At 65.4% G+C, this 54,168-nt stretch carries 33 protein-coding genes, 1 pseudogene and 1 riboswitch; of the genes and pseudogenes, 11 read left to right on the forward strand and 23 right to left on the reverse strand.

Annotated elements, in window-relative coordinates:
* Together IC234_RS21360 and IC234_RS21365 are read left to right on the forward strand one after the other, a co-directional pair.
* Positions 1-312: pseudogene (locus tag IC234_RS21360) on the forward strand (hypothetical protein); the annotation flags it as partial.
* Positions 313-462: 150 nt separating this feature from the next.
* Entirely contained in the window at positions 463-1,539 is a 1,077-nt protein-coding gene (locus IC234_RS21365; protein ID WP_190928756.1) for a lysylphosphatidylglycerol synthase transmembrane domain-containing protein, read from the forward strand.
* A gap of 72 nt (positions 1,540-1,611) precedes the next feature.
* On the opposite strand, the gene IC234_RS21370 is transcribed toward IC234_RS21365, so the two are convergent.
* The 3 genes from IC234_RS21370 to IC234_RS22285 all read right to left on the reverse strand — a co-directional run bounded on the left by IC234_RS21370 (position 1,612) and on the right by IC234_RS22285 (position 5,182).
* Positions 1,612-4,161 (reverse strand): erythromycin esterase family protein, encoded by a 2,550-nt coding sequence (locus IC234_RS21370; protein WP_190928758.1) that lies wholly within the window; start codon positions 4,159-4,161, stop codon positions 1,612-1,614.
* Between the two features lie 162 nt (positions 4,162-4,323).
* On the reverse strand, positions 4,324-4,746 hold the full coding sequence (locus tag IC234_RS21375; protein ID WP_190928760.1) for a hypothetical protein: 423 nt from the start codon (positions 4,744-4,746) through the stop codon (positions 4,324-4,326).
* Positions 4,747-4,894: 148 nt separating this feature from the next.
* Positions 4,895-5,182, reverse strand: coding sequence for a hypothetical protein (locus tag IC234_RS22285; RefSeq protein ID WP_449405230.1), 288 nt, complete (start codon positions 5,180-5,182; stop codon positions 4,895-4,897).
* Between the two features lie 226 nt (positions 5,183-5,408).
* Positions 5,409-5,524, forward strand: a riboswitch (SAM riboswitch).
* A 389-nt stretch (positions 5,525-5,913) separates the two neighbouring features.
* Between IC234_RS22285 and IC234_RS21385 the strand changes: the two genes are divergently transcribed.
* The 3 genes from IC234_RS21385 (at position 5,914) to IC234_RS21395 (ending at position 10,022) form a co-directional block, all read left to right on the forward strand.
* Positions 5,914-7,293 (forward strand): O-acetylhomoserine aminocarboxypropyltransferase/cysteine synthase family protein, encoded by a 1,380-nt coding sequence (locus IC234_RS21385; RefSeq protein ID WP_190928766.1) that lies wholly within the window; start codon positions 5,914-5,916, stop codon positions 7,291-7,293.
* 225 nt (positions 7,294-7,518) lie between these two features.
* Positions 7,519-8,547: a homoserine O-acetyltransferase MetX gene (gene metX, locus IC234_RS21390; protein WP_190928768.1), complete on the forward strand. Its 1,029-nt coding sequence runs from the start codon at positions 7,519-7,521 to the stop codon at positions 8,545-8,547.
* Between the two features lie 212 nt (positions 8,548-8,759).
* The gene (locus IC234_RS21395) at positions 8,760-10,022 is read left to right on the forward strand and encodes a homoserine dehydrogenase (RefSeq protein WP_190928770.1); all 1,263 of its coding nucleotides are present in this window, start codon (positions 8,760-8,762) and stop codon (positions 10,020-10,022) included.
* A gap of 80 nt (positions 10,023-10,102) precedes the next feature.
* Here the strand turns inward: IC234_RS21395 and IC234_RS21400 are convergent, their stop codons facing one another.
* On the reverse strand, positions 10,103-11,344 hold the full coding sequence (locus IC234_RS21400; protein WP_190928772.1) for an alpha/beta hydrolase: 1,242 nt from the start codon (positions 11,342-11,344) through the stop codon (positions 10,103-10,105).
* Positions 11,345-11,464: 120 nt separating this feature from the next.
* The gene (locus IC234_RS21405; protein WP_190928775.1) at positions 11,465-14,422 is read right to left on the reverse strand and encodes an alpha/beta hydrolase fold domain-containing protein; all 2,958 of its coding nucleotides are present in this window, start codon (positions 14,420-14,422) and stop codon (positions 11,465-11,467) included.
* A gap of 166 nt (positions 14,423-14,588) precedes the next feature.
* On the opposite strand from IC234_RS21405, the gene IC234_RS21410 reads away from it, so the two are divergent.
* Positions 14,589-15,494 carry a S66 peptidase family protein gene (locus IC234_RS21410; protein ID WP_190928777.1) on the forward strand — a complete coding sequence of 302 codons (906 nt, stop codon included), beginning with the start codon at positions 14,589-14,591 and terminating at the stop codon, positions 15,492-15,494.
* 43 nt (positions 15,495-15,537) lie between these two features.
* Here IC234_RS21410 and IC234_RS21415 read toward each other — a convergent pair whose 3' ends face one another.
* From IC234_RS21415 to IC234_RS21435, 5 genes are all read right to left on the reverse strand, one after another.
* The gene (locus IC234_RS21415) at positions 15,538-16,863 is read right to left on the reverse strand and encodes a DUF885 domain-containing protein (RefSeq protein ID WP_190928779.1); all 1,326 of its coding nucleotides are present in this window, start codon (positions 16,861-16,863) and stop codon (positions 15,538-15,540) included.
* Between the two features lie 237 nt (positions 16,864-17,100).
* On the reverse strand, positions 17,101-18,132 hold the full coding sequence (locus IC234_RS21420) for a M28 family peptidase (protein ID WP_190928781.1): 1,032 nt from the start codon (positions 18,130-18,132) through the stop codon (positions 17,101-17,103).
* 115 nt (positions 18,133-18,247) lie between these two features.
* Positions 18,248-19,738, reverse strand: a complete 1,491-nt coding sequence (cysS, locus tag IC234_RS21425) for a cysteine--tRNA ligase (RefSeq protein ID WP_190928784.1) — start codon at positions 19,736-19,738, stop codon at positions 18,248-18,250.
* An 85-nt stretch (positions 19,739-19,823) separates the two neighbouring features.
* A complete protein-coding gene (locus IC234_RS21430) occupies positions 19,824-20,201 on the reverse strand; it encodes a four helix bundle protein (protein ID WP_190928786.1) in 378 nt (125 codons plus the stop codon).
* Positions 20,202-20,270: 69 nt separating this feature from the next.
* Positions 20,271-21,485, reverse strand: a complete 1,215-nt coding sequence (locus IC234_RS21435) for an endonuclease/exonuclease/phosphatase family protein (RefSeq protein ID WP_190928788.1) — start codon at positions 21,483-21,485, stop codon at positions 20,271-20,273.
* A 225-nt stretch (positions 21,486-21,710) separates the two neighbouring features.
* Between IC234_RS21435 and IC234_RS21440 the strand changes: the two genes are divergently transcribed.
* On the forward strand, positions 21,711-25,235 hold the full coding sequence (locus IC234_RS21440) for a DUF7948 domain-containing protein (protein ID WP_190928790.1): 3,525 nt from the start codon (positions 21,711-21,713) through the stop codon (positions 25,233-25,235).
* A 96-nt stretch (positions 25,236-25,331) separates the two neighbouring features.
* Positions 25,332-28,871 (forward strand): gliding motility-associated C-terminal domain-containing protein, encoded by a 3,540-nt coding sequence (locus IC234_RS21445; RefSeq protein ID WP_190928793.1) that lies wholly within the window; start codon positions 25,332-25,334, stop codon positions 28,869-28,871.
* Positions 28,872-28,882: 11 nt separating this feature from the next.
* On the opposite strand, the gene IC234_RS21450 is transcribed toward IC234_RS21445, so the two are convergent.
* Positions 28,883-30,154, reverse strand: coding sequence for a lipopolysaccharide biosynthesis protein (locus tag IC234_RS21450; RefSeq protein WP_190928795.1), 1,272 nt, complete (start codon positions 30,152-30,154; stop codon positions 28,883-28,885).
* A 76-nt stretch (positions 30,155-30,230) separates the two neighbouring features.
* A complete protein-coding gene (locus IC234_RS21455; RefSeq protein ID WP_190928797.1) occupies positions 30,231-31,436 on the reverse strand; it encodes a glycosyltransferase in 1,206 nt (401 codons plus the stop codon).
* Positions 31,437-31,666: 230 nt separating this feature from the next.
* Between IC234_RS21455 and IC234_RS21460 the strand changes: the two genes are divergently transcribed.
* Positions 31,667-32,566, forward strand: coding sequence for a YicC/YloC family endoribonuclease (locus IC234_RS21460; protein WP_190928799.1), 900 nt, complete (start codon positions 31,667-31,669; stop codon positions 32,564-32,566).
* A 337-nt stretch (positions 32,567-32,903) separates the two neighbouring features.
* Complete coding sequence (locus IC234_RS21465; RefSeq protein ID WP_190928801.1) at positions 32,904-33,440, forward strand: hypothetical protein; 537 nt, start codon at positions 32,904-32,906, stop codon at positions 33,438-33,440.
* Between the two features lie 58 nt (positions 33,441-33,498).
* On the opposite strand, the gene IC234_RS21470 is transcribed toward IC234_RS21465, so the two are convergent.
* The 10 genes from IC234_RS21470 to IC234_RS22235 all read right to left on the reverse strand — a co-directional run bounded on the left by IC234_RS21470 (position 33,499) and on the right by IC234_RS22235 (position 52,066).
* On the reverse strand, positions 33,499-35,253 hold the full coding sequence (locus tag IC234_RS21470; RefSeq protein ID WP_190928803.1) for a VanZ family protein: 1,755 nt from the start codon (positions 35,251-35,253) through the stop codon (positions 33,499-33,501).
* A 58-nt stretch (positions 35,254-35,311) separates the two neighbouring features.
* Complete coding sequence (gene gcvH / locus IC234_RS21475) at positions 35,312-35,692, reverse strand: glycine cleavage system protein GcvH (RefSeq protein ID WP_190928805.1); 381 nt, start codon at positions 35,690-35,692, stop codon at positions 35,312-35,314.
* 91 nt (positions 35,693-35,783) lie between these two features.
* Positions 35,784-43,274 carry a T9SS outer membrane translocon Sov/SprA gene (gene sov, locus IC234_RS21480; protein ID WP_317173427.1) on the reverse strand — a complete coding sequence of 2,497 codons (7,491 nt, stop codon included), beginning with the start codon at positions 43,272-43,274 and terminating at the stop codon, positions 35,784-35,786.
* A gap of 161 nt (positions 43,275-43,435) precedes the next feature.
* Positions 43,436-44,041 (reverse strand): Holliday junction branch migration protein RuvA, encoded by a 606-nt coding sequence (gene ruvA, locus IC234_RS21485; protein WP_190928807.1) that lies wholly within the window; start codon positions 44,039-44,041, stop codon positions 43,436-43,438.
* Between the two features lie 280 nt (positions 44,042-44,321).
* A complete protein-coding gene (locus tag IC234_RS21490) occupies positions 44,322-46,592 on the reverse strand; it encodes an NADP-dependent malic enzyme (protein ID WP_190928809.1) in 2,271 nt (756 codons plus the stop codon).
* 139 nt (positions 46,593-46,731) lie between these two features.
* A complete protein-coding gene (locus IC234_RS21495) occupies positions 46,732-47,325 on the reverse strand; it encodes a hypothetical protein (RefSeq protein ID WP_190928811.1) in 594 nt (197 codons plus the stop codon).
* A gap of 89 nt (positions 47,326-47,414) precedes the next feature.
* Positions 47,415-49,577 (reverse strand): LysM peptidoglycan-binding domain-containing protein, encoded by a 2,163-nt coding sequence (locus IC234_RS21500; RefSeq protein ID WP_190928813.1) that lies wholly within the window; start codon positions 49,575-49,577, stop codon positions 47,415-47,417.
* A gap of 148 nt (positions 49,578-49,725) precedes the next feature.
* The gene (gatA, locus tag IC234_RS21505) at positions 49,726-51,156 is read right to left on the reverse strand and encodes an Asp-tRNA(Asn)/Glu-tRNA(Gln) amidotransferase subunit GatA (RefSeq protein ID WP_190928815.1); all 1,431 of its coding nucleotides are present in this window, start codon (positions 51,154-51,156) and stop codon (positions 49,726-49,728) included.
* Between the two features lie 28 nt (positions 51,157-51,184).
* A complete protein-coding gene (locus tag IC234_RS22230; RefSeq protein WP_190928817.1) occupies positions 51,185-51,655 on the reverse strand; it encodes a Sec-independent protein translocase subunit TatA/TatB in 471 nt (156 codons plus the stop codon).
* A 42-nt stretch (positions 51,656-51,697) separates the two neighbouring features.
* Entirely contained in the window at positions 51,698-52,066 is a 369-nt protein-coding gene (locus tag IC234_RS22235; protein WP_190928820.1) for a Sec-independent protein translocase subunit TatA/TatB, read from the reverse strand.
* A 271-nt stretch (positions 52,067-52,337) separates the two neighbouring features.
* Between IC234_RS22235 and IC234_RS21520 the strand changes: the two genes are divergently transcribed.
* On the forward strand, positions 52,338-53,282 hold the full coding sequence (locus IC234_RS21520) for a GAF domain-containing DNA-binding protein (RefSeq protein ID WP_317173428.1): 945 nt from the start codon (positions 52,338-52,340) through the stop codon (positions 53,280-53,282).
* 305 nt (positions 53,283-53,587) lie between these two features.
* Here IC234_RS21520 and IC234_RS21525 read toward each other — a convergent pair.
* Positions 53,588-54,168: murein hydrolase activator EnvC family protein (locus IC234_RS21525; RefSeq protein WP_190928824.1), on the reverse strand; the 581-nt coding region annotated here is incomplete at its 5' end.

The following is a 54,168-nucleotide window of genomic DNA, read 5'->3' on the forward strand; positions in this document are numbered from 1 at the left end:
GGCGGCTACCCGGGCGGCTACCCCGGCCGCCCGGCCGGTGCCGTGCCCGGCGCAGCGCCCGGCAGCCAGCCGGCAGCCCCCGCCCCCGGCACGCCCACCGACTCGACCCGCACCGCACCGGCGGCGGTGCCCGGCACCCTGCCCGGACTGCAAGCCCCCACGGCTCAACCCGCCGATACCACGCGCCGCCCGGCCACGCCGGCCCCGGCCCAGCCCGGCAATCTCATCAACGCACCCGCCAACGCGCCCTCGCCGGGCACCACCACGCCCAACGGCACCACGCCGGCCGGCAGCCCCGGCGGCCGCCCCTAACGGCTAGGCGTTGGCGTTAGCAGAGAAAACGTCGTGCCGGGCGCAACCGAAGCAAACAAGCTGCTTCACCTGCGCCCGGCATGACGTTTTTGTTTCTTCGTGCCAACGCGCCGGCCGACGCCTACTTTTGCCCGGCGCTCATTTCCCCCGATGCCTACTCCTCCGCCCACTCCCGTAGCCGACCAAGACGCGCATTTTTTGCAGCGCCTGCGGCCGTCGCGCCTCATTTTGCCGGTGGCGCTGGGGCTGCTGGTGGTGGGCTACCTCTTTTGGCGCAGCTATAAGCCCGGCGACCTGGCCCCGCTGGCCCAGGCCGACTGGCGCTGGCTGGCCGCGGCCGTGCTGGTGCTGGCCGCCCGCGACCTAGGCTACATCTACCGCATCCGCCACATTGCCGAAACCGAGCTCACCTACCGGCAGGCGCTCGACGTGATTATGATTTGGGAATTCGCGTCCTGCGTGCTTCCCTCGGGGCAGGGCGGCACGGGCGCGGCGCCGTTTATTCTGGAGAAAGAAGGCATTCCGCTGGGCAAAGGACTGGCCTACATCATGGTCACGGCCCTGCTCGACAACCTGTACTACGTGGTGATGGTGCCCCTGGTGGTGCTCATTGCCGGGGCCGGGCTCTACCCACACGAGGCCTTGCAAACCGGCTTTGTGGCCACGCTGCGGGTGGCATTTGGGGTGAGCTACCTGTTTGTGACGCTCTATGCGGGGCTGATGCTGTACGCCATTTTCATCAATCCCAGGTCGGTGCGGCGGCTGTTGGTGCGGCTGTTTTCGCTGCCGCTGCTGCGGCGCTGGCGGCGCACGGCCTACCGCCACGGCCAGGAGATGGTGCGGGCCTCGGGCCAGCTGCGCGGCAACGGGCCGGCCTACTGGTGGCGGGCCAGCGTGAGCACGGCCTTCGTCTGGACGGCCCGCTACGCCATCATCGGCTGCCTCATTGCCGCCTTTGTGCCCATGGATTCGGGCACGTTCCTGTTCATTTTCGCCCGCAACATCACCTACAAAGTCATCCTGCTGGTGGCCATCACGCCGGGCGGCGCGGGCATTGCCGAAGGCGCCTTTCCCACGTTTTTTGGCAAGTTCATCGGCACGGCCACTATGACCAGCTTCCTGGTGTTCCTCTACCGCATCGTGACGTATTACCTATACCTCGTGCTGGGGCTGGTGTTCCTGCCGCGCTGGGTGACGCGGGTATTTGCGCGCGGAGGCAAGGAATAAGAACCTACCGCTAGGCTGGGATTACAGAACGGCAATACGTGCTGAAAACTGTAGCGGCACGGCGCTTACGCCTCACTTTGCGGGTCGCTGGTAGGTTTGCCAGAACTCGGGGCGGAATTCCGTCAGCGTCAGCTCGTCCAGCTCATGGCCCACAAAGCGGGGCTCCAGCTTGGGATTGGGCGGCGGCAGGGCGGTGCCAGCCGGCAGGTCGGCGAAGTATTCGTCGCAGATTTTCTGGGTGTGGAACGCCGAGCCGCCGATGACGCGGCCCACGCCCACGCCCTTGCCGATGCTGCGGCGCACGTGGTAGCGCCCGTTGGCGCCCTTGGCGTATTCCACCACGTGGTCGGTGCGCGAATCTGTGAGGATGGTGTTGTATAGGTGGGCCACGAAGTCGTGCTTGGGCGCGTGCTTGTGGGCCACGGCGTTCCATTTCACGGTGTCCATTTGCCACAGGGCCTGGTAGCGGGTCACGGCGTAGTCGCGCTGCTGAATTTCCAGCTGGCCCGAATAGCCGGCTTCGAGGTAGGTGCCGGTGCTGCGGTGGGTGGCGCGCTTCACAGCGAAGCTCAGCAGGTACACGGTTTCACCGTCGCGCACCAGCACGCTGTCGAGGCGAAAGCGGAACTTGCCCACGGTGCTGGTTTTGAACAGGGGCGAGATGCGCACCGGGTCGGCCGCCGCGGCATAAAAGCCCTGGCCGCTTTCCACGATGTCACTGGCGCGCATCCGCGCCGCCGGGCGCTTCAGCACGTGGGCCTCCTGCACCCGAATCTGGTGCTGCGGGCCCCAGCCCATGAAGCCGCCGTTCCAGTTGCGGTAGCCGCCGGGCTCAAATGTCTGGCTCACGTACTCCGATTCGTAGCGCACGGTGTCGAAGTTGATGACTTGCCGCCGGGTGTAGAGCTGCGCCGAGTAGTCGGCCTGCTCGTAATTCTGCGGGGCGGCGGCCAGCACCTTCTTCATAATCTTGCGCGGGTCGAGGCTTTCGCCCCGCACCTGCACGCCCGCCAGCTCGTAGGCCGCGGGCTGTAGGTAAACCGTCAGGGCGGCAGCCGTGGGCGTCGCGCTGGCCGTGGCGTAGCCCACGCTGCTCACCGCCAGCCGCCCGCCAGCCGGCACGCCCAGCGCAAAGCGCCCCTGGCCGTCGGCCACCGTGCCCACGCCCTGGCCCGGCACCGCTACCGAGGCATAAGGCACCGGCGCCTTGGTCTGGCGGTCGAGCACCACGCCGCGCACCGGCACCACGGCGGCTCCGGCGGTGGCGGCGCGCACGCGGCGGGGCACTGCGGCCGGGTTCCGGCTGCCCGGGCCGCTATTGGCAGAGGCGCTGTCGGCCGGGGCGGGCAGGGCGGCGCTGGCGGTAGCGCGGGCCCCCCGCGGCGGGTGCACCTCGCGCAAAAACAGAAAGCCGTCCACCGCCTCGCTCCAGGGCGCGCGCATGGGCGTGTAGTCGAAGGCGTAGGTGGTGAGCTCGCGGCCGGGCGCGTCGTGCTTCAGGCTCACGAAAGCGTAGTCGGCCGGCTGGGCCAGCAGCTCGGCTTCGAGCGAGCCCGCGGCCGGCACGGGCACCGGCCGGTAGCCCATGGCCGGGAAACCGTGCGAGCCGCCGCCGGCCAGCGTGCCCAAAATGTACACCTGCTCGGGCCCAAGAGCCTCTTTCACGAGGCGGCCCATGGGCCGGTAGGCTTGCAGCTCGGCGGTGTCGAAACGGTCGGTGCGGTTGGCCAGGTGCGGCAGCGCGGCCCAGCACACCACTTTTTCCTGCGGGTGCTGCTGCACGTACCACAGCAGGTTGGCGGCCATCTGGGCATCGCGCGGGTTGCTGTCGAGGGCCTTAAACTCCTGTTCAGTTTTCGCGGTGGGGTCGTGCTCGGCGTAGTCGCGGGCCTGGGCCAGCAGGCTGCGCAGGGTTTGCTGCCAGAAGGCGGCCTCGGTGCGGCGCCGGGCATCGGAGCTGGCGGCAGCTTTGGCCACCTGTTTCGTGGCTTTGGCCATTTCCGCTTCAAACTCGGCCAGCGTGGTGGTGGGCAGAAAGGTGAAACGCTCGCCCATGAAGCCGATGACGCTTTCAAGGTAGTCGTAATTCAGCAGGGCCGCGCTCTTCTGCGGGGCCAGAAACGCCTGCAAGTCATCTACCAGGTCGCCGCCGTACTCGCCGCTCAGCTGCGGGTCGAAACCGGCCACGCGCAGCCCGTTTCGGCCCACCAACGGCAGCACGCCCTGAAACTCCTGCGCCGAAGTCCACACCCCAAACACGCTGTTGCCAAGGGCTTCCCGCGCCGGCCGGCCGGCTTCCAGCGCCTGCTGGGCCTTGTGCAGGTCATAAAACCCGCTCTCGAAAGCCACCGTGGTAAAGCCCATCTGCTCGCGCAGAAAGCGCAACAGCCGGATTTTGGCCTCGAACACGTTGCCTTCGCCGTGGGTGGGCTCGCCCAGCATCACCACCCGCGCCGGGCCGATTTCGGCTTTCAAAAAATTCAGGTCCCGAAAATCGGTGTCGGTTGGGGCAATGCTGCGCACCGCGTGGGTGGGCAGGGGCGCAGGGGCCTGGGCGTGGGCGAATGCGCCCGCCAGCAGCAGCGCCCCCGCTAGGGCCGCCGCCTTGCAATCAATCAGCATGCGTAGCAGAAAAAGGTGGGAAGGCTGCTTGGTGCAGCCCGGAAAGTGGCGGCAAGTTACTGGCCTTTTCCCGCCAGGCCCGAGCTTGAGCCCAACTGTTGAACAACAAAAAAGCCCCGAACCACAGTGGTTCGGGGCTTTTTGTAGAATTGGCGGCGATGCCTAGTCTTTTTCCAGCATCAGCGTGGCGCCGTCGGCGGACTTCAGCGTGAGCTTGTCGTCGGTGAGGGTTTCTACGGCGAAAGTGTTGGCCGTAGCGCTGCCTTCGGGGGTGAAGGTGATGGTTTTACCGGCTTGGTCGAAGGTGTACTTGCCCGACACGGCACCGGCGGCGCCGTCGGTCATGGTGTAGTTGCCGTTGGCAAAAACGTGGAGCTCCTGCTGTTTTTGCGCGTCAGTTTGCTTTACTTTGTCGCCACTGGCATCGGTTTCCTTGGCAGTTTTCCATACCTTGCTATCGGTGCCGTACAGCATATTCACGCCTTCTACCTTGCCTTTGTCGTTGCCACACGCCGTGACAAACAACGACACCAACAGCAACAGGCTGGCGAAATAACGGAGCGAAAAAAGGGACTGAAGTTTCATGAGCACAAAAAGAAGAATGGTGAAAGAATGAGAATGCCTGCGGTCGCAAACTCGTCGGCTTACGGACCCGCAAGCAAAAGAGTTTACGCCGCAACTTCGCCTGAGCCGGCCCGTATATGGGCCCTGTTGGCTACCCCCTCGGGGCGGCTCATTCAAATTTTTTTTCATCAAACGGAACAAATCCATGGGACTCTTTGATTTTCTCAGCGACAAAGGCGAGCAAAAACCCGTAGAGCCCGCAGCGAAGCCGGCTGCTGGCGGCACTGATTTTTTCGGAAACGCGGCCAATGCCAATCCAGCCGCCGCCGGCGATTCGTACACCGTGGTAAGCGGTGACTCGCTGTCTAAAATTGCCAAACACCACTACGGTGACGCCGCCAAGTGGCATCAGATATACGAGGCCAACAAGGCCACCATCGGCAGTAACCCTGACCATATCGAAGTCGGTCAGGTGTTAACCCTACCTAGTCTCTAGGTACTTTTTTGCAGAAAAAAGGTGAGAAAAGCCACTCTGTTTCAGGGTGGCTTTTTTGTGTTTGGGCGGGTCCGAAAACGGCCAGCGAAAAAATTATTTCGCCCGCCTCGCTTGCCCGACCAAAAATTTCTCTCGTACATTTGCCCTCACCAACCCGGTACTCCCTGCTAACGGCGGGAAGTTTTACGTTTTATACAGAAGCGGCGAGAGACTAGGCTCCCTGACCCGCTGGCAACCTTCCTTCCTGTGAAAGGTGCCAATTCCTACCCACTGCGGCGTTGGCCGCGCTGGGGCATATGACTCGAGTGCCATGGAAAATTCTTCTCGTTTCGCCTTTCCCAACCCGACTCCTGCGGCTGCTTTGCGCGCTGGGGCTTCGGGTTTCTCTGTTTCGGCCTTGGGCCGTTGCATGCCGGCCGCGCCGTTCGCCCGAATGCGAATGTACTGTTGCTGCCCGTGTTGTTGCTAAGCTGATTTCGGCTTAGGCACCCCCTCCCCTCTTTTCTGGATTTTCTGGTGGCTTCTCGGGGCCGTCGCGCGCCTTTTCGGCGCGTTCGGCGCGCACCGGGCCACCGCTTCAGCACGGGCACACGCTGGGGGCTTGCTGCGCTTCAAGGGCTTGTTGACAAGCTGATTAGCGCCTTTTCCAATCAACTCATTCCGGTTTTTCAACCTTCAACCATTCCCCCATTATGTCCGCTCAATCCCTGCACTTCGAAACCCTGCAACTCCACGCCGGCCAGCAGCCCGACCCCACCACCGGCTCGCGCGCGGTGCCCATTCACCAAACCACCAGCTACGTGTTCAAGAATGCCGAGCACGGCGCCAACTTGTTTGCCCTGAAGGAGTTCGGTAACATTTACACCCGCCTGATGAACCCGACCACCGACGTGTTTGAGCAGCGCGTGGCGGCGCTGGAAGGCGGCGTGGCCGCGCTGGCCACCAGCTCGGGCCAGGCGGCGCAGTTCATTGCCCTCAACAACATCCTGCAGGCCGGCGACAACTTCGTGAGCACGGCTTTCCTCTACGGCGGCACCTACAACCAGTTCAAGGTGGCCTTCAAGCGGTTGGGCATCGAGGTGCGCTTCGCCGACGGCGACAACCCGGCCTCGTTTGAGGAGCTGATTGATGAGAACACCAAGGCCATCTACCTCGAAACCATTGGCAACCCCAGCTTCAGCATTCCCGATTTTGAGGCCATTGCGGCCATTGCCAACCGGCACGACCTGCCGCTGATTGTGGACAACACCTTTGGGGCGGGCGGCTACCTGTTCCGGCCCCTGGAGCACGGCGCGCACATCGTGGTCGAGTCGGCCACGAAGTGGATTGGCGGGCACGGCACCAGCATCGGCGGCGTGATTGTGGACGGCGGCACCTACGACTTCGGCAACGGCAAATTTCCGCAGTTCACCGAGCCCAGCGAAGGCTACCACGGCCTGGTGTTCAACGACGTATTCGGCAAGGGCGGGCCGTTCGGCAACATCGCCTTCATCATCCGGGCCCGGGTGGAAGGCCTGCGCGACTTCGGCCCCTCGCAGAGCCCATTCAACGCTTTCCAGCTGCTCATCGGCCTCGAAACCCTGAGTCTGCGCGTGGAGCGCACCGTGGAAAACGCCCTCAAAATCGCGACCTGGCTGGAGCAGCACCCGCAGGTGGAAAGCGTGAACTACCCCGGCCTGCCCAGCAGCCCCTACCACCGCCTGGCCCAGAAATACCTGAAGCGCGGCTTCGGCGGCGTGCTCTCCTTCCGCATCAAAGGCAGCAAGGAAACGGCCACGCAGTTCATCGACAACCTCAAGCTCATCAGCCACCTGGCCAACGTGGGCGACGCCAAGACGCTCATCATTCAGCCTTCGGCCACCACGCACCAGCAGCTCAGCGACGAGGAGCAGCTGGCCGCCGGCGTCACGCCCACGTCGTTGCGCCTGTCGGTGGGCATCGAGCATTTTGAAGACATCAAGGCCGATTTGCAGCAGGCGTTCGACGCCATCGGCAACACCGCCGGCCGCCCCGCCGAGGGCGACGCCGTGGCGGAGCCCGAGCTGGAGCACGCCCAGCCGCTGGAAGTGTAGTTTCTGGTTGTCAGTTGCTCGTTGTCAGTTGTTAGCCTCAGACTTCTTGCCAAACAAACTGACAACCAATAATTAACAACTGACAACTGACAAAATTTGGTCGATGCAGAACCAGCCCACGGGCGGGCCCACTTTCCTGCAGTTTGTTGGAGAAAGATGGGGGTGAGATACCAAGGGCCGGTTTCGTGCGCTGGTTCTGCAGCGGCTTTTTTTACTTGATGACCCATGTCAGACCATATTTTTCACCTGCCCGACCTGCTTCTTGAAAGCGGCGAAACCCTGGCCGGGGCCCACGTGGCCTACCGCACCTGGGGCCAGCTCAACGAGGACCGCGCCAACGTGGTGTGGGTGTGCCACGCCCTCACGGCCAACGCCGACGTGCTGGCCTGGTGGCCGGGGCTGGTGGGGCCGGGGTGCTACTACGACCCCGCCGAGTACTTCATTGTGTGCGCCAACGTGCTGGGCTCCTGCTACGGCAGCACCAGCCCGCGCGACCCGGACCCCGCCACGGGCCGCCCGCGCTACCAGCACTTTCCGCGGCTGACCATCCGCGACCTGGTGGCGGCGCACGAGGCCCTGCGCCAGGACCTGGGCCTCACCGACATTCACACCCTGATAGGCGGTTCGCTGGGCGGGCAGCAGGCCTTGGAGTGGGCCGTGCAGCGGCCCGATTTGTTCGACCACCTCGTGGTCATTGCCACCAACGCCCGGCACTCGGCCTGGGGCATTGCCTTCAACGAAGCCCAGCGCCTGGCCATCGAGGCCGACCCCACTTACGCCGCCGGCCAGCCCGGCGGGGGCGACGAAGGCCTGCGGGCCGCCCGCGCCGTGGCCCTGCTCAGCTACCGCAGCTACTCGGCCTACGCCGACACCCAAACCGACCCCGACGACGACCACCTGCCACACGAGCACCGCGCCAGCAGCTACCAGCGCTACCAGGGCGACAAGCTAGTGGCCCGCTTCGACGCCTATAGCTACGTGGCCCTGAGCCGCAGCATGGACAGTCACAACCTGGGCCGCGGCCGGGGCGGCGTGGCGGCGGCGTTGCGCCGCATCGGGGCGCGCACGCTGGTGCTGGGCATCACGTCCGACGTGCTGTTTCCGCTCAGCGAGCAGCGCGAGCTGGCCGCTCACATCCCCGGGGCAATGTACGCGGAGCTGGACTCGCGCTACGGCCACGACGGCTTTTTGCTGGAAACAGCCGGCATTACGCACTTCCTGGAACGGTTCTACGCGCCCACGTTCGTGCATTAATTCTTGACGCAGCGATGCCATTAACTTAGAAGAAAGTCCCTTCAGTGGCTTAGAAAGCCGTCGCTGAAGCACAAATCCCGGCAGATTAGCACAAAGACCAAAGCACTGGTACAAACACACTTTGGCCGGCACAAAGAGCGTGGCCTTGGTACAAGCTTGCTTACGAAAGAGCTGCCCAGGGACCGACGCCCGACCATCTCATAATCAAAGAAATGAACCCAACCCAACCGCCCCTGCGCATTGGCCTCATCGGCTTTGGCTGCGTGGGGCAGGGCTTCTACGATATCGTGCAGCGCCAGCCCGAGCTAGGCCTCACCGTGACGCGCATTGCCGTGAAAAGCCCCACCAAACCCCGGACGCTACCCGCCGAGCGGTTTAGCTTGCAGGCCGATGACCTGCTGACCGACCCCGAACTGGACCTTCTGGTGGAAGTAATTGACGACGCGGCCGAGGCCTTCCGGCTGGTGAGCGCGGCCCTGCGCCAGGGCCGCCGCGTGGCAACGGCCAACAAGGCCATGCTGGCCCGGCACCTGCCGGAGCTGGTGCGGCTGCAGGCAGAGTGCGGCGGCACGCTGCTCTACGAAGCGGCCGTGTGCGGCAGCATTCCCGTCATTCGCACGCTCGACCAGTATTTTAGTCACGAGCCGTTGCGCGCGGTCAGCGGCATTTTCAATGGCTCCTCCAACTACGTGCTGACGCGCATGGGCGAGGACGGCTCCGACTACGGCCCCGCCCTGGCCGAAGCCCAGGCCCAGGGCTTTGCCGAAACCGACCCCGCGCTCGACATGGGCGCCTTCGACCCGCGCTCGAAAGCCGTGATTCTGGCCGCCCACGCCTACGGGGTTTTCCTGAACCCCGAACAAGTGCTGAACCTGGGCATCGAAGGCGTTGGGGCGGCCGACATTGCCCGCGCCGCCGCGCACGGCCGCAAAATCAAGGTGGTGGCCGGCTTGTACCGCTTGCCGGACGGGTGCGTCACGGCGCTGGTGACGCCGCAGCTGGTGGGGCCGGAGTCGCCGCTCTACGCCGTGGACCGCGAGTTCAACGGCGTGGTGCTGGAGGCGGAATTTGCCGGCGCGCAGTTCCTGCGGGGGCGGGGCGCCGGGGGCCACCCCACCGGCTCGGCCGTGCTGGCCGATGTGCTGGCGCTGCGCCGCGGCCTGCGCTACGGCTACGCGAGGCAGGCCGCGGCGCCAGCCGTTCAGCTTACCCAGGGCCTGGCCGTGGAAGCCTACGTGAGCCATCCCGACGTGGGGGCCCTGCGCGAGGTGCTGACCTGGCTGGAACTGCCGCCCGAAAGCTTGCGCACCGATGAGCACGGCACTTACGCCACCGGCCCCGTGGCGCTGGAGCAGCTGTTTGCCTGGCGCAAAGAGCTGCGAGCCAACGGCGTGTTTGTGGCCCGCCTGCACGAGGTGCCCACTGCCGCCGCCGCGGCCCACGCCTGGGCCCAGGGCACGGCTGAGCTGGTCTAATCAGGAAGCCACGCAAGACAAGGGGCGCGATTCAGCTGAATCGCGCCCCTTGTCTTGCGTGGCAAACCAAGTCAATTTTCCTATTTAAATTCCAGTCGCAGCGCCGGCTGGCCGGGAAACTTCAGGAAGTAAACGCCCGGTTTCAGGGCATTGCGCAGCAGGCTCAGGTCGTGGGCCTCGGGGCTGATGACGCGCACCACGCGGCCGGCGGCGTCGAGGAGCTGGGCCTGCAGGGGCAGCAGCAGTTCTTTGGGCAGGGTCAGCTGCACGGCGTCTTCGGCCGGCACGGGGTAGGCCTGGGCGGCCGGGGTGGCGCTGGCCCTCGCAGTGGCAAGCACGGTGCCGGCTTGCGCTAGGCTGGGCCGCAGGAAGTCGCGGATGGCGCGGAAGGTGGTGTCGGCGTAGAGCAGGCCGGGGGCGGTGGTGCTTTCGAAGGGAATGTGGCCGGCCCGCGACAGGCGCACCAGCGTGTTGCGGATGCCCACCTGCGCGGCGCGCGGGTGCAGGCGGCCGCTGCCGTACACGTACTTGGGCGGCAGGCTGCTGCCCACGCGGCCCTGCAGGTAAGGCACGGTGCCGTCGGCGGTGCCGTGCACGCTGAGCAGCGGCGCGTTGCCGGGTTCGATGAGGCTGGGGTTTTCGGTGGCGCCGCTCAGGTTGAGCACGGCCAGCGGCTGGCTGCTGTAGCCAGGGTTGCCGCTATTGCCTTCGATGCCGCCCAGCGCCGCAATGCCCACGTAGGCGGGCACTTCGCTGGCTTTGTCGAGGTAGCCTACTTCCAGGGCCGCAAAGGCCCCGGCCGATGAACCGCCCACGGTGATGTAGTTGGGATGCACCCGGTAGGTGTTGGTGGTGGCGGCGTCTTTGCGGAAGAAGCGCACGGCCGCCCGCAAGTCCTGCATGCCGCGAATGGCCGACTTAGCGATGTTCACCGTGTCGAAGCCCCCGCCGATGATGGTGCCGAAGTCCAGCAGGCGGTAGTCGATGCTGGCCGTGACGTAGCCCAGCCGGGCAAAGCGCGTGCACACGGCCACCATGTAGGCATCTGTGCGCGAGCCCGTGATGAACCCGCCCTGGTGCGCAAAAATGATGACCGGCCGCCGGGCCAGCGCATCGCCGGTGGGCTGGTAAATGTCCATCAGCAGCTGCTGGGTGGCACCGGCCGAGTTTACGGCCGAGCCGAAGTTGACGCCCGAAGTCACGGTTACGTTGGCAAACACGGGCTGGTAGTAGCGGCCCTGGGTGGTGTCAATGACGGCCTGCGCCGAGGCCATGCGCGCGCCAAACAGCAGCAGGACGAAGCAGATAAACAGTGTTTTCATAAGAAGCTAAGCAACAACAGAAATGTGGAAAGTGGCCAGGTCAGCCACGGCGCTTACCGCACCGCTACCGGCCAGGGCCGAGTTTGAGACGAAACAGCTGGTCAGGGCGCAAGTTCCGGCTTATTGCACCACCACGCGGCGCACCAGCGGCAGGCCCGCCACGCGCAGGTGCAGCTGGTACACGCCCGGCGCCAGGCCGCGCACGTCCACTTCGCCGGCCAAGGCCTGGCCGGAGGCCGCGAGCGGCTGGCGGCGCACCGTTTGGCCCAGGGCATTGGTGAGCTCGGCCACGGCCGGCACCCGTTGGCCCGCAGGCAGCGGCAGCAGCACCTGGAAGCTGCCCGAAGCGGGGTTGGGAAACACCTGCAGCTGGGCGGCCAGTGCCTGAGCGGGGCCGGTGGCCAGCACGCCAGCGGCGCTTAGCTCCAGGGCAAAGCGGCCGGGTGCCGTGGTGCCGGCCATGGTGAAGGCATACCGTGCGCCGGCGGCCAGCGGCGTGCGCGTGCCCGTGAGGGCGTCGGTCAGAGTGAGGGCGCCCGCGGCGTAGTTGGCCAGCTGGACAGCGGTGAGCACGTAGGCGCCCGGCTGCGGCACGGCCACGGCCAGCGGCACGGTGGCGGGCGCGCCCACCACCGGCAGGCCGTTGATGGCCAAGGCCTCGCCATTGGCCAGCGTGGCCAGGTTCAGGCCGCTGGGGTTGGGCATTTTGGCGGCGTCGAAGGCCGCGTCGGGGCTGGCCGTGGCGCCGGCTTCCTGGTAGAGGTAAGCTTCGTCGGCGGTGGCGGGGGCGGCACCCGCTGCGGCCAGGGTGAGGCGCAGGCGGGGACGGGCATCGGTGGTGCCGCGCTGCACGGTGGCCGCGTTGGCGGCCGCGTAGTCGGTGATGCGGGCGCTAAGGGGGAAGGTGAGCGTGACCGGCGTGTTGGCCAACGACCGCACGAAGAAGGCTTGCCCCAGCGGGACGGTGGCCCCGGCGCCGCCCACGCCGTTCACGTAGGCGCGGTAGTTGCCGCTGTACTGGCTGGTGCTCACGAAGATGTACATGGCGCCGCTCAGGCCGGCGGGGATAGTCACGGCGTCCCAGTTCAGGCCCGCCGGGAAGGGGTTGCCCAGGAAGTGCCAGCCCGCGGTGGGCGTGGCCGCGGCGGGCAGCGTCACGGCAATGTCTTCGTTGTTGCGGGAGAGGGGGCCGGCTAGGCTTAGCGTTTGGCCGGCGGTAATGTTCAGCGTAAAGCCCTGGCCGCGGTCGAAGCTGGTGAGCGAGCCGCCGGGGGCCACGGGCACGGCCCAGCCTTTGTCGAACTCCGAGTAGCTGGTAGCCGGCGAAGTCAGGGCGCGGGCTTGGTCGTAAACGAAGATGTTGGGGAAAGGCCGCACCAAATCGGGGCGGGCCGCCGTGTTGTAAGCGGGGTTAAACTCGGGCGTGAAGGCCGGCGCGCTCACGCTGGTGAAGCCCCCAAAGTCAAACGGCAAAGCCAAATGACGGTAGCCCGGGCCGGGGTTCACGCTGGGGTCGAGGTAGCGTTGGAAGGCCACGCTGCTCCGTAGCGTGGCCGCGCCGGGCGTCACCAGGGCGGTGCCCGTGGGGCCAGAGAGCAGCGTGAGCTGCTGGCTGTTGAGCACCTGCCCGCTGGTGGGCAGGAAACGCTGCTTGATGCTCAGCCCATTGGTCAGTTGCACGGAGAGCGAGCTGGACACATTCACTTCAAAATCGCGCACCTGACCAGGCAAACCCGAGCCGGTGATTTGGTTGGCAGTGCCTTCGTACACGTACACGGCATCGGAGCTGAAGGTGCGGCTGCCCGTGTTGCGAATGGCCCCGGCGGCACCGCTGGCCGCAATGCCATCCGGGTCACAAATCCGCAGCGCAGCCCCGGCTTGCAGGTCGAAGCTGCCGGGCCCGTCCACCACAAAGCAGTTGGTTTTGAGCGAGCCCGGCGTTTGGCCGCTCAGGCTTTTGATGACCAGCGTGCCGTAGACGGTCACGTTGCCGCTGAGCGTGGCCTGGCCGCTGTTGATGGTAATGTCCTGATAGGAGCCGGGCGCCACGGCGGTGTTTGTATTAATGACCAGGCTGGGCAGCACCGGGGCCACAAAGGGCGCCAGCAAGGGCCGCAAAAACGCCCGAACGTCGCGGAAAGTGGTATCGGCGTAAGCTGCCGAGCTGGGGCTGCCGGTGCCGGCGCTCTGCACCGGATACTGCGGGATGTGGGGCGCCTTGCTGAAGCGACGCAGCACGTTGAGCACGCCCACGCTGCTGGCGTAGGGGTTCAGCAGGCCGCTGCCAAACACGTACTTGGGCGGCAGCCCGGCCCCCACCCGGCCTTTGAGGTAGGGCACCACGGCATCGGCGGTGCCGTGGGCGCTGTAGAGGGGCGCGTTGCCGGGCTCGATGATGCGGGGCGGGTTGGTGGCGCCGCTCAGGTTGAGCACGGCCAGCGGATAGCTGTTGTAGCCGGGGTTGCCGCTGTTGCCCTCGATGCCGCCCAGCGCGGCCAGGTTCACGTCGGCAGTTACTTCGCTGGCCTTATCCAAATAGGCCACTTGCAGGGCCATGAAGCCCCCGGCCGAGGCGCCGCCCACCACAATGCGGCTGGGGCTCACGCGGTACACGTTGGCGGTGGCGGCGTCCTGGCGAAAGAAACGCACGGCGGCGCGCATATCCTGCATGCCGCGGATGGCGGCCCGGCTCACGTTGGTGGTGTCGAGTGGGAAGAACAGCAGCCGGTAATCGATGCTGGCCGTGACGTAGCCCAGCCGGGCAAACTGCGTGCACACGGCCGTCATGTAGGCATCGGCGCGCGAGCCCCGCACGAAGCCGCCCTCGTGGGCAAAGATGATGACCGGTCGCCGCCTGACCGTGTCGCCGGTGGGCTGGTACACGTCCATGAGCAGCGGCAGGGCCGTGCCGAACACGGGGTTGGTGGTATTGCCGTACACCACGCCCGAAGTCACGGTCACACCCGGGAAGACGGGCTGGAAGTAACGCCCGCCGGTGGTGTCGATGGGGGTTTGGGCGGCGGCCGGCAGCCGGGTGCCGAGCAGCAGCGCCAGGGCCAGGAGTAGCAGGTGTTTCATAGGGTCCGGGAAAGCGGTGAGCGGAATAGGCTAAAGCTACGAACTTGACGAAGAATGCCTGGCCGGGGTTGGGGCCGGGCCCGAACTTTGGCCGAAACCCGCCAGCGGCGGCAATGCCTGACCGGCGCGGGCATTGCTTTCTTTGCGGCGGTTAATCTTCCTGCCCATGCCCGTTACCTTCCCCCCTGCCCTGCAAGCCGGCCACCGCGTGGCCATCGTGAGCCCCGCCCGCAAAATCTCGGCTGCCGACCTGGCCCCCGCCATCGCCACCCTCGAAAGCTGGGGCCTGGAAGTGGTACTAGGCGAAAGCATTGCCGGCGACTTCCATCAGTTTGCCGGGCCCGACGACCTGCGCCGCCGCGACTTTCAGCAGCAGCTCGACGCCCCCGGCATCCGGGCCATTCTGTGCGCGCGGGGCGGCTACGGCACCGCCCGCATCGTGGACGGGCTCGACTTCACGGCCTTCCGCCGCGCCCCCAAGTGGGTGGCCGGCTTCTCCGACATCACCGTGCTCAACGCGCACCTGCTGGCCCTGGACCACGCCAGCATCCACGGCGTGATGCCGGTGCTGTTTCATCAGGCAGGCGGCGAGCTGGCCCTAGAAACCCTGCGCCGGGCTTTGTTCGGCGAAGCTTTCCAGCCCATTACGGCCGCATCCCACACCCTCAACCGTGTTGGCACGGCCACCGGCGAGTTGGTGGGCGGCAACCTCAGCCTGCTGCAAACCATCACGGGCACGGCCTCGCAGGCCAGCTTCGCGGGCCGCATTCTGTTTCTGGAAGACCTGGACGAGTACCTCTACCACGTCGACCGCATGATGCTGCACCTGCACCGCAGCGGGCAGCTGCAAGGGTTGGCTGGGCTGGTAGTCGGCCACTTCTCCCAAATGCGCGACAACGCCATCCCCTTCGGCGTCACGGCCGAGGAAATCATCGACCGCTACGCGCAGCTGTACAACTTCCCGGTGGCGTACGGCTTCCCCGTGGGCCACGAGGCCGATAACCTAGCCATGGTGGTGGGCCAAACGGTGACGCTGACGGTAGACGCCAGCGGTGGACGCCTGACGGCGTAGGCCTGCCCAGCGTGGGGCAAGCCGAATCCTAGCGCCGCCCAGGTCACCCCAGTTTCCCCAGCGTGTTGTACACGGCGTCGATATGGCTCTTCACCACCTCCAGGGGCAGGCGCGACAGCGCCAGATACGCGGCGTGAAAGCGGCGCAGGCTGAACCCGGGGCGGTGTTCCAGCTGCGTTTTTAGGTCTTCGATGACCTGGGCACCCACTTTGTAGCTCAGGCATTGGCCGGGCCAGTTGGTGACGCGGTTGATTTCCCGTTCGGCAATGTCCTGTTGGCCGGGCACGTTGGCCTGCCAGTAGGCCAGGGCCTGGGCGTGGGTCCAGCCCCGGTCGTGAATGCCCACGTCGAGCACCACGCGGGCCGAGCGCACTAGGTCCCATTCCCACTTGCCCAGCTCGGCCTCGGGCTGCTGGTACAGGCCCAACTGTTTGCCCAGGTACTCGACGTAGCACCCCCAGCCCTCGGCGTTGCCGGAGTAGAACGTGAGGGCGCTGAGCGGCGAAAGCGGCCCGGCTTTGCGCTGCAACGACGACTGGTAGTGGTGCCCGGGAATGCCCTCGTGCTCGAAAATCCACTCCATGGCGCGGGTGTTGTGGCGGCCGCTGGCGAAGTTGAAATCGAAACTGCCCTCGCGGTAGATACCGGGCGGCGTGGCCGGCGTGGCGCCCTCCCAGAGGCGGATGCGCAGCGCCGGCACGGCCGTGTCGGCGAAAGCCACCGGCAAGTGCGCCCGCAGGCGCCGCTCCAAGGCACGGTAGCGTCGAATGATGGCGGCCGTGTCGGTCAGCACAAACTTGTCCGACGCCAGGTAGCGGTAGAAACCGGCGCTGTCTTGTCCGTAGCCCATTTGGCGGCGCAGGCGGCGAATTTCGCCCTGCACCCGGACCACCTGCTGCTGCCCAAAAGCAAACAGCTCGTCGGCCGGGCGGCCCGTGCTGGTGTACTGGCGGGCATAAAGCGCGTACCAGGCGTGGTGGTTGGGCAGGGCGGCCAGGCCGGTGGCGGGCACCGCGGCATTGGTGCGCCGAAAGGCCGTTTCCAACGTCACGCGCCGTAGGTTTTGGGCGGCTTCGTAGGCCAGGTGGTCGTAGGTAATCTGCTCGGTGAGGCCGAGGCCGCCGCGCTTCACCGCTGCCAGCTGCCGCTGCACGTTCAGAAAGAAATCGTGCTGGCGCCGGAGCTGCTCGGCGGGCGGAATCTGCCGCAGGTTTTGCTGGAAGTCGAAGGTTTGCTCCGGAATGCGCAACTGCTGGTACCCGGCCAGGTAGTCGGCCGCCAGCCGGCTTACCGTTTGTGCCGCCGCGGGCCGGGCCACGCATCCCAGCAACAACCACAGCAGGAGTTTCAGAATACACTTTTGGTTCATGGGCATCGGGATGTGGAATTTCACCAATGACGCCAACTTCCACCAATAACTGCTTGGCGCCCACTACTACCCGGCGCAAACGCCATAGTGCTGCCTTGCGCAACGCCAAGCTACCCAACGTTCACATGCTTGAGGCCGGGCAGAATCTGCGCCTGCCCGTGCGACGGGCTTGACACCAAAAACGGCCGCCGGGTTGCCCCGGCGGCCGTTTTCAGGTCTAATACAAGGCCGCGCTGGCTAGTCGATGTACAACACCTGCACCATGGTCTGGCCCACGGCCTTGAGCGTCTTGCGGTCGATGATGCTCATGTTGTCGGTGGTGGCGTGGTGGTAGGCGGGGAAGTAGTCGTCGCCGTAGGTGGGGTGGTCATAGATGTCGAGCGTGGGAATGCCGGCCCGGTTCGTGTACACGTGGTCGTCGGTGATGCCGCCGGTGTCCTGGAAGCGGAAGAAATCGGAGTAGCCCAGGGTAGCGGCGGTGTTCCAGATTTTGTCGAGCGGGCCGCGGGCGTTGGTGCGCGAGGTTTCCTCGCGGGTGAAGGTGCCGCCCTTGGCGCCCACCATGTCGAGCAGCACGCCGTACTCGGCCTTGTAGCCCACGGGCAGCAGGTTTTTGGACCAGTACTGCGAGCCCAGGCACCACGAGTCGGTGCCGCTGCCGTCGAGCTGGTTTTTCACGCCCTGCTGGGTGCCTTCGTCGTGGCCCCAGTCCTCGGCGTCAAAGAAAATGAAGTCGATGCCCACGTTGGGGGCCAGCGAGTCGGGCTGCTGGCTGAGCACCCGCGCCATTTCCAGGGCCACGGCCACGGCGCTGGCCCCGTCGGAAGCGCCGTCCATGGGCTTGTTTTTCTTGGCCGGGTCCTTGTCGGCATCGGCGAAAGGCCGGGTGTCCCAGTGGCCGAAGATGGCCACGCGCCGCGCCGCCGTGGGCTGGTACTGGGCAATGATGTTGCGGGCTCGGATGTTGGTGCCGTCAAACGTCATCGCATTGAACGGCTGCTCCATCACCTTCAGGCCGTAGCCCTTCAGCTTGCGCACCAGCCAGTCGCCGCAGGCCACGTGGGCCTTGGAGTTGGGCACGCGCGGCCCGAAAGCCACCTGCTTGGCCGTGAACGCGTAGGCCGAGTCGGCGTTGAACACGGGGGCCTTGGGCAGCTTGGGGGCGGCGGGGGCGCTGGTGTCCGCCGTTTCGGGGGCCTTGGTTTTGTCGGGGCAGCCGGTGAGAACGAGCAGGCCGGCCAGCGCGGCCAGGGGAAAATAAGATTTCATGCTTTTTCTGTCATCCTGAGCGCAGCGAAGGACCTTATCGCGTCAGGGTTATTGGATAAGTAGCTCGACCGGCGCCAGCGTGATAAGATGCTTCGCTGCGCTCAGCATGACAGATTTACTCCTCGCTGTAGGCCCACTCCACGCCGGCTTTGGTGTCTTTTATCACAATGCCCTGGCCTTTGAGGGCGGCCCGAATCTGGTCCACTTTGTCGTAGGCTTTGTCGGCCTTGGCTTCGGAGTAAAACCCGAGGGTGAGGTCGAGGAGCTGCTCGGCGTTGGCGCGGGGTTCGTCGCGCAGGCCCAGCACGTCCTGCACCAGCATGCGGTAGGTGGCGGCGGCGTGGGCCAGGGCTTGGCGGCCCACTTCGGCCAGCGCGGCCGGCGTGGCGGCCAGGGTGTTGAAGCGCTTGAGCAAGTCGAACAGCGCGGCCAGGGCGCGGGGCGTGTTCAGGTCGTCGTTGAGGAACTCGGCGGGCTTGGCGGCCAGGGCCAGCAGCTGTTGGGCCGCGCTTTCCGACACTTCTTCGGTCACCTCAGTGGCCGTTAGCTTGTCGAGCAGCCGCAGGCCGTTCATCAGCTTGCGGTAGCCCTTGCGGGCGGCCTGCAGGGCGTCGTCGCTCACGTCCACGGGCGAGCGGTAGTGGGCCTGCAGCAGGAAGAAACGCACCACCATGGGCGAGTAGGCCTGCGACAAGCCGCCCGTGGGCCCCACAAACATGTCGCCGAGCAGCACGAAGTTGCCCAGGCTCTTGCTCATCTTGGTGCCGTTCACGGTTATCATGTTGTTGTGCAGCCAGAAGCGGGCCTCGTCGGTGTGGGCGTGGCTGCCCTGGCTCTGCGCGATTTCGCACTCGTGGTGCGGAAACATCAGGTCCAGGCCGCCGCCGTGAATGTCGCTCAGCTTGCCCAGGTACTTGCGGCTCATGGCCGAGCACTCCAGGTGCCAGCCGGGGAATCCTTCGCCCCAGGGCGAAGGCCAGCGCATGATGTGCTCGGGCGCGGCCTTTTTCCAGAGGGCAAAATCCAACGGGCTGCGCTTCTCGCTCTGGCCTTCCAAGTTGGCGCGGGTGCCGGCCAGCTGGTCCTCAATGCTGCGGTTCGAGAGCTTGCCGTAGCGTTCGGACTCGTTGTACTTGGGCACGTCGAAATACACCGAGCCGTTCACCTCATAGGCCAAGCCGTTGGCGATGATTTCCTCGATGACCTGAATCTGCTCGATGATGTGGCCGCTGGCCTGGGGCTCGATGTCGGGCGGCAGGCAGCCCAGGGCCAGCATGTGCTGGCGGTAGCGGTTGGTGAAGTGCTGGGCCACCTGCATGGGCTCAATGCGGGCGGCGCGGGCGGCTTTCTCCATCTTGTCTTCGCCGGTGTCGGCGTCGCTTTCGAGGTGGCCCACGTCGGTGATGTTGCGCACGTAGCGCACCTGATGGCCCAGGTGGCGCAGGTAGCGCGTCAGCACATCGAACACCACCGGGCCGCGGGCGTTGCCCAAATGCGCCTCGCTGTACACAGTGGGGCCGCACAGGTACACGCCCACCTGGGGCGGGTGCACGGGCTGGAATTCTTCTTTTCGGCGGGAAAGCGTGTTATAGAGCGAGAGCGGCATGGGGAATCAGTTAACAGTTATCAGTGAGCAGTTAACAGGTTAAAAAACTACGCAAACAGCACTGACAACTGCTCACTGATAACTGTTAGCTGTATTTATGCGCGCGGCCACTTGACCGCAGGATGGAATAGAGGATACGACAAAGTTGCTGACAATTGTCGTGGAGGGAAAGGAATAGCTTCTCCTCCATGTAGCCAGCCGCCTGCAACAGCCGAAGCCAGTAGCTTGTCTCTCGAGCTTCTTTATAAGCAATGGAAATCTTGCTGGTGAAATCCGCCGTCGAAATAGCACCCGTTGCTTCTTCTGCGTTGGCACCAATGGAAGTAGCGCTGCGAACCAACTGCTTGGAAACGACAAACTCTCGCTCGTTGGTTTGCAAGTGGCGATGAAACTTCATCATCCGCACCGCGAAAGCAAAGGATTTTTGCAACAATGGCCCGGCTTCGTGCTTTGGCGTGTCCATACGTCAAAACTACTCGGTTATCAGTTAGCAGTCAGTCAGCAAATGCTTCCGTGGCCCACTGCCAACTGTTCACTGCTCACTGTTAACTGTTAACTGATACAGCGCTTCTACTGGGAAATGGTCGCTCCATTTCACTTCGCGGTGCACCTGGCAGCCCAGCACCCGCCACTGCGGGCCGGCAAACTGCTGGTCGATGCGCAGCAGGGGCAGGCGGCCGTTGTAGGTGGCACCGATGCCGAGGCCGGCGGTGGCCCAGGCGTTCTGCAGGTGGTCGGCCAGCTGGTCGTAGGCGTAGGAATAGGGCAGGTCGTTGAGGTCGCCGGCCAGAAGCACGGGGTAGGGCGAGCGGGCAATGCGGGCCAGCACCGTGTCGACCTGGGTGCCGCGGGCCACCGCGCCGTTGCGGAAGCGGCGCAGCAGGTTGGGGGCTTTCCGGCGCAGGCCGTCGCGGCTGCCGGTGGCGGCGGCAATGTCGGCATCGGCCATGCTCATGCTTTGCAGGTGCAGGTTGAACACGCGAATGGTATCGGGGCGGCCGTGGCCGGTGCGGGCGGCGGGGCGGGCCACGTCGGCCCACATGGCGTGGTTTTGCGTGAGCTTGCCGAAGGAAATGGTGCCCCGGCGCACGATGGGAAAGCGCGAAAAAATGGCCAGCCCAAACTCGGCCCCGATGCTGTTGGTGAGCGTGACCGACACGAAGGCGTGCCGGCCGCTGCCGCGCCCCAGGTATTCCTCGGTCCGGAAAATGTCTTTGTCATTGCGCGAGCCGTGGGGCTCGTTGTAGAACTCCTGCAGGCACAGCACGTCGGCCGGACTGGCGGCCAGCCAGCGAATGAAGCCCGTGGAAGACGCCATGTCGGGGTCGCGCAACTGGGCATACACATTGAAAATGCGCACGTTGGCCGACAGCAGCGAGACTTCCGTGGGGTGCACCTCATAAAACTGCGAGGCCGGCACCGGCGCCTTCGGCAGGGCGGCGTTGCGCCGGCCCACGGTGCCGGTGGCGGGCGGCAGCTTGTTGGCCCGCGGCAGGTGCAGGGCCAGGCCGCGCTGCAAGTGGGGCCAGGTGAGGCCCAGCACCAACAGGGGCAGCACGGCCACGCGCCAGTTGCGCCGCAGCCAGTACAGCGCCAGCAGCAGCGTGCACACCAGCGCCACCGGCGTGGTGAGCGCCCCAAACAGCACCGGCCAGAACGCACCAGTCGGCACTTGCTGGCAGGCAATGGCCAGCAGCAGCCAGCCCAGGGTAAACACGGTTATTTTGAAAGCGAAAGAGCGGCGCACGGCACTGGCAAACGAGCCCGCAAAGGTAGCGGCAGGGCCCGCAAGCCGCGGCGGGGTGGCCGCCTTTATGTTCGCGGTGCGGGGCCGCCGGAAAAGGTGCACGAATCCTGCGCAACCTTGCACGAATTTTGCGTTTGCGCGGTTTCGGCTGCAACGAATTGGGCTCTTTTCCCGGTCCTCCGTTTCGCGGCTCCTTTTTATTCCTTTCCTGCCTCTGGCGCTTCTATGCCTCTACTTTTCCGCTTTAGTTTCCGGCCGTTGTGGTCGTTGCCGCTGGGTGTGTTGCTGCTGACGGCCGGCCTTGGCCGGGCCCGGGCAGCCGGCGGCGAGCCAGGCGCCCCCAGCCTCGAATTCATTCACAACAAAGGCCAGTGGGAAGCCCCCGTGCGCTACGAAGCAGCTCTGCCCTCGGGCCGCCTGTTTGTGCAGCGCGACGCCCTCACCTACGCCTTCGTGGACCCAGCCCTGCTGCGCCACCACCGCGAGGCCACCGGCCAGGCCCCGGGCGGCACCCGCGCCGCCACGCCCACTGTGGTGGCGGCCCACGCCTACACGGTGCACTTTGAGAAGGCCAGCGCCCGCGCCAGGCTCACGGCTGATGCGCCCACGGCCGGCACCCGCAACTATTTCGTGGGTGCCGACCCCAAGCGCTGGGCCAGCGACGTGGCCGCCTATCGCCGCCTGCGCTACGAGCAGCTCTGGCCGGGCATCGACCTGACCTTGTACGAAAACGCTGGCCAGCGCCTGGAGTACGACGTGCTGCTGGCCCCGCACGCCAACCCCGCCCGCGTGGCCCTGCGCTACGACGGCGCCAGCCGCCTGAGCCTCGACGCGGCCGGCAACCTGGTGGTGAAAACCACGGTGGCCACCGTCACGGAGCAAGCCCCGCAGGCCTGGCAAATGGACGCGGCCGGCCGGCAGCAGCCGGTGCCCTGCCGCTACGTGCTCAAGGGCAGCACCGTCACGTTTGCCCTGGGCACCTACGACCACAGCCGCGCCCTCACCATCGACCCCACGGTGCAGTTTTCCACGCTCACGGGCTCGGCGGCCGACAACTGGGGCTTCACCGCGACCTATGACAACGCGGGCAACCTGTATTCGGGCGGCATTGCGTTCGGGGCCGGATTTCCTACCACCACCGGCGCCTACCAGGCCAGCTTCAGCAGCCTCGAAGACATGGCCCTCATCAAATACAACACCACAGCGCGCGGCACGGCGGCACGGGTATGGGCCACCTACCTGGGCGGCAACAGTTCTGACTTTCCGAGCAGCCTGGTGGTGAACGCGCAAAACGAGCTAGTGGTGCTGGGTAGCACGTCCTCTACCAACTTTCCCACCACGCCGGGGGCGGTGCAGCGCACGTTTGGGGGCGGCACGTCGCTCAATCCTTTCAACGTGCTCAACGCCAGCGCATCGCCGCAATATCTCATGCCCAACGGCGCCGATTTGGTGGTGGTGCGCCTCGACGCCAACGGCAACACGCTGCGGGCCAGTACCTACCTGGGCGGCTCCGGCAACGACGGCGTGCTGAACGAATATTCGGCCACGGCGTCGAATTACGGCGACGTGTTTCGGAGCGACGTGGTGCTTGATGGCAACGGCAACGTGTACGTGGCGTCGTCGTCGACTTCGACCAACTTTCCGGGCCTGAGCCAGGGCTTCAACGCCACCTTCCGGGGCGGCAGCTCCGATGCGCTGGTGTGCAAGCTCACCGCCGACCTGAGCACCGTGGCTTGGGCCGGCCTGCTGGGCGGCACCGGCGCCGATGCAGCCTATTCCATTCAGCGCGACGCCCAGGGCCGGGTGTATGTGTGCGGCGGCACCACGTCGCCCACGCTGCCGGGCACGGCGGGCGCCTACCGCTCCGCGCTGCAGGGCAACGTCGACGGCTTTGCGGCCCGCGTGAGCACCGACGGGCGCACGCTGGAGCGCGCCACCTTCGTGGGCACCAGCAGCTACGACCAGGCCCAGTTTTTGCAGCTCGACGCGGCCGGCAACGCCTACTTGTTTGGCCAAACGCTGGGGCAATATCCCGTTACGCCGGGCCTCTACACGGTGGTGGGCGGCCGGCAGTTCATTCAGAAGCTCAGCCCCGACCTCACGGCCAGCATCTACAGCACGGTGTTTGGCAGCGGGCGCTCCAGCATCGACCTGGTGCCCACGGCTTTTCTGGTCGATGAGTGCGAGCGCATCTACGTGGCGGGCTGGGGCGGCGAAGACACCGGCGGCTACCTGCAGGGCACCACCTTCGGCCTGCCCGTGACGGCCAACGCCTTCCAGCGCACCACCGACGGCTCCGATTTCTACCTGGCCCAGTTCGGGGCCGGCATGAGCAGCCTGCAGTACGGCACCTACTTCGGGCAAAACGGCGGCGGAGCCGAGCACGTTGACGGCGGCACCTCGCGCTTCGACCGGCGCGGCATCGTGTACCAGGCGGTGTGCGCCAGCTGCCGCGGCACCCAGGGCTTCCCGTCCCCGCCCGACGCCGGCACCTACACCACCCAAAACGGCAGCAGCAACTGCAACAACGGGGCCTTCAAGATGAACTTTGAAATCATTCAGGCCGACCCCGGCCCGCGGCGCTTTGTGTGCGTGGGCAGCGGGCCGGTGGCCCTGAGCGGCACGCCCGCCGGCGGCATCTGGACCGGGCCGGGCGTGCAGGCCACGGCCGGCGGCGGCTACCAGTTCGAGCCCGCCGCGGTGGGCCCGGGCCAGTACGGCCTCACCTACACGGTGACCTCCACGGGTACCTGCATCAGCACGCGTAGCGTGCGCTACGTGGTGGCGCCGCCCGTGGTGCCCACGGTGAACCCCATTCCGCCCCAGTGCACCACCGGCCAGGGCGCGGCCCTCACGGCCTCGGTGCCGGGCGGGGTGTGGAGCGGGCCGGGGGTGTCGGGCAGCATTTTCCTGCCGGCCGCGGCCGGGCCGGGCACGCACACCATCAGCTACACCGTCACGGACTCGCTGGGCTGCGGCGTGGGCACGCGGCAGGTGGTGGTGACGCGCCCGCCCACCGTGGTGCCGGGCCGCGACACCACCCTGTGCGCCGACCTGCGCCAGCCCTTCCAGCTGCGCGGCTACAGCCCGGCGGGCGGCGTGTGGAGCGGTACGGGCGTCACCCCGAGCGGCTTTTTCACGCCCCCGAACACCAACAACCGCGGCGGCGTCTTCACCCTGACGTATACCGTGACCGAAGGCCCCTGCCAGACCACGGCCACCCGCACGGTGGTGCTGGCCCCCACTTCCACCCAAGACGTGGGCCTGAACCTGCCGGTGTGCGAGGCCGTGCCGCAATACGCCGGCCTGGCGCCGTTCAAGTGCCAGCTCTCGCCGGTGCTGCTGGCGCCCCGGGCCACCTACCTCTGGGATTTTGGCGATGGCAGCACCAGCACCGAGGCCGAACCCACGCACGTGTACGAAAAGCCGGGCTCCTACCGCGTGCAGCTGCAGGCCCGCTACGGCAACTGTGAGGTGCTCACGGGCTTTGCGCCGGTGGAGGTGGGCGCCGTGTTCGTGCCCAACATCATCACACCCAATGGCGACAACCAGAACCAGACCTTCCGGCCGCGCATCGGCTGCAAGCCGGCGTCGCTGGAAGTGTTTTCGCGCTGGGGCCAGCGCGTGTACCAAACCGATGAGTACCGTAACGACTGGGACGCCAAAAACCTGCCCGACGGCATCTACTATTTCCTGCTGCGCGACGCCGACGACCGGCGCGTGAAGGGCTGGGTGGAGGTGCGCCGCTAGCCCGGTCAGGTTGCTGTTGCCCGTTCGGCCGCTCCGCAACCCGGGGCGGCCGAACATTTATATTTACTTTCCCACCCGTCCTTTATTCTGTTGTTGATGAAGCTATTTCTACTTGTAGCTGCGGGCGTGCTGCAACTGGGTTTCGGCACCGCGGCCACGGCCCATACCACGCCCCCTACCCGCCCCGAGCGCACGCTGGAATTTGTGGAAAACAAAGGCCAGTGGGACGAGCGCGCCCGCTACGTGGCCGCCCTGCCCGGCGGCCGGCTCTTTGCCGAGCCCGACGGCCTCACGTTCTCGTTGCTGGCCAGTGGCAGCCTCGACCGCCCTGGCCACGGCGCCCACAAAGAGCGCCGCCCCGCCGCCGACAGCCTGCTGCACGGCCACGCCCTCACGCTGCGCTTCGAGGGCGCGGCCCCGGCCACCATCACGCCCGCCGAGGCCACCGAGGAGCGGCGCAACTACTTCCTGGGCCAGGACCCCACGCACTGGGCCACCGGCGTGCGTGGCTTCCGCGAGTTGCGCTACGCGGGCCTGTGGCCCGGCGTGAACGCCCGCGTGTATGAAAGCACCGACCAGCACTTAGAATACGACTTTGAAGTGGCGCCCGGCGCCCGCCCCGAGGCCATTGCCCTGCGCCACGACGGCGCCACGGGCCTGACGCTGGATGCCGAAGGCAACCTGCTGGTGCGCACCAGCGTGGGCACCCTTGTGGAGCGCGCCCCGCAAGCCTGGCAAACCACCGCCCGCGGCCGACGCCGGGCCGTGGCCTGCCGCTACATGCTGACCGACGGCACCGTGCGCTTTGCCCTAGGCCGCTACGACCAGAAATTGCCGCTCGTCATCGACCCCGTGGTGGTGTTTGCCAGCTATACCGGCTCGACGGCCGACAACTGGGGCTTCACGGCCACCTACGATACGCAGGGCAACCTCTACTCCGGCGGCATCGTGTTTTCGCTGGGCTACCCGGCCAGCCCGGGCGCTTTCCGCACGCAGTTTTCGGGCGTCATCGACATCGGCGTGATTAAGTACCAAACCAGCGTGAGCGGGCCCGCCGCGCGGGTGTGGGCCTCCTACATCGGCGGCGGCAACGCCGACTTTCCCACGAGCCTGGTGGTGAACAGCCAGGGCGAGCTGTTGCTGCTGGGCGCCAGCTCCAGCAACAACTACCCGACCACCGCGGGAGCGTTGCAACGCACATTCAATCAAGGCTTTTACACCGACCCCTACGGCTACGGCTTCGATTACGCCCTGCCCAACGGCTCCGATTTGGTGATAACCCGCTTCAACGCCAACGGCACGGGACTGGTGGGCTCGACCTACCTCGGAGGCTCGGGCAACGAGGGCGTGCTGCCCCTGAACGTGAACACCACCGCCCAGCTGGCCCACAACTACGGCGACCCGTTTCGGGGCGACATTCTGGTGGACGCGGCCGACAACGTGTACGTGGCCAGCAACACGTCTTCCAGTGATTTCCCGCTGGCCCGGGGCTTTAACACGACCTACCGGGGCGGCGCCACCGACGGCCTCGTGCTCAAGCTCAACCCCACCCTCACGGCCCTTACCTGGGGCAGCTACCTGGGCGGGGGCGCTTCCGATGCCGCGTATTCCATTCAGGTGGAGCCCACGAGCGGCGACGTGTACGTGACCGGCGGCACGCTAAGCTCCAACTTTCCCACCACGGCCGGCAGCCTGCGCCCCGCGGCCCTGGGCGACGTCGACGGCTTTGTGGCCCGCATCAGCGCCAGCGGCACCGGTCTGCTGCGCGCCAGCTACCTGGGCACGCCGGCTTATGACCAAAGCTATTTTCTGCAATTGGGCACCGATGGCGGCGTGTACGTGCTGGGCCAGACCGCCGGGGCCTACCCCACCACGCCCGGCCTGTTCGTCACGCCCAACGGCCGGCAGTTCATTCACAAGCTCGACCCCAACCTTGGCACCACGCAGCTGGCCACGGTATTCGGAAGCGGCCGCAACAGCATCGACCTCGACCCCACGGCCTTCCTCGTGGACCGCTGCGACCGAGTGTACGTGTGCGGCTGGGGCGGCGTGCTCAACGACAACCTCGGCGGCGGCGAGCCCTACCTGGCCCTGAACGGCACCACGGCCGGGCTGCCCGTCACGCCCGGCGCCCTGCAGCCCAACACCGACGCCAACGATTTTTACCTGGTGCAATTTGCCGCGGGCCTGGGCAGCCTGGCCTACGCCACGTACTACGGCGACACCACCGGCACCGACGACCACGTGGACGGCGGCACGGCCCGCTTCGACCCGCGCGGGGTGGTGTACCAGGCGGTGTGCGCGTGCGGGTTTGGCTCGGGCTTTCCCATTCCGCCGGGGGCCAACACCTATTCCACCTTCAACCCCAGCGGCAACTGCAACAACGCCGCCTTTGTCTTCAACTTCGAACCCAGCATCGCCAACGCCGGCGCCGACCAGACGGTGTGCGCCACGGCCGGCCCCCAGCCCCTGGTGGGCAACCCCACGGGCGGCACCTGGAGCGGGCCGGGCGTGACGGGCAGCCTGGCCACGGGCTTTTTTTTCACGCCCTCGGCGGCGCTGGTGGGGGTGCAAAGCCTCACGTATACCGTGCTGAGCTCGGGGCTGTGCACCACCACCGGCACCCGCCGCGTGACCGTGACGGCGCCGCCCACGGTGGCCATCACGGCGGCGCTGGCCAGCACTTACTGCACCCCGGGCATCAATAATCCTGCCCTGCCGGTGGTGCCCCTCACCGCCGCGCCCGCCGGCGGGGTGTGGAGCGGCTCGGGCGTCATCAACGGGGGCAGCACGGGATTTTACTTCAACCCCAACAGCGCGCCGGGCACCTACCAAGTCGTTTACACGCTGAGCGTGGGCGGCTGCGTGGTGCAGGACAGCCGCACCGTGGCCATCACCCGGCCGGTAGCGCCCGTGCTGCCCGCCGACACCGTGCTGTGCCCCGGCAGCACCCAGCGCTTTGCCCTGCGCGGCAGCCCGGCCGGCGGCGTCTGGACCGGCACGGGCGTAACGGGCAGCCCGGCCACGGGTTTCTTTTTCACACCGCCAGCGGGCTTTGTGGGCCCGGCCACGCTCAGCTACGCGGTGAGCAGCGGCGGGTGTTCGGCCTCGGCCACGCGGCGGGTGTCGGTGGCAGCGGTGCCCACGCTCACGGCTACGGCAGCGCCGGTGCCCTGCCCCGAAGCCCGCCTGGCGCCTCTCACGCTGCGCTTCACGGCCGGCGCACCGGCTGCGGGCACCAGCCTGAGCTGGGACTTTGGCGACGGCACGCAATCGACGGAAACTACGCCCACGCACACCTACACCACGCCGGGCAAGTACCAGCCCGTGGCACGCCTGCGCTACAACGGCGACCGATGCGAAACCCAGCTGGCCCTGCCCGCGGTGACCGTGCTGCCGCGCAAAATCCCGAACATCATCACCCCCAACGGCGACCCGCTGAACGAGACGTTCAAGCTGGGCCCCGACTGCCCGCCGCGCCTGCAAATCTTCTCCCGCTGGGGCCAGAAAGTGTTTGAAGCCGCTGCCTACCGCGACGACTGGAGGGCCGACGGCCAGCCCGACGGCGTGTACTACTACCTCATCACCTACCCCGACGGCCGCCAGCTAAAAGGAATGGTGGAAGTGGTGAGGTAAGGGTAAACAGCTCATTTGGCAAGGAGCAGCGGCAGGCGCTCTGCTAGCCAGCGCAAGTCGGCCGGGCCGGGCAACAGGTCCGGCCAAGTGGCGCCGATGGCGCGGCGGAAATGCGCCAGCAAGTACCCCGCCGTGGCCACGTAAGAAGCCGACATGCCCAGCGCCGCGCCCACCATGCCTAGGCGAGGCACCAGCAGCAGGCAGGCCGGCACCGTCACGGCCAGGCCCAGCAGGGCGGCGCGGTTGTTCACGCCATACCGCGCCGTGCCGCTGAAGTAGGAACTGGCCTGCATGGCGGCCCCGTAGGCCAGAATGCCGGGTGCCAGCGCCAGAATAACGCCGTGCGCCGCCCCAAACTCCGGTCCGAAACACGCCGCCAGCCAGGCCGTGGGCACGGCCGCCAGCACCAGCACCGCGCCCGCCGTGGCCAGCAGCGTAAGCCGGCTGCCGCGCAGGGCCGCGTGGGTTTGCTCGCGCTGGTTGGCGGCGTTCACCAGCGCCACGTACTGAATGAGGGCCGTGCTGCGCGGTATCAGCCAGATGGCCTCGGCCAGGGCCACCCCCACCGACAGCACGCCCAGCGCCCGGGCACTGGCCAGGTACGCCACCGCGTAGTAGCCAAAGCGGTAGTTGGCGAAGGTGAGCAGGTTGGAAAAATGCGCCCCCCGGCTGTGGCGGGCCAGCTCGCGGGCCACTGCCCGGCGGCGGGCCCGGCGGCTGCCCCAGGCATCGGGCAGGCGCAGCAGCAGCCCCAGGCTGAGCAGCCAGGGCAGGCCGTAAGCTAGGTAGTTGGCGTAGTAGTAGGCGCGCACCTCCAGCCAATGGGCCGCGGCAAATGCCAGCGCCAGCGCCAGCGCCAGCAGCGCGGCCTGGGCCGTTGTGAGCACGTTATACGCCTGCTCGTGCTTGCGCCCCAGCAGCAGAAACAGGTTGATGGACAGCAGCACCTGCACCAGCGTCACGGCCGCCAGGTGCAGCACGTAGGCGGCCGGCACCGGCCGCAGCAAGCCCACCACTGCGGCCCCGCCTCCGCTCACCACCACGGCCCAGCCGTAGGCCGGCAGCAGCAGGTGCCAGGCATTGCGGCGCGGCACGAGGTATATCAGCGACGAGCCGCCCACCAGCCCGGCCAGCAGCACCAACCCCGACATATCGGTGAAAAACAGGCTGACCTGCCCGCGCCCCGCGGCCCCCAGGTAGCGTGCCGTGAGCCACACCACCGCAAAGCTGAGCCCCGCCGTGAGCACGCGCGCCGCAAAATGCTGAAGAATGCGTTTGAACATGGGCTCTTTTTCAGGCCACGAAAGAACAACAGAAACCCCCACTCCCCGCCGCTGCGGAGGCAGGAGGTGCGGCGCTTCAGCGGCCCAGGGCCCGGCGATACAACTCGCCGAACTGCCGCCCCACCGCCTCTACCCCAAAGCGGCTGTTTACCGCCGCGGCCAGTGCGGCTGCGTCCGTCGGCTGGGTTTCGGCACGGGCCAGCAGCTGGCCGAGGGCCGTAGCCAGGGCCGCCTCGTCGCCGGCCGGCACCAGGTGGCCAAACGGGCTGCCCTCGGGCACCAGCTCGGGCACGCCGCCCACGCGGGTGGCCACCACCGGCAAGCCGCTGGCCTGCGCCTCAATGAGCACGCAAGGCAGGTTCTCGACGTTGGAAAACAACACGAAGCCGGTGGCCTGCCGCATTTCGGCCGCCACCGCCGGATGGGCCAGCTTGCCCAGAAACACCACCGTGCCATCGGCCAGCAAGCCCAGGCCGGCGGCCTGCTGGCGCACCTGAGCTTCGTCGGGGCCGTAGCCGGCAATGCGCAGGCGCAGGCCCGGCCAGGCGGCGCGCAGGCCGGCCACCGCCCGCAGCAGCCCGCACAGGTTTTTGGCCGCTTCGTTGAAGGCCGCCACGTGCAGCAGGGTGCGCGCCGGCCGCGGCGCGGCAAGGTTGCCGGGATGAAACAGCGCGGTATCCACCACGTTTGGTATCACCGCCGAAACCGAATTGTGGGCCCCCAGCGCGGCCAGGGCGTCGCGCAGGTTGGCGCTCACCGTGTGCAGGGCCGCCGCCCGGCGCACCACGGCCGCCGTCAGCCAGCGGCGCAGGCCCGATATGCTGGCCGCGCGCGGCGGCAGGTAGCGCGTCCAGTGCTCCGTCACGATGAACGGGACGCCGCGCACCGCCCGCAACGCCCAGGCAAACAGCCCCGTGCGCAGCAGCACGTGCACGTGCACCAGGTCGGGTCGCTGGCCGGCCCAGTGCCGCCGCAGCTGCCGGCAGCCGCGCAGCAGGCACCAGTAGTACAGCAGCAGCTTCAGCGGCTTGTCGAGTAAGGCTAGGCCGGTGGGCGTAGCGCGGTAGTAATAGCGCAGCGTGGGCCAGGGGCCGCCGAAGTCCTCCTCGGCCTCAATCAGACGCGGAATGGGGCCGCGCGCCACGGCCGCAAACAGCACGGCGCCTTCCACTCCGCCGTGCGCCGCAATGGCGGCCACGTGCCGGCCCACAAAGTCGCCGTCCTGGTCGTCGTAGCGGTTGGGATACCACTTGGGCAGGTGCAGAACGCGGAGCGGTTTCAAGGGAGGACGCAAAAAGAGGCGCGGCGAATTTGCTACAAAGTACGGCCGGGGCCCTTACTCATTTTCTGCCGCCGATGCGCCCCGCTGTATCAAAAGCGCCACCGGGCGCTTGCGCGGCCGGAGTTGCATGCTGCGCTGGCCGTTACCTTCGTCATTGCTTGTTAACGCGCCGGTGGCGTATTTCCCCGAAGGACTGCGGCCTCCCTGGCGCCGCTTATTTACTTGATACCATGCTCATTTCCATGACCGGCTACGGCCAGGCCCACCGCGAAACCGATACTTACACGGCCACCGTCGAACTGCGGTCGGTGAACTCCAAAACCCTCGACCTGACCCTGCGCCTGCCCCGCTTCCTGATGCCGCACGAGCTGGAAATCCGCAACGCGGTGGCCAAAGCCCTCCTACGCGGCAAGGTGAACCTGAACCTCGATTTTATGCGCCCGGCCGCCGCCCGCGCCGCCACCACGCTCAACAAAGAAGCCCTCGTAGCGGCCTTCTACGAGCTGAAAGCCGTGGCCGCCGGCTTGGGCGTGCCCGCCGGTGAGGAAACGCTGCTGGCCGCCTTGCGCCTGCCCGGCGTCATCCCCACGGCCTCCGAAGTGCGCGATGCCGAGCCCGCCGCCGAAGAAATCACCTGGCCCGAGCTGCAGCCGCTGCTCACCGAGGCCCTGGCCGCCATGCAGCAGTTCCGGCAGGACGAAGGCCAGACGCTGACCACCGAAATCCTGGGCTACGTGGCCACCATCCGGCAGCAGCTGGCGGCCGTGGAGCTGCACGACCCCGCCCGCATCGAGCACGTGCGCCAGCGCCTAGCCAGCCATTTGGCCGAGCTCACCAGCCACGAGCAGTTCAACGCCACGCGCTTCGAGCAGGAGGTGCTGTACTACATCGAAAAGCTCGACATTGCCGAAGAAAAAGTGCGCTTAGCCGCTCACCTGGCCTATTTTGAAGAAGCCGCCCACCAGCCCGACGAAGCCGTGGGCAAAAAGCTGGGCTTCCTGGCCCAGGAAATCGGCCGCGAAATCAACACCATCGGCTCCAAGGCCAACGATGCCACCGTGCAGCACCTGGTGGTGGGCATGAAGGAGGAATTGGAAAAAATAAAAGAGCAGCTCAACAACATTCTTTAGCCACCCATTGCAGTGGCAGTGGAGTAAGTTACGTTCGCCGGGAAAGCAGCCTCATTCATCGAAAATCAGGCTTAAATTGAATTATATTAATAAAATTTACAATACAACAAATGAAAAAACAGCAAGTCCAGTAGCTGGCAGAGCTTTTGACCAGCTACTTTGGCACGGCCTCAACTAGCCGAATGTTAGCACTTTATTGGATTAGTGCCATGCCCTGTTTTCATTTGTAGAAAAATTTTTCTGATATTTGAAAGTTCAAAGTTGGATATTTGATTATTGTATCTAACTTGGGTACTCAAATACCGTTTTAGTTACCACCCCCTATTCCGCCATTAGTATGAAATCTACATTTTTACTCTGTATTCTGGGGCTCTTTCTTACGGCTGCCCGGCCGCTATCCGAGATTGAGTTGGTGAAGAAACGCGTGCTCAGCGAGCGGGTGGAAATCCTGATTCCCAAGGGCTTTGAGGTGATGACCGAGCAGCAGATGGACTTTGCTTACGCCAAAGCCCAGAGCCGCCCGAGCGTGATTTTCACCAACAACAACCTCATCAGCCTGGCCTTCAACTACAGCGACAACGACGCCGACCAGGACATGGTCGACATCTACGCCGCTTCGTTTGGCAAGACTTACCACAAGCAGTACAAAGACGCCACCTGGTTTGGCGACGGCGTCAAAAACATCAACAATCGCAAGGTGGGCTTCCTCGAGTTTATGAAGCCCGAAATGGGCCACGAGGTGTACACGCTGGTGTTCTTCACCGACGTGGAAGGCAAGCTCATGATTTGCACCTTCAACTGCGCCGACCGCCAGAAGCCCGAGTGGGAGCCCATTGCCAAGCAAATCATGCTTTCGCTGAAAGCCAAAGGTTAGGCCGCCAGCAATGTATAACAGCCGATAGTCGGCAGCCGAACGCAGGTTCGGCTGCCGACTATTTTTTTGCGCGGTGGGCAGCGCCTTCTGCGTTGAGAAAATCGCGCACCAAGCCAAAAGCGCCCGCAAAGCCAGCCAGCGACAGGGCCGCGGGCTTGTCGTTCACGTCGTGGTAGGCCGGGCTGCCGCCGCGGGTGTAGAGGAAAAACGCCGGCACGCCGGCTTCCGAAAAGGGGTAATGGTCGGAATTGGCGGCACGGCCGCGCGGGGCCAGGGCCGGCAAGTAATGGTGGGCGTTGTTGAGGGCCAACAGCCGCTTGTAGGGCGCTTCAAACACGCGGCCGTTCACCACGGTAGCGCCCTGCTCGCCGGTGCCCAGCAGGTCGAGGTTGACCAGAAACTTGATGTTGCGCAGCGGCACCAGCGGGTGGGCCACGAAATAGTTGGAACCCACCAGGCCCGCCTCCTCGGCCCCAAACAGCAGGAACACCACGGAGCAGGCCGGCCGGTTTTCGGGGCGGGCGTAGTGGGCGGCCAGTTCCAGCAGCAGGGCCACGCCGCTGGCATTGTCGTTGGCGCCCGGGAAGTAGGCCTTGGGGCCCATCATGCCCAGGTGGTCGTAGTGGGCCGACACCACGAGGAAGGAATCAGGCTGCGCGGTGCCGCGCACCACGGCGGCCAGGTTCTGGGTTTGATAGTTGCGCAGCAGCTGGGCCCCCACCCGCACCGTGCCCCACACGGTGTGGCCCTTGGCGGTGCCAGTTGCGGTATCGCCAAAAATGGCCTTATCGAGCCACAAGGGCACTTTTTCGGCCAGCACCTCGACGCGCGGCTGAGGTGCTTGCTCGACAGCCAGCGAGGCGGTGAGCTTGGGCACCACCGTGATGAACGCCGCCGCCGAGTTGAGGCGCTGCTGCAGCAGGGCCGGCAGCTGGGGCAGGCGGGCGGCGTCGGCCGCGCGCATGAGCAGCACGCGCTTGCTCCAGGGCACCAGCAGGTAGCGGGCCTGCACGGCGGCTTTGGTGAACGCCATGGTGTCGAGCAGCAAAATCCTGCCCTTGGCGGTGCCGGAGCCGGAATTGGGCGCTGCAATGCAGGAAGTGCCGGCCCGCCAGCCGGTGGCCAGCTTGGTGCCGTCGGACTGGATGGCCGCGCTTACCTCGCCGGGAAAAGTATTCACGTCGAGCACGAACGGCTGGGTGTAGTTGGGCGCCAGCGGGGCCAGCTTGAGGGCGCGCAGGCGCTCGCGCAGGTAGGCGGCGGCGGCGTGCTCGCCCTGCTTCACGTAGCCGCGGCCGTGCAGCTCGGGGGCGGCCAGCTTCTTGATGGTGGCGCGGGCGCGGGGCAGGTTCTGGGCCGGGGCCGAAGAGGCGCCCAGCACGGCCGCCCCCACCAGCCCCAGGCAGGCCAGTGCCCGCCCGCGGGACGAACGCCCGGCCCAGGCGGTGGCCGCGCCCACGGCCAAGGCAGCGCCCAGGCCGTCGCTCAGCAGGTCGGTCCACTCGCCGTGGCGGCCGAGGCGCATGGTCAGCTGCAGCACTTCGATGAGGGCCCCAAACAGGAAGCTGGCCGCCAGCACCGCCGCGCCGGCGTGGCGGGCCAGGCGGGGCCAGCGGCGCTGCCGGCGCAGCGAAAACCAGCTCAGCCCGGCCAGCACAAAAAACACGCCCGCGTGGGCGGCTGTGTCGAACGACAACAGCTCCCACACGGGCGTGCGCGGCATTTCATCGGCAGGCGTGAGCGTGAGCGCCAGCACCACGGCGGCCCAGCTGAGGGGCAGCGCGGCGTAGGCGCGCGGGGAAGAAACAGGCAATGATTTGTGCAAGGGTTCGGTAAACATCGCGGCGCCCAAGCCAAAACAGTGCCGGCTCTTAGGCCCCTACCAGCTCGCCGTAGGCGTCGGCGGTCAGCAGGGCGTCGAGCTCGGCCGGGTTGGCAATGGAAATTTTTACCATCCAGCCGTCGCCGTACGGGTCCGAATTCACGGTTTCGGGGGCATCGGCCAGCTTGGAATTCACCTCCAGCACGGTGCCGGTGATGGGGCTGAACAGGTCCGAAACGGTTTTCACGGCCTCCACCGTCCCGAACACGTCGTGCTGGGCCACGTCTTTGTCGAGGGTGTCGATGTCGACGTACACAATGTCGCCCAGCTCTTTCTGCGCGTGGTCGGTGATGCCCACGTAGGCAACATCGCCTTCAACGCGAATCCATTCGTGGTCCTTGGTGTAGTGGAGGGTGGCGGGCAGGTTCATATATGGCGGAATGGTGGGTTAATGGAGTGGTGAGTTGGTGGGTCAAAAGTACACATTCAACTCCATCATCAGCCCACCGCTCCACTACCGCTTACTGCGTGAGGCTGTAGCGGAGCTGAATGCCGCCTTCGCTGGTGGAGTTGCGGAAGGCGTTGCTGATGCGCGGCGTGGTCACGGTCTGGCTGTAGTACAGCTGCAGGTTGAGGCGCGTGTTGAGCAGGTAGTCGATGGTGGGGCGCAACTGCAGCGTTTTCGAGCCGTTGGTGATGGTGCTGCTGGGGCGGCCTATGTTGGCGGGCAAGGCCGCGCCGCCCGTACCCTGCGTATTCACGGGGTCGTAGGTCTCGATGATGCTGCGCTGCACCGTAATGTTGTCGCGAATGCTCAAGTCAAGGCGGGCGGTAAGCTGGTTTTTCAGCACGCGCTGCTCGCCGCCCACCTTGAAGGGCAGTTTGAGGCTGTTGGTGGCATAGCCGAAGCCGATGATGAATTCGGTGGTCGACAGCTCCGTCACCTGGGCGTTGGACGTGTTCAGCACCACGGCGCGGTCGGTGCGGTATTCGGCGCGGCCGGTCACCTTGCTCACCGTCTGGAAATTGACCCCGATGAGCGGCGCCAGGCGCTCCACAATGCTCACCTGCCCCAGAATGTAGTAGGGAATGAACTGGCCAGAGGTGGGGCTGCGCTGGGTGGGAAAACCGCCGAGTTCGTCGCTGTACACGTTGGCCGTGGTGTAGCTGCCCACGCTGTACACCGACGAATAGGCGTGGTTGAGGGTGAACGAGCTGAAGTAGCGCTTGATGAGCGGCAGTTGGGCAAAGCCGTTGTAGTCGACACGCCAGTTGGGCAGCGGCAGTAGGGCGAAGGGATTGAATTTCTTGGCCTCGTACCCGTCCGACGACTTGCCGTGGTAGGCGTCGATGAAGCTTTGCACCAGCACGTCCTGCGAGTTGTAACCGTAGCCTGCATCGGGGTTGACGTTCGGCCCCGTGGCGGGGTTGGCCCGGGCCAGTCGGTCGCGCACAATGCCACGGTTGTCGATGAAGCGCTGGAAGGCCTTCGACGACTCCCCGTTGGCGCTCAAATCGCCAAACAAAGTCTGAATGGTGATGGTGGACGTGCTGAACGAGCCCGTGCCCAACGACTGCGTCACGATGGGCGCATTGGGCGCCGCTACGAGCGTTATCGAATCGATTTGCCGGCGGTAGTAGGCATCGCGGTTGCGGGCCAGCTGCCGGCGCGCGTCCAGCTGAATGTTGAAGTCGCGGAAGGGCTCCAGGGCCGTGCGCAGGGTCAGGGTTTCGGTCAGCAGCGAGCTGAGCGGCGTGTTAAGGTATTCGCTCTGAGGAGTGTACCAGCCGTTATCGCGGGCGCGCTCATAGAGGTCGGCCAGGCTGGGCTGCTCGCCTAAGATAAAGCCCAGGCCCGGCGCGGTCAGGTCGCGGTCGAGGCCGAACACCTTGGTTTTGGGCAGGTAGCCGGGCAGCAGCGTGCCGTTGGCGCGGGTGTAGGTGAAGTTGAGGGAGCGAGCCGTCATCAGCGAGCGCAGCACGGCTTTTACAAAGCGGTTTTTCTCGCGGGTAGTGTCGGCCGCGGCGGGCACGGCAGGCGCACCGGGAGCCGCGCGGGTGGGTCGGGGCCGGTCCACGGGCGGCGGAGCGTTGTTGATGATGTTCAGGAACTTCACCTTGTTGTACAGCTTCACCAAGTCAATCTTGCCGTTGGCGCTCAGCTCGGCGTTGTTCTGGATGGTGTTGCCCAGGTTCAGCTCTTTCGTATCGGTATTGTCAGGATTGGTGGGGTCCGCCAACGCCGTTTGTCCCAGCGGCGAGGCTTGCCAGCTGTAGGTGGCCGCGTAGCGGGTGTCGGCGCTCAGCCAGTCGGTGAGCGGAAACTTGTCGAGCGGCAGGCGGTAGGTGAGGGCGGCCACCTGCGTGAAATTGGTGGTGCGGCCGCCGCGCAGCAGGTTTTGCTGCAGCTGCTCGCGGTTGCGAATGGCCTCATCGCTCACACCAATGGTGCGCCCGGTCCCTTCGTCCACCACGCCGCGGTTAGTGGCGGTATAGTCGAAAATCAGGCTCTTGGTCAGGTCCCACTTCAGGTCGTAAATCCGGCTGATGTAGAACGACTTCTGAATCACGGGCGCGATGCCATCCGTCGAGGGCAGGGTGCCGGCCGTCAGGATGCGCTGCAGGAACCGCTCGTTGTAGCGCCGGTCGATGTCGGTGCGGAACGAGAAGCGCGAGGGCAGCGGCGTGAAGTTGATTTCCTTGAAAATCTTCAGGTACGGGTTGTCCAGGGCCTTGAAGTTGGCCAGAGGCGTGTAGTTCTTGGGCGTGGTCTGGTACACGTAGGCCAGGGCCGCGGTGTAGGACTTGGTGTAGTCGCGGTCGGTGCGGATGTCGGTGTGCAGGCGGTCGGTGAGCGAGTAGCTCAGGGCCACGTTCTCGATGTCCCAGGGCTTGGGCTTGGCCAGCGGGGCACCGGGCTTGGCGGGGCCGCGCTCCTTGCGCACGTTCAGCACCGAGATGCTGCGGCTGGTGGTTTGGTCGATGACCTTCTTGCGGTACTCGGCCTGGGCAGCAGCATCTATAACGCCATCTTTCTTGAACTTCTGCAGGCTTTGCTCCAGCTTGGTGTCGGGGTCGAGGGGGTCGTAGAGGGGCGAGCGGGTTTCCTGGCCAATCTGCAGCAGCACCGGCACGCGCAAGTGCAGCTGCTCGGGCAGGAACTTCTCGGCCGCCACCGTGGCGTTGAGGTCGCCGCGGAAAGTGTTGTCGATGGCGCGCTGCTGCACCTTGTCCTGCAGGCCGCCAAAGCCCACGCTGGTGTAGCTGCCGGTGGCCGTGATGTTGGCCAGGTCGGCCAGCTTCACGTTGAGGCGGGCCGTGGCCGCGTAGCCGGCCTGCTGCTCAAAGTCGAACACCCGGAACTCGTCGGCCCACAGGTTCACCGTTTTCGAGGTCTGGCTGGGGTCCGCGTTGTCGGTGATGGGGTTCAGAATGCCCAGCATCACGCCCTGCACCGCCGAAAAGTCGGGGTTGCCCACCACGGTGATGGTGGCGCCGTTGGGCAAGTTCACCGTAAACGGCACCAATAAGTTCACCGTGGACTGCTGGTTGCGCTTGGCCTTGGCGTCGATGAAGTCCTGGAAGGCCACGTCCACGCGGTTGGCCACGGGCCACACTTCGTCGGGGCTGGTGCCGGTGCGGGTAAGCTCCAGGGGCAGCGAATATTCGTAGTAGTTCTGGGTGTAGTCGGTGCCAATGCGCAGGAAGGCGCGCACCTCGCCGTCGCGCATGCTGGGGTCTTCGCTGTCGCCGTGCAGGAACAGGCGCAGGCGCTTGTAGCGCAGCATGTTGATGGTGATGTTTTTGTAAGCGGCCTTGGCGTAGCCGTCGCGCAGGTTCACCACGGCCAGGCGCAGGCTCTGCTCGTTTTGCAGGCGCGAGGTGCTGCTGCTGCCGTATTCTTTGTCGCGCTTGATGTCGGGGGGCGACACGTAGGGAATGCCGCCGCCCTGCGCCACGCCGTTTTCTTCCACGCTCACCGTCGACACGTTGAAGGCGTCGGCGTCGGTGAGCTGGTTTTGGGGCGGCACCGTGCCCGAACGGTTATCAGTAATGCGGTAGTTGTAGCGGCGCCACTGGTTAGCCACAAACTGGGGCTGCACTAGGCGCAGCACCACCGGCTCCTGCCAGCCGGTCATGTACATGCGCAGGAAGCGAATCGACTTGAAGCCAAAGGGCTGCGTCGCGCCGCGCACCGTGGGGTTGTCGCGAATCGGAATCCGGAACTGGTACCACGTCACGTTGTCGCCCCCGATGTTGTTGGTCACCTTGTCGATGATGTAGTTCGAGCCCACGTCCAGCGTGCCGGGCCGCAGGCGCATGCGGTACTCGTAGTAGCGCTCCACGTCCTGCACCACGTTGTCACGGTTCAGGTCCTCTTTATCGGGGAAGGCCGTCGAGCTCAGCTGGCTGTTCTCGGGCGAGTTGCCCTCGTAGTTGTCGTAGTTTTTGTAGCGGCCCAGCAGGTTGGTGTTGCTCTGGTCGTAGCTGGGGTCGAGGTGGTGGCGGAAGTTGTCGGCCGAGGGGTCGGGCAGGTTCACGTAGGCTGGGCCGTACGGCAACTGCCCATTTGCGCCCGCAGCTTTGGCCCGCTCCTGGTCGTCGTTCACGCCATCGAGGCCCACGTCCTGGGCAGTGCGGGCGCCGGGCGCGGCGTTGAAAGCATCGGTCAGAAACTGCTGGCGCGTCACGATGCCGTAGGGCGTTTTGCGCGAGACGCCGGTGGTGTCGGCCCCGGGCACGGGCAGGCCGTTCTCGAACTCGTGCTGGTTGTTGTCCTTTAGCACGTCCTCGCTCACGTTGCCCAGGTTCACCACCAGGTCGCCGCCATTGACGTTGGGCGCGTTGGTGCCGTCGGTGTCGTACACGTTCACGCGCTCGGCGGGCGCATTGGGGTTGCTGTCCTTCAGAAACGGGTCCATCAGCCAGAACTCCAGGTATTCGATGTTGGCGTTGTCGAAATCCGTGTCGAAGGTGATGGCCCGGCTGATGCCCCCGAACTTGTTCACCAGGCCCGTGGCCGTGGCCTCGGTGCCCGTAAAGAATTTGCCCGCGTTGTCGATGCTCGGGTTGTAGTTATAAGGGCCGCGCTCCTTCGGGAAATACGCCAGGTCGAAGGTGTACTCGAAGCCGTTGCCGGTCGAGCCCAGGTCCTTGTTCGGAAACACCTCGTCGCGCTTCACCCCGCGGGTGTAGTGGTTGGCCAGGTCGGCGCCGTTGATGTTGGTGGGCACGTTGGGCCCGCCGGTGTAATACGCTTGGTCGATGGTGTACCAGGCCAGCTTGGCGCGCTGGTAGTTGTAGGCCAGCCCGCCCACGCTGCTACCCTGAATGGGCAAAGGCGTCGAAGCCAGGCGCCAAGCCGGAATGCTGGCCAGCCCGCCCAGCGTGTAGGGCGTGCGGGCGTTTTCGAAGTCGTCGATGTACGACACGCCGTTTTCGCCGTTGCCCAGCTGCGAGCGGCCCGGCAGCAGCTTGGCAAACTCCCCGCTGAAGGCCACGGTCGAGATTTCCTTGGTCGAAATCAGCGGCAGCATGTCGAGGTACTTGGTCAGCACCCGGCTTTCTTTCCGGATGCTGCCGTCGAGGCCGACGATGGTGTTGTTGCCCGGCTCGTCGCCGATGTTCACGCGGTTAATGCCCGGCGCCTGGTTTTCGAGCAGGTGCAGGGCCGTGCCCCCAATGTTGGCGTCCTTGCTCAGCTTGTAGTCGAGGCGCACGCCCACCAGCTTGCGTGGCTGCACCTGCACCAGGGCGTTTTTCTCGAACTCTACCCGCAGCTCGTTGGCCGAGTTCAGGTAGGCCGGGTTCAGGATTTTCACCTTGGCCTGGTCGTAAAATACCTGGTAGTCGGTGCCTTCGGTCAGCAGCGTCGAGCCCGAGCGCACCCGCACCGAGCCCTGCGCAATGCCGATGCCCGGCAGGCTAATCTCGTCGGAGCTCGACCCTCCCTGGAAGCGCCCGCGCAGGAAAAACTTGTCCTTTTCCTGCACCTGCTGGGCGTCGCTCTGGGTCTGGTTGTACAGCTCCGGGTACACGTACTTGGTTATCAGGTCGGGCTCACCGGCCAGCTGCGTGGCCAGATAGGAGCCAAATGGCTGCACGTTGGGGAAAATAATCTTGCCCAGTTCCGGGTCGATGGTCACGCCCGGGAAGTAGTCGAAGTTGCCGTCGGGCAGCTTGTCGTTGTTGGAGTTCACGTGGTCGAGGTTCAGCACCTCAATCAGCGGGCGGTTGGCCAGGCGGGCGCCCTCCTTCAGCGAAATCAGGTCGACGCCCGTTGCGTCGTCTTTGTAAATGATTTGCAGCTGGAAATTGTCGCGCTGCAGCTGCGAGGCGTTCAGGGGATAGATGTTTTTCATCATCAAATCCCAGGTCGGCGTGTTGCCGGTGCGTAGGTTGGGGTTGTCGGGGTTCTGGCTGAAGTCCGTTATCAGGCCCACGCCGGGGTTGCTGGCCCGCAGCATCTTCAGAAACACCACTTCCTCGGGCCCGCGGGTGCTGTAGTCGTCCTGCGTCTCCCCTACTTTGTAGGTCTTGCCGTTGAAAATGTACTCGTAGCTCACGCCCAGCACCTGGTCGGGCAGCAGGGCCGTGTTCAGCGAGATGTAGCCCAGCTGGGCGTTGAAGGTGTATTCGCGGGTGTCGAGCTTGCGGGCGCGCACCCGTTCGTAGTCGATGTTCTTGCTCAGGCCCTGCCTGGTTTGCAGGAAATCATCCACGCGCAGGTTGTCGCGGGCATCGCGGCTGCCGTTCACCACCACGGTCTGGTATTCGGTGTTGGCCTTGTTGTCGGCGGGCGCCTGAACGCTGGGCGAGCCAATGCGGTACTTCGCGCGGTACAAGCGCGACGGCTCAGCCAGGTCCATGAGCGTCACCACGTTGCGCAGGTTCTCGGTGGTGCGGTTGTCGTTGGTCACGTACACCTCCAGGCGGTTGATGGTGATGCCGCTCTGGATGGTGGGCAGGTTGCGCAGGGCCTGGTCGTACCGGTCGCGGAAGAACTGCGACAGGAAAAAGTGCCGGTCCTTCTCGTACTGGCTCACCTTGATTTCGTACTGCCGGCTCTGGGCGCCGTTCTGGATGCGCACCTCGTCGGCGGTGCCGCGCACGGTGGCGGCCACGGCCGTTACGCCCAGGTTGCCAAACTGCATCTGGGTCTTGATGCCGAACAGGTTCTGGCCGCCCTGCACCAGCGAGTTGGTGAGCGGCAGGCTCACGTTGCCCAGGTCCACCTTGCGCAGGATGTCGGTTTCCTCGCCGGCGTAGTCGAACTTCATCTGGTTGTCGAAGTCGAACGACGCCTTGGTGTCGTAGTTGAACACCAGCTTGAGCTTGGTGCCGATTGCCCCGGTCAGGTTGACGTTGATGTTCTGCTCAAACAGAAAGTCGCCCACGCTCTGCTGGCGCAGCGTCAGCGCGGGGTTCTCGTTTTTGTTAAAGCGGCCGCCAAACTTCATCGTCACCGAGCCCGCGGGCCGGATGTCGACGTAGCTGCCCCCGAAAATGCGGTTGGCAATGGGCCCGAGGTAAATTTTGGGTATCAGGCGCTGCGCCTGCGGGGTGCCGGGCGCGGCGGCCGGGCCGGTCACGCCGCCCTTGGCTTTTTCGCGGTAGTAGTTGGCCACGGCCTGCCGGCGCTGGTACTCTTCGTACTCCTTGTAGCTGAGCACGCTGGGGTCGCGGTAGTCGATGTCCTTCCCGACTTTTTCTTCTACGCTGAATTGTTTCAGGCTGTCGTCAACCTGCACGTTCAGTTTTACGTTCTTAGGCAACGGCAGCACCAGCGGCGAGGTGCGGCGGCGCTGTCCGAAGGGGCTGCCCGGCCGGTCCTGGGCCCGCACCCGCGGGCGCTTGCTGGGCTTGTACGGCCCCGTGGTATCCACCACCGCGCCCTTGGGGCGGGGGGTGTCGAGGGCAAGGGCGCGGCTGGCGCGCAGCCACGCTCCACCGAGGCGCGCCGAAGCCATGGGCGAGGCCTGCGCCCACCACGCCACCAACGACGCAACCACAACGACCGACGCGGGGAGTAATTTCTGACCGGATTTCAAGCAGGATAAGTGGATAACGACGCCGGCCAAACGGCCCGCACCAAGCACGGCATTTTACGGAAGGTAGCAAGTCGGATGAGGCAACCCGTGCAGCAGCGCGAAAGCAATTTTCGCGCCGCGACTCAATGCGACTTCAAAGCAAATTTAATCAATTCCTCCACGCTCAGGTCGCTGCCGTGTTTCTGCTGAATCTGGTCCAGTTGCTTCTCGGCGGCGGCCCGCGCAAAGCCCAGGGTCACCAGAGCCTGCAACGCTTCGGCGCGGTGCGTATTGTGCTGGCGGGCCAGGGGCACGGTGTCGACGCCGGCTTTGGCCAGCAGTTCGTCTTTGCGCAGCTTGTCTTTGAGTTCCAGAATCACGCGCTGGGCCGTCTTGGGACCCACGCCTTTGATGGCCTGAATGGCCCGCACGTTCTCGTGCACGATGGCGTCGCGGATTTCGCCCACGCTCATGCTGCTCACCATCACGATGCCCGTGCCCGGCCCGATGCCCGACACCGAAATCAACTGCATAAACAGCGCCTTTTCGTTGGGGTCCAGGAAGCCGTACAGCGTCTGCCCGTCCTCCTTGATGTGCTGGTAGGTGTAGATTTTGGTGGCCGCGCCCTCGGCGGGCAGCTTCGAGTACGTGGCCAGCGAAATGCGAACTTCGTAGCCCACGCCGAGAATGTCGACGATGGCTAAGGTGGCGTCTTTGTAAGCTAGTTTACCGTCGAGGTAGGCAATCATAGAGCGGGAAAGGAGGAACGAGAAAAGCGCTTCAGTAGCTAGGCAACACCCGGAACGGGGTTTTCCCTCCCAAATTTACTGGCTTTTCGGCCAAAAATTTTGGGCAAAATGAAGAAGTTGTGAAGCAGTTGGGCAGGTCAACAGAATCAGGCAAAAAGAACGTCATGCTGAGCGCAGCCGAAGCATCTCCACAGCGCAAGTAATCGGATTTACTATTGCGGGTGAGATGCTTCGGCTGCGCTCAGCATGACGTTCCTATGTTTGTTGAAAAACGCCGCCCCTACAGCGCCTTGCTGCCCATCTGCGCGTCGACCACCGCAATGGAGGCCATGTTCACGATGTCGCGCACGCTCGCGCCCAGCTGCAGGATGTGCACCGGTTTGCGCATGCCCATCAGCACCGGGCCGATGACTTCGGCGCCGCCAATTTCCTGCAGCACCTTGTAGGCGATGTTGCCCGACTCCACGTTGGGGAAGATGAGCGTGTTGGCGCCCTTCTCGGCCAGCGGCGAAAAGTCGTAGTGCTCCTGCAGCAGCTGCGGGCTCAGGGCCACGTTGGCCTGCATTTCGCCGTCGATGAGCAGGTCGGGAAAGCGCTGCTTGGCCAGCTCGGTGGCGCGGCGCGTCTTCTCGGGCAGCGGGCCGGCGTTGGAGCCGAAGTTGGAGTAGCTGATGACGGCAATGCGCGGCTCGGTGTCGAAGAAGCGCACGGCGCGGGCCGTCAGGCCGATAATCTCCACCATTTCCTCGGCCGTGGGGTTGATGTTCACCGTGGTATCGGCGAAGAAATATGGGCCTTTCTTGTGCTGAATGATGTACATGGAGGCCACGCGGCGCACGCCGTCCTCGGTGCCCACCACCTGCAGCGAGGGAATGATGCTTTTGCCGTAGTCCTTGGTGAGGCCGGTGATGCAGGCATCGGCCTCGCCGGTTTCCACCATCATGGCCGCGAAGTAGTTGCGCTCGCGCATCAGCCGGCGGCCTTCGTACAGCGTCATGCCGCGGCGCTGGCGCTTGCCGTAGAGGATGGCCGCGTACTCGTCGCGCTTGGCGTCCTGCTTCAGGATGTTGATGATTTCGCAGCCCTCCAGGTCGAGGCTGTTTTCGCGGGCAATGGTTTCGATTTTCTCCTGCGGGCCCAGCAAAATGGGAAAGCAAATGCCCTCGTCGCGCAGAATCTGGGCGGCTTTGAGAATCTTGTAGTTGTCGGCTTCGGCAAATACCACGCGCTTGGGATTGGCGCGGGCGGCCGAGGTCATGCGGTTCATCAGCTTCTGGTTCACGCCCAGGCGGGCGCGGAGCTGGTCTTCGTAGGCCGTCCAGTCGGTGATGGGCGCCTTGGCCACGCCGCTTTCCATGGCCGCCTTGGCCACGGCCGGGCTCACGGTGGTAATCAGGCGCGGGTCTAGCGGCTTGGGAATCAAGTAATTGCGTCCAAAGGCCAGCGTATTGTCGCCGTAGGCCTTGTTCACCATCTCGGGCACGGGCTCTTTGCTCAGCTCGGCCAAGGCGTGCACCGCCGCCAGCTTCATGGCCTCGTTGATTTCGGTGGCGCGCACGTCCAGCGCCCCCCGGAAAATGTAGGGGAAGCCCAGCACGTTGTTCACTTGGTTGGGGTGGTCGGAGCGGCCGGTAGCCATGATGAGGTCGTCGCGCGTGGCCATGGCCAGCTGGTAGCTCACCTCCGGGTCGGGGTTGGCCAGGGCAAAGACGATGGGGTTGTCGGCCATTTTCAGCAGCAGGCCGGCGGGCAGCACGTTGGCCGCCGAGAGGCCCAGGAACACGTCGGCGCCCTCTAAAGCTTCCTCCAGATTATTGACGGCCCGCGTGGTGGCAAACTGCATCTGAATGGGCGCCAAGTTGGTACGCCGCTCGTGGATGAGGCCGTCCTTGTCGAACACCACAATGTTTTCCTTCTTGAGGCCCAGCGCCAGGTACAGCCGCAGGCACGACACGGCCGCCGCGCCCGCCCCGCTCACCACTAGCTGCACTTCGTCAATCTTCTTGCCCACTATTTCGAGCGCGTTCAGCAGCGCGGCCGAGGTGATGATGGCCGTGCCGTGCTGGTCGTCGTGCATCAGCGGGATGTTCATCTTCTCGCGCAGCTCCGTCTCGATGCGGAAGCACTCCGGTGCCTTGATGTCTTCCAAGTTGATGCCGCCAAACGTGGGCTCCAGCGACTTCACAATCTTGATGAACTCGTCGGGGTCGGTGGCGTCAATCTCGATGTCGAAGCAATCGATGCCCGCAAACTTCTTGAATAGCACGCCTTTGCCTTCCATCACCGGCTTGCTGGCGGCCGGGCCGATGTTGCCCAGGCCCAGCACCGCCGTGCCGTTGCTGATGACGGCCACTAGGTTGCCCTTGGCGGTGTACTTGTACACGTCGTCGGGGTTTTCGGCAATGGCTTTGCAGGGCTCGGCCACGCCGGGCGAGTACGCCAGGGCCAAGTCGAGCTGGGTGCTTACGGGCTTGGTGGGAATCACCTCAATCTTGCCGGCGGGCTCCTGCGAATGGTAGTTGAGGGCGTCTTGTTTATTTATTTTCAGCATAGCGAAGGCCCGGGCGGTGCCGGGCGAGGTTCAGACTGCAAGTTGGGGCATGCGGGCTTATGTCGGGCGCGTCGGGCAAAAAAACAGCGCCCCGCGTAAGCCACGCGAGGCGCCGCCGGACGCGAAGTCCGCACAATGATTATCGGAGCGGCACCTCGTTGAAGACGCCGTAGAGCTTGATATCGGCATCGGAGCGCGGGTCTTGCGACGGCGGCACCGGCGTGCTCAAAAAAGAATAAGGGTTCTTGGCCCGCCGCACGAGCAGCGTAAAATTGCCGGCCAGCAGTTGGCGGCCCGCGTCATACGCCGTGACGGTAAAGGTGGCGTTGTCTATCACCTGCCCGTTGCTGGAGTAGAAATTGCTGGCCGAGCCCGAGAGCGGGCGCAGGTATTCCACCAGCACGTCGCCCAGGCCGGGGTTGGGCTGGGTGCCCACGGCGTAGGTGCCCACCCAGCCGGCTTTCATCTTGCTTTTGGGCATGATGAACCGCAGCTGGTCGGAAGCAAACGGGCTGTTGAACGCGAATTCGATGCGGTCGGAGTACTGCTTGGCGATGGGGTTTTCGGCCAGGTACGAGGCGCCCCGGGCGGGCGTGGCGTCGTAGTACGTCACGGCCACGTTCACGGTGGCTTCCTGGGCCGGCGCGGGCGGCGGCGGGGTAGGTTCGACTTCTTTTTTGGAGCAGCTCAGCAGCAAAAGGGTCGTAGAGCAGATGAGGGAAAGGGTTTTCATGGCACAAAGATGGGGGTTGGGCTGCTGCCCTTTCCCAACTCCTGTGCCAGGCCGGGCCTGTTTGCCCGGTTAGCGGCCCGTCTTACTGCTCAGCTCTGCGGCACCAGCAGCTTCTGGCCCAGCTTCACCTCGTCGGAGGTGAGGTGGTTCACTTCGCGCAGCTGCTGCATGCTCACCCCAAAGCGGCGCGAGATGTTGAAGAGGGTGTCGCCGGGCTGCACGAGGTGCACTTTGCCCGTCAGCTCCGCCTTACGCGAGTCGGCCTTCGTGGCTGCAGCCATGGCCTTCTCCGTCGTTCTCGGATGCCGACGCGGTGCCGCGGCTTCCACGTCGGCCGGCGCGCTGAATACCAGCCGCTGGCCCTGCACCACGTTTTCGGAGGGCAGCTTGTTCCAGGTCACCAGTTGGGCCACGCTCACGCCGTGCTCGCGGGCCAGCTTGGTGAGGTTGTCGCCCCTGCGCACGGTGTAGGGGCCAGCCGGGGCGGCGGCTTCGGCAGCTGTGGTTTCGGCGGCGGTGGGCTCGTCGGCCTCTTCGGGTTCGGCCGCCGCCACGGCTTTTTCGGCACGCTTGGCTTCGGTGGCCTGCGCCTGAGCGGCGCGACGGGCGGCCACGCGGGCCTGCGCCTCAGCCGCCGCCTGCTGAATGGCCTGCCGCTGCCGAATGGCCACCAGGCGGGCTTCCTGCAGCTTTTCCTGGCGCACCAGCTCCTGCACGCGCGCCACTTCGCGGGCGTTGGCCTCGGCCTGCTCCTTGCGGGCAGCCGCTTCCTCAGCCGAGGCCACGGGCCGCACGGGGCGGGGCGTTGGCGCCACGGCCACGGCTTCCACCGGGGCTTTGGCCGTAGCGGGCGCGGCGGCCGGCAGGGGCACAAACACCACCAGCTGCTTGCCCGGCTTCAGGGCTCTGCCCTTGGGTAGGTCGTTCCAGCGCCGCAGCTGGGCCTGGCTGACGTCAAACCGCTCAGCCAGGCTGGCCAGCGTTTCGCCGCGCTTCACCTTGTGGGGCACGCGGCGGAAACGCGGTGCTTCGGCCTCGGCTTCGGCGCGCGGGCCGCCGCTGGCGGCCAGCAGCTGCTTGCTCTGCCAGGGCTCCACGCCTTCCAACCGGGGCGGCAGCGCGGCCAGGGCTTGCGGCAACTCGGCCGTGGGCTGGCAGTAGTCCAGCAAGGTGTTGCGGTCCACATCGCCCAGGTGCACCGCCGCTGAGGCCGGGAAGCGCACTACATAGGGCCGGTAGCCCGCCGGCAGCGCCGCCCGCCGCAGCTCCGGATTGAAGCGGGTGAGGTACAGGGAATCTGCGTAGCCGCAGGCGCGGCTCAGGCGGCGCAGGTCGAAGGCGCGGCCGCGCAGGCCCAGGGTGTCCAGCGCCTCGGCGTATTGGTATTGCAGCTTGTCGGTACGCAGGCCGTGGGCTTCGGCGTACTTCATGCTGTACATGATGGCCGTGAAAGTGGGCACGTAGTTGCGCGTTTCGGCCGGCATGTGCGGGTACAGGTCCCAAAAAGTCTTTTTGCCGGTGCGGCGCATCACGCGCTGCACGCTGCCAGCGCCCCAGTTGTAGGCGGCCAGCACCAGCTCCCAGTCGTGAAACACGCCGTAGAGGTAGCGCAGGTGCTTGCAGGCGGCCTCGGTGGCTTTTTCGGGGGCCATGCGCTCGTCTATCCACTCGTCGCGCTTCAGGTTGAGGTCGCCGGCGGTGGGGCCCATGAACTGCCAGAGGCCGGTGGCCCCCACCGGCGATTTGGCCGTGGGAATCAGGGCCGACTCCACCACGGCCAGGTATTTCAGGTCGGTGGGCAGGTTGTACTTGGCGAGGTATTTCTCGAAGATGGGGAAGTAGAAGTTTTCGCGCTCCAGCACGCGCTGCATGTAGCTGCGGTTGCGGGCCGTGAACAGGGTCACGTAGGCCATCACCGAGTTGTTGAACTGGTGCGGCACGTCGGTCTCGAAGCAGCCCACGCGGTCGCACACTAGGTCGCGCAGGGTGGGTGGGGTGCGCAGCCATTCCAACCGGGCCGAGTCGACCTGTTGGGGCGCGGCCACCAACGAATCGGGCTGCAGCTCCAGGCGCACCCGCACGGTATCGCCCAACAGCGCTGGCATCGTGGCATTTACCCGGCTAGCCGAGTCCGGCTGCGGTACTTGCTGGGCCATGGTTTTCGGCAGCGGCAGCAGCAGCCCAAGCAGCCCCAGGCCCAGCCAACGGCGCCGGCCATGAGGCATTTTCACGTGCTTAATCCCTTGCTTCATAGCACTAAGATAGGCGATGGGTAAAGAAGTTGTAGAGATGAAATGAAAATTTCCTTACGCGCGGCAACAAGGTTTGGGTGACAGCCAGGCAAAAAAATACCCCGGCCAGCAGGCCGGGGCATTTGTCAAGCGCAACACGGTTTCGGCTTTACGCCACTACTTCCTCCGTGAGCGTGCTGGCAAAAGCCAGCAGCTCGGCCTCTCGGAAAGCACCGGCCATCACCTGCAGACCGATGGGCAGGCCGGCGGCGTCCTCCCCTACCGGCACCGAAATGGCGGGCACGCCGGCCAGCGAGGCCTGCACCGTGAAAATGTCGGCCAGGTACATCGAAACTGGGTCCTGCTTCTCGCCCAGCTTGAAGGCCGTGGTGGGCGTGGTGGGCAGCACAAGGAAATCGTACTGGCGCAACAGCTCATCGGTTTTCTCCTTGATGAGCCGGCGCACGCGCTGAGCTTTAGTGTAATACGCGTCGTAGTAGCTGGCGCTGAGCACGAAGGTGCCGAGCAGAATGCGCCGCTGCACTTCGGCCCCGAAGCCCTGGGCGCGGCTCTTTTTGTAGAGCGACTCCAAATCGGTGGCATCCGGGGCGCGGTAGCCGTACTTCACCCCGTCGAAGCGGCCCAGGTTGGAGCTGGCTTCGGCCGTGGTGAGGATGTAGTAGGTCGGAATCATGTAGTCGAGGTAGGGAAACTCCACCGCCTCCACCACGTGGCCCTGGCCGCGCAGTATCTCCAGCTGCGTTTCCAGCGCCGCCTTGATTTCGGGGTTCAGGCCTTCGCTGTCCACGGCGTCGGCGATGTAGCCGATGCGGTAGTGCGGCGCGGGCGTGAGCAGCTGGCTGTAGGCCGGCACTTCGCGCTGGCTGGCGGTGCTGTCCATGCCATCGGGGCCGGCCATTATTTCGGTCAGCAACGCCGCATCGGCCACCGAGCGGGTGATGGGGCCAATCTGGTCAAACGACGACGCAAATGCCACCAGCCCGTAGCGCGAAATGCGCGAGTACGTGGGCTTGAAGCCCACCACCCCGCAAAACGCGGCCGGCTGGCGCACCGAGCCGCCCGTGTCGGACCCAATTGAAGCCAGGCACATGTCGGCCTGCACGGCCACGGCCGAGCCGCCCGACGAGCCGCCAGGCACGCGGGAAGGGTCGGCGGCGTTGCGGGCCGGGCCGAAGTAGGAGGTTTCGTTGGAGCCGCCCATGGCAAATTCGTCGCAGTTCTGGCGGCCGATGAGGATGGCGTCGGCGTCGAGCAGGCGCTGCACGGCCGTGCCGGTGAAGAGCGACTTGAAGCCGTCGAGCATCAGGCTGCTGCTTTGCAGCGAATGCCCGGCGTAGGCCAGCACGTCTTTGATGCCAATGACCATGCCGGCCAGCGGCCCGGCAGTGCCGGCCGCCAGCTTGGCATCCACGGCGTCGGCCTGGGCGCGGGCCTCGTCGGGCCACACCTCCAGGAAGGCGTTGAGGGTGGGGTTCTGGCGCTCGATGTTGCCCAGGTAATACTCAACGAGCTGGCGGCAGGACGTGGTGCCCGCCGCCAGCTCGCTACGAACTTCGGATAAAGACTGAAAACGCTTCAAACTACTTGCAGATTAGGTGCGCCCAAAGTTAGGCATCAGCGCTAGGACTGGCATTGGCCGGAATGTAGGGCTGCCGGGGCTGGGTACCTTCCGGGGCCATGTTGGGCGGCAGCTGGTGCGCCACCGGCGGCGCGGGTTCCGGGGCCGGGCTGGGCTCCGGGATGTTGGGATGCTGCAGGTACTCGGCATCGGCCGTGGGAGCCACGTAGGCGGGCGTGGCCCAGGGGTCGAAGCCGGAACCAGTTTCCGCGTTGGGCGCGGGCTGGGGCGCAGGGTAAGGGTTTTGGGGGCCGTAGCCGTTTTGCTGGGCGTAGTTGTTGGGCTGAGCCGGCTGACCGGCCTGCTCAAACTCGCGCCGGATTTCGGTACTGGCGTCTTTGAACTCGCGAATGCCCTTGCCCAGGCCCCGCGCCAGTTCCGGAATCTTGTTGGCGCCAAAGAAAATGAGGATGACCACCATGATGAGAATCACCTCCGAACCACCGATATCACCAAACATACGAAAGGAGCTTAATGGGTAAAATAGAGTGACGAGCCGGCCTTACTGGCGCGGCTGGCCGTTGGGGTCGTTGGGGTTGTAAGCCGGCGGAGCGGGCTGCTGGTAGCCCTGCTGCGGCGCGCCTTGCTGCGGATAGCCCGGCTGCGGGTACCCTTGCGCGGGCTGCTGCGGGTACCCCTGCTGGGGGTATTGCTGCTGATAGGGCGGCACCGGCGCACCGGGCTGGTCTCGGTACTGCGGCTGCTGCTCTTCGGGCTTGGCGGTGGCGTCTTTGAACTCGCGCACGCCCTGGCCCATGCCCCGAAACAGCTCAGGAATGCGCTTGGCCCCAAACAACAGGATGATGACGAACAGGATAAGCAGAATTTCGGTGGTGCCGAAGCTGCCGATTAGAAACAGGGGATGATGCATGAGCGGGTGGGCGCCACGGCCCGGTTTGGGATGATAAAAGAGGATATACGTAGCCGAACGCCGTTTGGAGTACCAAAGATACCCGATAGGAGGTGTTTGCTGAATGAAGCTGCCGTTTGGTAGATAAAGCGCGGGGGTTGACCGGCCACTTGCTGCGGTTCAACGGAAATACTGCAGTGCGCTGAAACTCATATCTTAGCTTTGTACACTCCGCATGCCGCCCTGCCTTCTTGATTTACCCACAGGTCGAAACCGCATCTTACCAACCGCTGTGAATCCTTCCTTAAACGCTACCCCTCCCGATGATACCCTGCGCCAGGTAAACGAAGCCGACCGCCTCGAAACGCTGCACAGCTACCAGGTTCTCGACACGGGCCAGGAGCAGGTGTTCACCGACATCGCGCAGCTTTCGGCTTTCATTTGCGGCACGCCCATCTCGCTGGTTTCGCTCATCGACGACAGCCGCCAATGGTTTAAAGCCCACGTGGGCCTCCAAACCCAGCAGACCCCGCGCGAGCACGCGTTTTGCCAATACGCCATGCGGGCCAGCGACGTGTACGAAGTGTACGACGCCACCGCCGACGCGCGATTTGCCAACAACCCCCTCGTGACCAGCGACCCCAATATTCGCTTCTACGCCGGGGCCCCGCTGCTCTCGCCCGAAGGCCAGCCCCTGGGCACGCTTTGCGCCATCGACACGGTGCCGCGCGTGCTCACCGCCGACCAGCGCGATGCCCTGCGCATTCTGGCCCGGCAGGTAATGGCCCAACTAGAGCTGCGGCGTGTCCGGCTGCAGCTCGAAGACGAGCGGCAGAAGCTCGAAGGCGTGCTGCGCATGGCCAACCACACCGGCGACTCGCTCTACGCCAACAACCGCACCGAGATATTCGTGAAGCAGGACCAGCGCCTGGTGCGCGTGCTCACCGCCGACCTGCAGTACATAGAAGCCCTCGGCGACTACGTGAACCTGCACACCACCCGCGAGCGCCTCACCATGTACGGCACCATGAAGGACCTCGAAACCAAGCTGCCGGTGCGCGACTTCGCCCGCATCCACCGCAAATACATCGTGCGCCTCGACCGCATCGTGTCCATCGAGGCCGACGCGGCCCTGCTCGACGGCGTGCGCGACGGCTCCGGGCCGCGCACGCCGGTGCGCGTGCCCATCGGCAGCTCCTACAAGGCCGGCTTGCTGGCTCGCCTCAACCTGGTATAAGCCCGGCCACGGCCGGGCTTTGCGCCCAGCCAAACGCGCCGTTCGCCGGTTCACACTGGTCGTTCACCGAGTTGCCCGGCAAGGCACTAGCCAAGGCTGCCATCTTTGTTTCGGTTATCGGTTGGGGCTGCTAGTAGCCGCTTCTGCCGACAGCTAAGTTTGTTTTCATAGCTCAGAAAGACACCGCGCTTTGCTCGGTGTTTTTTTTTAAAGGTTGGTGTTGAAAAGGCCCCTCGATGTTCGGCAAGCGCACTGCGTTTGTCGAACATCGAGGGGCCTTTTCGATTTTTGGCTCGTGGGGTTGGCTACTTGCGCCCCAGCCAGTTTTCGGGGTTCAGGTTGGCCGAGTTGTGCCACACCTGAAACTGCACCTCGGAGGTGCCCTCGGCCGACGTGGCCACCGTGCCGATGACCTCGCGGGCGCTCACGCGCTGGCCTTCGTGTACGCTCACCGAGCGCAGCTTGGCGTACACGGTGAAGAAGTCGCCGTGCTGAATCATGACGATGGTGTTCATGCCCGCGATGTTGGCGATGGTGAGCACCTTGCCGTCGAAGCAGGAACGCACGGCCTCGCCTTCCCCGGTCTGAATGTCGATGCCGCGGTTTTCGACGGTTACGTTTTTCAGCACCGGGTGCGGGTGGCGGCCAAAGTGCTGGCTGATGAAGCCGCGGCTCACCGGCCACGGCAGGCGGCCGCGGTTGCCGGAGAAGGACGAGGACGCCAGCGCCGTTTCGGGCGTGAGGGCGATGCGCACGGCGCGGCGGTCGGCGGCTTTCTCGGCGGCGGTTTCGGGGGCGTCGCTTTCCGGGGCGGCGGTGGGGTCGTCATCGGCGGCGGCGGCCGAAGCGGTTTCGGGGTCGCGGCGCGGGCGGGCGGGGCCGCCGC

The organism is Hymenobacter armeniacus (assembly GCF_014699055.1).
GTDB lineage: Bacteria > Bacteroidota > Bacteroidia > Cytophagales > Hymenobacteraceae > Hymenobacter > Hymenobacter armeniacus.

Coding starts and splice junctions, on each gene's coding strand:
- IC234_RS21365 (WP_190928756.1), top strand. CDS start 463: ATGCCTACTCCTCCGCCCACTCCCGTAGCCGACCAAGACGCGCATTTT.
- IC234_RS21370 (WP_190928758.1), bottom strand. CDS start 4,161: ATGCTGATTGATTGCAAGGCGGCGGCCCTAGCGGGGGCGCTGCTGCTG.
- IC234_RS21375 (WP_190928760.1), bottom strand. CDS start 4,746: ATGAAACTTCAGTCCCTTTTTTCGCTCCGTTATTTCGCCAGCCTGTTG.
- IC234_RS22285 (WP_449405230.1), bottom strand. CDS start 5,182: ATGGTCAGGGTTACTGCCGATGGTGGCCTTGTTGGCCTCGTATATCTG.
- IC234_RS21385 (WP_190928766.1), top strand. CDS start 5,914: ATGTCCGCTCAATCCCTGCACTTCGAAACCCTGCAACTCCACGCCGGC.
- metX (WP_190928768.1), top strand. CDS start 7,519: ATGTCAGACCATATTTTTCACCTGCCCGACCTGCTTCTTGAAAGCGGC.
- IC234_RS21395 (WP_190928770.1), top strand. CDS start 8,760: ATGAACCCAACCCAACCGCCCCTGCGCATTGGCCTCATCGGCTTTGGC.
- IC234_RS21400 (WP_190928772.1), bottom strand. CDS start 11,344: ATGAAAACACTGTTTATCTGCTTCGTCCTGCTGCTGTTTGGCGCGCGC.
- IC234_RS21405 (WP_190928775.1), bottom strand. CDS start 14,422: ATGAAACACCTGCTACTCCTGGCCCTGGCGCTGCTGCTCGGCACCCGG.
- IC234_RS21410 (WP_190928777.1), top strand. CDS start 14,589: ATGCCCGTTACCTTCCCCCCTGCCCTGCAAGCCGGCCACCGCGTGGCC.
- IC234_RS21415 (WP_190928779.1), bottom strand. CDS start 16,863: ATGAACCAAAAGTGTATTCTGAAACTCCTGCTGTGGTTGTTGCTGGGA.
- IC234_RS21420 (WP_190928781.1), bottom strand. CDS start 18,132: ATGAAATCTTATTTTCCCCTGGCCGCGCTGGCCGGCCTGCTCGTTCTC.
- cysS (WP_190928784.1), bottom strand. CDS start 19,738: ATGCCGCTCTCGCTCTATAACACGCTTTCCCGCCGAAAAGAAGAATTC.
- IC234_RS21430 (WP_190928786.1), bottom strand. CDS start 20,201: ATGGACACGCCAAAGCACGAAGCCGGGCCATTGTTGCAAAAATCCTTT.
- IC234_RS21440 (WP_190928790.1), top strand. CDS start 21,711: ATGCCTCTACTTTTCCGCTTTAGTTTCCGGCCGTTGTGGTCGTTGCCG.
- IC234_RS21445 (WP_190928793.1), top strand. CDS start 25,332: ATGAAGCTATTTCTACTTGTAGCTGCGGGCGTGCTGCAACTGGGTTTC.
- IC234_RS21450 (WP_190928795.1), bottom strand. CDS start 30,154: ATGTTCAAACGCATTCTTCAGCATTTTGCGGCGCGCGTGCTCACGGCG.
- IC234_RS21460 (WP_190928799.1), top strand. CDS start 31,667: ATGCTCATTTCCATGACCGGCTACGGCCAGGCCCACCGCGAAACCGAT.
- IC234_RS21465 (WP_190928801.1), top strand. CDS start 32,904: ATGAAATCTACATTTTTACTCTGTATTCTGGGGCTCTTTCTTACGGCT.
- gcvH (WP_190928805.1), bottom strand. CDS start 35,692: ATGAACCTGCCCGCCACCCTCCACTACACCAAGGACCACGAATGGATT.
- ruvA (WP_190928807.1), bottom strand. CDS start 44,041: ATGATTGCCTACCTCGACGGTAAACTAGCTTACAAAGACGCCACCTTA.
- IC234_RS21490 (WP_190928809.1), bottom strand. CDS start 46,592: ATGCTGAAAATAAATAAACAAGACGCCCTCAACTACCATTCGCAGGAG.
- IC234_RS21495 (WP_190928811.1), bottom strand. CDS start 47,325: ATGAAAACCCTTTCCCTCATCTGCTCTACGACCCTTTTGCTGCTGAGC.
- IC234_RS21500 (WP_190928813.1), bottom strand. CDS start 49,577: ATGAAGCAAGGGATTAAGCACGTGAAAATGCCTCATGGCCGGCGCCGT.
- IC234_RS22230 (WP_190928817.1), bottom strand. CDS start 51,655: ATGTTTGGTGATATCGGTGGTTCGGAGGTGATTCTCATCATGGTGGTC.
- IC234_RS22235 (WP_190928820.1), bottom strand. CDS start 52,066: ATGCATCATCCCCTGTTTCTAATCGGCAGCTTCGGCACCACCGAAATT.